This is a genomic window from Nitrospiraceae bacterium (assembly GCA_019637075.1).
Classification (GTDB): Bacteria; Nitrospirota; Nitrospiria; order Nitrospirales; family Nitrospiraceae; genus JAHBWI01.
The window spans coordinates 288063-345733 of record JAHBWI010000005.1; the positions used below are offsets into that span (position 1 = coordinate 288063).

Genomic DNA, 57671 nt, shown 5'->3' on the forward strand with positions numbered 1-57671 from the left:
GCTCTTGAGCCTCCCGCCGAGATGCCGAGGACATCGTCGCGCACACTCACCTGAGCCACTCGGCTCCGCATGGAAGGAAGAAACAATGACCGTACGACCCATCGATATTTTGATTGTGGAAGACAACGAGGATGATGTGGTGTTGATCCGGGAGGCTTTCGCGGAAGGCAAACTTGTCAACAACGTCAGCATCGCCAGGGACGGCGAGGAAGCCCTGGCGTATCTGCGTGGAGAAGGGCCCTTTAAGCAGGTGCCCCTTCCAGGCATCGTCCTCCTCGACATCAACATGCCCAAGAAAAACGGATTCGAAGTCTTGACGGAACTCAAGGCCGACCCACACCTCAAGGCCCTGCCGGTCGTCATGTTGACGGTCAGTGAGCGCGAGGAGGACATCGTGCGCTCATTTTCAGAAGGCGCCTGCTCCTATGTCCGGAAGCCGGTTACCCTGAAACGCTTTATCACCGTGATCAAGGAGTTCGAACTCTACTGGACCCTGGTCTCCCGGATTCCCCCTATCACAAGGTAGGTCCCGGCATGACCAAGAAAGCCCCACACGGCCGATCAGTACACGAGAACGCCTCCATGGCAAAACCCCTCGCCCATTACCGTGTCTTGCTGATCGAGGACAATGAGGATGATGCCGCGTTGGTTCGACATGCCCTGACGGCTCGCCCGGGATTCGTCTGGGATCTGGACTGGGTCGATCGGCTCGAGGTCGGGGCGGCGGCGCTTGCGGAACACCCCTACCAGGTCGTGCTCCTGGACTTATCGTTGCCGGATAGTCGTGGGCTCGATGGGCTCACATCACTGGCGCACAAATTTCAAGACACGCCGATCGTCGTGGTGACGGGCATGGAAGATGAAGCCATCGCGCTTGACGCGCTCCGCAAAGGGGCCCAGGACTACGTGACCAAGGAGAGGATCGACCCGTACACGCTCGCGCACACCATGCGTTATGCCATGGAGCGCAAGCGCGAGGAATGCGTTTTGCGGCGCACGACCGCGGAGTTGCGCGCGCTCAGCGCTCACGTACAGCAGGTCCGGGAGGATGAGCGTGCCCGCATTGCCAGAGACCTGCACGACGAACTCGGACAGCGGCTCGTCGGGTTGAAGATCGCCATCGCCCGGTTGGAACAAGCGTCGAATCCCGTCGGGCTGGCATATGAAGAAATGGCTCCGCGCACACAGGCGATGACCGGTATGGTCAACGACACGATTTCCACCATCCGCAGCTTGGTAAGGCAGTTACGGCCGCCAGTGCTTGATCACCTCACCCTCGTGGAATCATTGGCTTGGCTTGCGCATGATTTTGAGCAGCGAACCGGGATTACCTGCCGATTCCATTCCGGTGCCATCACCGCCACACTCGCCCCGCAGGAAGCCAGCTCCGTCTTTCGCGTCGTGCAGGAGGCCCTGACCAATGTCGTGCGGCATGCGGGCGCTTCCCATGTAGACATTCGGCTCAACGAGCGGCAGAACACCTTACACCTGACCGTACAGGACGACGGACGGGGCATTACCACCGCACAGGCACGCGGGCGCGATTCGTTCGGACTCATGGGCATCCGGGAGCGGGTGTTGTCGCTGTCCGGCACGTTGGAGGTGGAAGGGCACGAGGGAGGAGGAACCTGCCTGCATCTTACGATCCCGGGCCGCAGGGAAACCGCGAACGGGTAGCGTCAGGGCGAAATGCGGATGAATACGCGCGTCAGCGATTGTCCCCGCCGACGGCGGAGGAGGCATCCGGAGTTCTTGACGGCTGGCCCGGAACGGCCAGCATCGGATGGGGAAACGCGGGGTGGGTCGGGAACGGCAGATCCAGCATCGCGTAGGGATTGACGCGGGCACCGCCCACCTTCATGCCCCAGTGCAGATGCGGTCCTGTCGCACGGCCCGTGGCGCCGACCTTCCCGATCACCTGGCCGGTCTTGATCAAGTCGCCTTCTTTTACGAGCACATCCGCGAGGTGAAAATACATCGAATAGAGGCCCAGCCCGTGGTCCAGGTAGATTCCCCGTCCGGAAAAAATATGGTCGACGACGAGCCGCACCACCCCATCATTGCTGGCAATGACGTCGGTACCCATCGGCGCGCCGATGTCCTCGCCGTTGTGAGGATTCCTGGCCTGGCCGTTCATGATCCTGACGCTGCCGAAAATACCGGTGCGCTTGCCGTGCACCGGTTCCACGAAACCTGTCTGCCACAGGCGCATGCCTGATTCCTCTGCCAGCACCCTGCGTACCTGTTCTTGCTCGGCCTTCCACCGCGCCGTCGCCTTCTCGTCCAGATCGACTTTCTCCTTCGGCAGTTTGAGATGCTCGACCGCAAACTTTTCCTTCCCCACGAGCACATGGTAGCTGAAGTGCCGAATCTGTTCGCCCAATTGCGCGTCCACGATCAGTTCATGGGTGCCGGGCACGTCTTGTAGGTCGATGCCGAGCAGGCCCAAATACCCGCCGCTCTCACCGCCGGCCGGGTCCTGGAAAAAGCTGACGGTCCGCCCCAGAAACCTCCCCTGCACTTTCGCCGCGTCCTTGAGCCCCGGCACCTTGACCAAGAGCACCTGCCCTTGCTTGCCGCTGTATTGCCCATCCACTCCCTGCGGCGGCGGCGGGGTATTCGGAAACAGTTCGACCGGAAACACGCTGACGAGCAACACCACGGCCATGATGATGAAGCGATCCAGCCGAGACATGCTGAGAGGGGGGAGCGTGTCGTTCATGATCGTCATCGATAAAATCGTAGCCCGGAGACTTGCGAGACCAATTCTTCGACGCGGCGGTTCACGGCACTGAAGGGATCCATGCACAGAATCGTCTCTTCCCAGTAGCCGTTCAGCTTCAAGTATGTCCAATCCACGGTGTAGGATCGGTTTTTCGCCCGCGCAAACCTGATAAAGTCACCGCGCACTTTCGCCCGTGTGGTCTGCGGGGGAACCGACATGGCCCGCTGGACCGCTTCTTCGTCCACGATCCGCTCAGCCATGCCCTTGTTCTCCAAGAGATAATACAACCCCCTGGTTCGTTTCACGTCATGAAATTGTAAATCCAGCAGAAAGACCCGAGGGTCGTCCCACCCGCAGCCCTTCTTGTCCACGTACGACTGAACAAGATGCTTCTTCATGACCCAGTCGACTTCCCGCACCAGCAACATCGGATCTTCTTCCAGTCGGTCGATCACCGAAACCCATTTCTGCAACACATCGTCCAACACTGCTTCATGCTCTTGGGTGTCCAAGAAGTCCTTGGCCCGTTCGATGTACGCACGCTGAATCTCAATGGCCGTCATCTGCCGGCCGTCGTCCAATTTGACCTTCTTGTTCAGCGTAGGGTCGCGTGAGATCTCACGGATGGCCTTGACGGGATCTTCGAGTTCCATCCCCGTCACCGTGTAACCGGCCTCGACCATCGACAACACCAGGGCCGCGGTCCCGACCTTCAAATAGGTCGCATACTCCGACATGTTCGAGTCGCCCACGATGATGTGGAGCCGGCGGTACTTCTCGGCATCGGCATGCGGCTCGTCTCTGGTATTGATGATGCTTCGGGATGACGTCGTCGACGACGAGGTTTTCTCGTGAATGTGCTGGGCCCGTTGCGAGATGAAATACTGCGGCTTACCGGAGACCTTGAGCACCTTCCCCGCGCCGGAGAAGATCTGCCGCGTCACGAAGAACGGGATCAGTTGCTCTGTGACCTTCCAAAAATCCACGTCCCGACGCATTAAGTAGTTCTCGTGGCACCCATAGGTGTTACCCAGCGAGTCGGTGTTGTTCTTGAAAATGTAAATTTCTCCCGACAGGCCTTCCTCCCGGAGTCGTTCCTCCGCAGCCGGCAAGCAAGCTTCCAACAGCCGTTCTCCGGCTTTGTCGTGCACGACGAGATCCAGGATGTTGTCGCACTCGGGGGTCGAATACTCGGGATGGCAGCCGGTGTCCTGATAAAATCGTGCGCCGTTCACGAGGAAGGCGTTGGACGGCCAACTGTTGGGAATGAGCCCTTCGAAAATGTAGCCCAGCACCTTTTCCATCGGCAGATAAATCCGCCCGTTCGGGGAAAAGATCAGGCCGTATTCATTCTCAAGGCCGAAGATGCGTTGTTTCATCTGGTGCGGGCACCTCACTGCCCAGGACTTTCAGAATACACTGCGGGGGCTTCAGCTTCAATATATCGGATACTTTAGGCACCGGCACACAACCCCACGCCCAGACGGAAATCCCGGGTGCGCGGGCGGACCGGCCGACCACGCTGCCGCGGCTCCCTGTCCCATGCGAGAAGGTTGACGGTCAGTGCGGGAACGGTGCGAAGGGCGAGAAACCTAGGAGAGGAGCTGACGGATATCCGAGATCGCGAGCCGCCGAAACTTGCGGCCGGACCTAGTCCGATCCAGGACCGCCACCTCGAGGTTTTCGGCTGGAATCTTTTGGGTCGCGACCTGCTCGAGAGCGGCAAGGCACAGAACCAGCCCGGTCTTAAGCGTCGGCGGCTGGGCATTGCTGTGCTCCCGGAGATAGGTCTGCACGTTTTCGGCGCGGCCGCCGATCACCGCGAACTTCTTCTCGTCGACAATGCTCCCGTCGAACGAGATTCGGTAGATTTCGTTGGCCTGGCCGTTGTGACCGACCTGGACCACCAGAATTTCCACCTCAAGCGGCTTCACATCCTGACCGAAGGCCGTGCCGAGGCTCTGGGAGTAGGCATTGGAGAGGGAGCGGGCACTGACGTCTTCACGGCTGTACATGTAGCCGGTCAAATCGGCATGCCGGATCCCCGCCTTGCGCAAATGTTCGAACTCGCTGTACTTGCCGGCGCCTGCAAAGGCGATGCTGTCGTACACTTCCGAGACCTTGTGGAGCGACGCGCTGGGGTTGTCGGCCGCCAGCAGCACACCGTCCACATACTCCAGCGCGATGATGGAGCGACCCTTGGCGATGCCCTTTTTGGCATACTCCGCCTTGTCCTGCATCATCTGTTCGGGAGAGACGTAATACGGTAACGCCATCGGCTAACTTCTCCTTCGGTCGACCATCATGGCTTCATAGATTCCACGGATGCGGTCTTCAGTGACATCGGTAATGCCCGATTCGCTCACAATCTTTGCGGTCGGATAGATTCCACGAAGCAGGTCGGGTCCCCCGGTTCCCACATCCTCGTCCGCGGCATTGTAGAGAGCTCGGAGCGCCAACTGCAGGGCATCCTGCTCCGGCAACGCCGGGCGATAGTGCTCGCGCATCGTATTGCGCGCATCCTTCCCGCCCGAGCCGATCGCATGGTGATCGGATTCCTCGTAGCGACCGCCGGTGATGTCGTATTTGAAAATGCGGCCTTCTTTGCGTTTGAGATCGTAACCGACATAGAGGGGCATCACAACCAAGCCCTGAAAGACCATCGGCAGGTTGGCCTTGACCATCTGGCCGAGTTTGTTGGCCTTCCCCTCGCAGGACAGTTGCACCCCCTCGAGCTTCTCGTAGTGCTCCAGTTCGGTCTGGAACAGTTTGGCCATTTCGATACAAGGGCCTGCCGCGCCGGCGATGGCCATCGCGGAGTAATCATCGATGCGGAAGACTTTCTCGATGCGCCGGTCCGCGATCTGAAACCCTTCCGTGGCGCGCCGGTCTCCGGCGATGATGACGCCATCGCGGTATTTGACGGCCAGGACCGTCGTCCCGTGCGGCACGGGCATCGAGCCCGAGCGGCCGGATTCCTGGGCCATCGGCACCCGTTGATTCAAATCTTTATGCCCGGGAGTCAATTCTGGATGATGCTGGGTGAGGAAATCGAAAAAACTGGATCCCTCGGATGGTGGCAAAAAAGGCCCTGTTTTCATTCCGTCATCGCCGTCAGGTGGAAAGTTTCGCCAAGAGGACCGCTGCGGTCTCTGACTGGGCCAACAACTCCCCGGTCAAGGCTTCGTTGCCGCGCAGCGGATCCATTAATGGCACACGTTTGATCTTGTTCTGCCCCACATCGAACATCACGGAGGTCCAACTCACTCCGTACACCGAAGTGGGATAGCGCTTCACACATTGTCCGCGGAAATAGGCCCTGGTTCCGGTCGGCGGATTGAACTCCGCCCGGGCAATTTCGTCTTCCAACACGACGCGCTCGATCATGTGGCTCCGTTCGAGCGTGTAGTAGAGCCCCTTTTCTGGGCGGACATCGTGATATTGCAGGTCCATGAGCCGGATTCTCGGATCGTCCCACCCGCAGCCCTTGCGATCCATATACGACTCGATGAGATGCCGTTTGGCCACCCAGTCGAGTTCGCGCACCAGCAGGTGCGGATCGCGTTCGAGCCGATCAAGGACATCTTCCCAGCGCACAAGGATATCCTTTGTGACCTGATCGATGTCGCGACAGGCGTAATACCGCTGCGCAGCTTTTAAAAACGCCCGCTGCACTTCGATGGCCGTGATGGGCGTCCCATCGGTCCGCTTGAGCGTTTCACGGACCTGCAGATCTCGCGACACCTCTTTGATGGCGCGTACGGGATCCGCGAGGTCAATGCGCGGCACCTCAGCACCGGCCTCGAGCAATTCGAGAACGATGGACAAGGTGCCGACTTTGAGATACGTCGACAGCTCGGCCATGTTCGCGTCGCCCACGATCACGTGGAAACGGCGATACTTCCCCGGATCCGAATGCGGTTCATCTCGCGTGTTGATGATAGGCCGCTTCACCATTGTATTGAGATCCACCAGCGTCTCAAAAAAATCCGCGCGCTGCGAGATCTGGTATTCCGTCTGGCTCGTCTGATTCTCGGCGCCGACCTTGCCCGCACCCGCATAGATCAAGCGCGTCACCAGAAACGGCGTCATGGTTTGGATGATGCGATCGAAAGGCACCGCCCGCGACACCATATAGTCTTCGTGATAGCCGTAACTGTTGCCTTTGCCGTCCGAATTGTTCTTGTACAGCACGAACTGCTCACGGCCGCGGGCCTTCACGACCCCCTCGAGCGCCTGCGCCATGATCCGCTCACCGATCCGCTCGAAGGCCACGATTTCCCGCGCCGTCGTACATTCGGGCGTCGAATACTCCGGATGTGCGCCGTCCACGTAGAGACGGCCGCCGTTGGCCAACACCTTGTTCAGCTGACGGTTGTAGTCGGGACCGGGCCGCTCGCGTTCCCCTTCCACCTCGAAGCCACGAGCATCCAGCAACGGATTCTCGTTCTCGTAGTCCCACACCGCGTGAGGCGAGGGCAAGTGAGGGTAATAGCCGATGACGTGGATGGAGTTCGCCACCGGATCCGTGGCGTTCGGATCCCGACTGGCGATACCAAATTCAGTCTCCGTGCCGATGACACGGGGATGGGTGCGAGCGTCAGATTCTTTCATGAAATGTCCGGCGCCTTAGAGGTAGTGCCCAGTAGTGACGGTCTCGATTTGTCGAGACTCCGCCGGCCCGCCGCTGATCGTCCGGAGGTGGACGATCTTTTCGCCCTTCTTACCCGCCACCTTGGCCCAATCGTCCGGATTGGTGGTGTTGGGCAGATCTTCATGCTCCTTGAATTCTTCTCGGATTGCACGCACAAGATCCTCGGACCGCAAGCCGGCCCCTTCCTGTGCGATGGCTCGCTTGACCGCATACTTCTTGGCACGGGAAACGATGCCTTCGATCAAAGCGCCGCTCGCAAAATCCTTGAAGTAGAGCACTTCTTTCTCGCCATTCGCGTATGTCACTTCAATGAACTTGTTCTCCTCGGACGTGGCGTACATCGCCTCGACCGTCATCTTGATGAGCGCATCGACCAATGCCCGGGCGTCCCCACCGTGCTGTTTCAAATCGCCTTCTGCGAAGGGCAGATCGGTGGTCACGTACTTGGAGAAAATATCTCGAGCCGCGGTCACGTCGGGGCGACCCACTTTGACCTTCACATCCAATCGTCCCGCGCGCAACACTGCCGGGTCGATGAGATCTTGCCGGTTGCTGGCCCCGATCACAATGACATTGTTCAGCCGCTCCACCCCGTCGATTTCCGAGAGGAACTGCGGCACGATCGTGGATTCGATGTCCGAGGAAATCCCCGTGCCTCGCGTGCGGAACAGCGCGTCCATTTCGTCGAAGAAGACGATCACCGGATGGCCGTGATCAGCCCGCTCCTTGGCCTTCTGGAAGACCTCCCGGACCTGGCGCTCCGACTCGCCGACATACTTACTGAGAAGCTCCGGTCCCTTCACGTGAAGGAAGTAGCTCCGGAGCTGTTTCCCCTTGAGATGACCGAGCTTCTTCGCGATGGAATTGGCCACCGCCTTCGCAATCAGCGTCTTGCCGCACCCCGGCGGGCCATAGAGAAGCACGCCTTTCGGCGCACTGAGTTTATAGTCCTGGAAAATATGCGGATAGAGGAACGGCAGCTCGACCGCATCGCGGACCTGCTCGATCTCACGCTGGAGGCCGCCGATGTGTTCATAGTCGACATCGGGTACCTCTTCGAGCACCAACTCCTCCGCTTCCGACTTCGGCAGCTTCTCGATCACGCAACCTGATCGTGGGTCATAGAGCAAGTGGTCGCCCACGCTCAGACGCTCGGCCACGAGCGGCTCCCCGAGCTCAGCCACCTTCTCTTCGTCGAAGTGTAACGTCACCAGGGCCCGATTGCCTTCGAGACCGGCCTTCAAGCGGACAACTTCGCCCTGTACGTCAAAGCCGCGGGCTTCGATGACGTTCAATGCTTCGTTGAGAATGACCTCCTGGCCTTTACGCAAGTCCTTCCCCTTCACGGAAGGATGCAGGCTCACCTTCATCTTGCGGCCGGACACGTAGACGTTTCCGGTGCCATCGTCATTCAAACTGGTGAAGATGCCGTATGTTGAGGGCGGCGCCGTCAGCTTTTCGACTTCGGCGCGGAGTGCTTCGATTTGGGATTTGGCTTCTTGGAGAGTGGCGACCAGTTTTTCGTTCTGCTTGGTCGCCTGTTCGAGCTGGTAGCGCGACTGATAGAGTCGACGAATCTCCTCCTCCATCGACTGGATTTGGACGCGGAGTTTTTCGGCCTCGCGCGCGTGATCGTCGTTTTTGTGAATCACGTCCCCATCTCCGTCAGAGAGTTTCTTGGTGATGCGCTTGACGGAATCACGTAAGGACCGGAGTCGGCCTGGACTCCCTTTGGATTCGGCCATCGTCCTACTCGTCGGATCGTTCGAAAGCCTTGCCAACCATTGCAGTCCAAGTCTTTTTCGGATTCTATCACCCGCCTATGGGGTGGTCAACAGGACCGGCGCAATGCGTGAACCGATAATCCACCTGCACGACATAGCAACGTACAACTCACTCTGCATCCCTCACTTCACCGCATCGAGCAGTTCACGCGCAGCAGCACCGACGTTGCCCGCAGCGAGCAACGCGGAGATCACGGCCACTCCGTGAGCGCCGGCCCTCCGCATGTCCCGCGCACGAGCCGCCGTGACACCGCCGATTCCGAAAATCGGAATGCGCACCCGCGATGCGGCTTCCTCCAGAACACGCAATCCCAGCGGAGCGCCGAACTCCCGCTTCGAAGGCGTCTCATAGATGGGACCGAGCACGACAAAATCCGCTCCCTGATCTTCCGCGGCACGCACGCCATCGACGCTGTGCACCGATACCGCAACCAACTGTTCAGGCGCCAACAATTTTCTGACGACTGCAGCAGGAAGACTCGTTTCGCGAAGGTGCACACCCGCCGTCGGCAGGACCATAGCCAGATCGGCACGGTCGTTGATCAGCAACTTCGCGCCTTGCGCCATGACCGCCCGTCGCAAGGGCTCGGCCAGCGCCAGCAGATCTCTGGTTCCGAGGTCACGTTCCCGCAATTGAATGGCACGCACACCGGCGCGCATCGCGAGATCAAGAACGGATAGGAGAGGACGCCCCGCAGTTTGGTGACGATCCGTCACCAAATAGAGACGAAAGTCAATTCGAGCCATCCGGGGAAAAATCTGAGCCTAAGCGGTGAGTCCTAACCTTCTCCTGCGTATGAACAGCGACCCAGGTTCAGTACTCACCTCACGACTTGGAACTGATCACTGACCACTACACTGCCTAGAGCATGCCCTCGATAGGGCTGCTCGCCGTCGCATAGAGCTTTCTCGGAATACGTCCGGCCTTGTAGGCAAGCCGACCGGCCCACACGGCATATTTCATGGCTTCGGCCATGGCGATCGGATCCTTTGCTCCGGCAATCGCGGTGTTCATCAACACCGCATCGGCACCATACTCCATCGCCAGCGCGGCATCCGAAGCCGTCCCGACTCCGGCATCCACGATGACCGGCACCTTCACGGTCTCCATGATAATTTTCAGATTGTAAGGGTTGCGAATCCCGAGGCCGGATCCGATGGGCGCAGCCAAAGGCATCACAGCCGGGCAGCCGATGTCGACCAACCGCTGGGCCACAATCGGGTCATCGTTCGTATAGGGCAAAACAACGAAGCCTTCCTTCACCAGAATTTTTGCGGCTTCGATCAGGCCGGCCGTATCCGGGAAAAGCGTCTTCTCATCGCCGATGACTTCCAATTTCACCAAGTCTGAGACGCCGGCCGCCCGAGCCAATCGCGCGTAGCGTACCGCGTCCTCCACCGTATAACAGCCCGCCGTGTTCGGCAGGATGATGTACTTCTTCGGATCGAGGTAGTCGAGCAGATTCTCCTTTGACCGATCCGTGATATTCACACGACGCACGGCAACCGTCACAACCTCGGCGCCGGACACTTCGATTGCCTTCTGCGTCTCGACGAAGTTCTTATACTTTCCGGTGCCCACCCACAGACGGGACTTGAATTCCCGTCCGGCAATCACCAAACGATCGTTGGTCGTATCCATAGTCGATTACCCCGCTCCGCCACCGATGAAGCTTAAAATTTCCACGCGGTCTCCATCGCGGAGGCCACGGGTGTCAAAATCCTTCCGATCGAGAATTTCCAGATTCAACTCGACCGCGACCCGGTCCGTCCGGATATCCAACTCGCGAAGGAGCGCCGCGACGGTCTGTCCGTCGCTGATACCTCGCGATTCCCCGTTGACCTGGATTTTCATGCCTGAAATTTCCGTGGTTCATCCTATGCAACGAGAAATCCGATTGTCAACCAAGCGTGAACCGACTTGCCAGTGCGGGGGAATTGCGATCAGAATGGCGTCCGAGGAACGACGATGGCCCAGAGCGAACAGATCCATCAACTCGCCCAACTCTTTCGCGCCATGGCGGACCTGCTGGCGGCCAGGCGGGCCAATCCCTATCGGGTTCGCGCCTACCGCCGGGCGGCGGACTCATTGATGGCCTTGGAAGGTGACGTCGCGGAGATGGCCAGGCAAGATCAGCTGGAAGACATTCCGGGAATCGGCCGCGACCTTGCCGATAAGATCCGAGAGTTCCTTGCGACCGGCACGCTGCGGGCGTACGAAGAACTCAAAACGCCCTTGCCCAAGGAAGTGGAAGACTGGGCAACGCTGCCGGGCCTCTCCAATGCCCTGGTGAGCTACCTCTACATGCGGCTGGGCATCCGCACCCTGGACGACCTGCAAGCCCTGGTCAAATCTCACCTGCTTCGGACGCTGCCGGGATTTACCGGAACGGAAGAGTCGTTACTCGACGCAATCGGAGAACGACAAGCTTCCGCCTCGACTACGAAACCGGCCGAAGCTCCTTGAAGATCTTCCAGGTCTTCAACAGTTCAACCGCCTTCTGCAATTGGACGTCGTCTTCGAGGGGCACATCGCCAGCCGCATCGGCGCTCTGAGCCGGTGCACCGGTTCCGTTCTTGTGCGTGTCATCAGCCGGTTTGGACGGCGTGGCCGGTTCTTTGGCGGGCGACGGCGCCTTTGCCGACTTCGGATCGGCCTCTTTGCCGTCCTTCTCTTTTGCGGCAACCTGCTGCTGCGCCTTGACGACGATATCCGGCGTGATGCCGGTGGACTGAATGGAACGTCCTTTGGGTGTGTAGTATTTGGCCGTCGTCAATCGAAGGCCGGATCCGTCACCGAGCGGAAGGATCGTCTGGACGGAACCCTTGCCAAACGACGTCGACCCGACAATCACCGCGCGTCCCCAATCTTGCAAGGCACCGGCTACGATCTCCGATGCGCTGGCTGATCCCTCATTCACCAGCACGATCATGGGAGAGTCTTCAAGGGTCTCCTTCGTCTTAGAGAACCACTCGTCCTTCTTGCCTTCTCGCCCCTTCGTATAGACGATCAGTTTCCCGTTCCCGACGAACTGCTCGGATACATCCACTGCGGCGGTCAGGAGACCTCCGGGGTTGTTCCGCAGGTCCAGAATGGTGCCCTGTACCTTCTGCTCCTTGAAGTGTTTCAGCGCCCGTGTGAGATCCTTACCCGTCGCCTCTTGGAACTGAGTCAACCGGACATAGCCGATCGTGTTATCGATCACCTTGAATTTCACGCTCTCAATCTTGATGGTATCGCGCACCAACGAGAACATGAGCGGATCCGGGGTGCCGTCGCGCTGAATCGTGAGGTTGACCTTGGTCCCGCGAGGTCCGCGCATCTTCTGCACGGCATCCATGAGGGTCAGGTCCTTCGTCGGCTCGTCGTTGACCTTGGTGATGTAGTCGCCGGCCTTGATGCCGGCGCGGAAGGCCGGCGTGCCTTCGATCGGGGCGATCACCGCCAGGCGGTTCTCTTTCACGCCGATCTGAATACCGACGCCGCCGAACTCACCCTTCGTCTCGACCTGCATTTCCTTATACATCTCGGGGGTCATATAAGCGGAGTGGGGATCCAAGGTCGACAGCATCCCGCGAATAGCCCCCTGCACCAGATCCTTGCTCTTGGTCTCGTCCACATAGTGCTTTTGCACTTGTTGCAGGACCTCGGTAAACGTCCGGAGTTCCTCATAGGTTTCGGACGCATGGCCGGTCCGCTCCAACCCCTTCTCGACGAAGAGGCCGATGCCCAAGGACAACATGACCATCAGCAAGAGGTACAACCACCGCCGGCTGCGCTGCTGTTCCATATCGTCAGTTCCTTCCTTCCCTCGGTCCCACATCTACCGCTTATTAGTAAGCCACATGAGCGGATCAACCGGCTCAGCACCCTCACGAAGTTCAAAATAGAGGGTACTTTCCCCCGTCATACCGGTATCCCCGGTTTCCCCGATCGTGTCTCCCGCATCGATGCGAGCCCCGACTGTGGTCAAGATCTTCGAGGCATGGGCATACAACGAGAAGACCCCGTTGGCGTGATCTACGATTATAACCAGTCCGTAGCCTTTCAACCAGTCCGCATACGCGACCTGCCCGCCGGACACAGCCCGTATATTACTCCCTTCTGCGGCCCGAATCTCAATACCTTTTCGCTGGATATACGTGTTGAAGGTCGGGTGCTTCTGCCGCCCGAAATACGACACCACCTGGCCGTCGGTCGGCCAGAGCAGCGTCCCCTTGAGGGCCCGTAGCCCACCCGTGGCCGACGGCGGCCGCGCGGCAGCCGCGCGGCGGCGAGTTTCGAGCTCTTTCAACAAGCTATCCACCCGAGCGGCAGACTTTTCGAGTTCCTCGACCGCACGGTCGTAGGATTCTTTCTGCTGCGTGATTTTTGCCAGGTAGACCTTCTTTTCCTTTTTTAAGCCGTGGATTTGTGCCAACTTTTGCTCAGTGTTGGTCTTATAGGCCAAGATGCCCCTGCGGGCCTCCTCCCGTTCATGCTCAACCTCGGCCATCCGATCGGCATCCTTCCGATAGGTCTCCACGACCTGGTACTCACGCTGGGATACGGCCGAGAGATATTGGAATCGCCGTTGAAAATCTGCATAGGATCCGGCGGCCAGGAGGGTCTTGAGGTGCCCGAAGCGGCCTTCGACGTACTGCACGCGCAACCGAGCGGCAATCGCGTCTTGCCGCTCATCGATGCGTTCGGCCAACCGGGACAGCTGCACGCTCATTTGTTCGATCTCGTGATCCTTTTTTCGCAACTGTTTGAGAATATCCTGATGCTCTTGCCGATGGCGCACTAAACGCTCATCGAGCGACTGCAATCCCTGCAACACGGATTCCCGCTTTTTTTCCGCCTCATCGGACTTCTTGCGTTTCTCTTCGATCGTCCCACGCAGCTTCTCCAGCGTCTTCTTTTCCTGTTCGATCTTGTCAGTGTACGTGTCTTTCTTCTCGGCCTGCGCCAAGCCGGATAGCATACCCAACGCCGTGACAAACGGCACCATCGCACACCATGCCGTCCGATGGTTCATGCCCGCCCTTCTCCAAACCGGACGAGGGATAAAAAGCTGCCGGCAAAGCCAAGAAACAACCCGACCATTACCAGCACGGCGCACATCTCCAATGGAAAGAACGTCAAGAGCGAATCCACTCCGAGGAAGCGGCTGGTGGACCTGATCTCATGGCGGAACAATTCAAAACCGGTTTTCAGGATGACCAGGGAGAGGGCGCTACCCAAGAAGCCCAACGCAGCCCCTTCGAGCAAATACGGCACCCTGATGAACGCTTTGGTGGCGCCGATCAAGCTCAGGATTTCGATCTCCTCCCGTCTGGAGTACAGGGCCAAACGAATCGTATTGGCAATGATGGTGACCGAGGCGGCGGAGAGAATCACGCCGACGATAATGGCGGCAGCTTCAATGTAGCGGACGATGCTCGCCAAGGCGTCGACCCACTCCTGGTTGTATTGAACCTGTCCGACCCCTGGTATGAGTTTGGCTCGGTCTGCCCATCGTCGAACCGCATCGGACGACCGAGCCTCGGCGGTCAAGGTCACCACAAAGGACGCCGGCAAGGGATTCTGGCCGAGCCCCTGCAACAGATGGGAATCGGCCGGGAACTGTTTCTGAAAATCGGCCAGCGCCTGCTCCTTGGACACATAAGTCAACGAGGCGATGCTGCGGTCCGATCTGAGCTGTCGCTCCACATCGCCAATAGTCTGGCTCGTCAACTCATCCTGCAGATACACAATGACCTGAATGTCCTGTTCGAGGGAAAGGGCCATGCTGCGCAGGTTCACGTACAGCAGCAGAAACACGCCCACGCAAGCAAAGGTAAAGGCCGTCGTCGCCACGGCCACCATCGTGGTGGTGCGATTGATCAGGACGTTGGCCGCTGCTTCTCGGAGCAGGTAGAAGACCCGCCTCACACAACCACCTTCTCGCGCGACATCACCTTCCCCTGCTCCAAGACAATGACACGCCGATTGACCTGCTCGAGCACCTTCGGATCATGCGTCGCCACCATCACCGTCGTCCCGCGCGCATTGATAAGTTTGAAGAGTTCGATGATCTCGCTGGTCAGTTCGGGATCGAGATTGCCGGTCGGTTCGTCGGCGAGCAGGACGATCGGTCCGTTGACGATCGCACGGGCGATACAGACCCGCTGTTGCTCCCCGGTCGACAGTCCCTGCGGATACAGATCCTTCCTCCGATCCAGTCCGACGGCACGCAGCGCTTCGGTCACCTTCCGCCGGATATCGGTTGTCGACGCGCCCTGGACCAGCAAGGGCAATGACACATTGTCGAAGATCGTTTTCTTCGGCAACAGCCGGAAGTCCTGAAAGACGATACCCACACGCCGGCGAAGCGCGGGAATTTCCGACGGCCGCAGCTTCGACACGTTGCGCCCCTCGACGAAAATTTGACCTTCATCCGGTTGTTCGGCCGCGATCAGCAACTTCAGCAGCGTCGACTTCCCCGCTCCACTCGGTCCCATGAGCAGGATGAATTCACCCTTCTCAATTTCCAAATTGATGTCGGAGAGGGCCGGCCTCCGATCAAAAGTCTTTGAGACGTGAAAGAGTTGGATCATGAAGACAGACCCGTCAGATTAGGACCGTCGGTTCGTCAGGGTGGCATTCGATGGTCGACACACCCCGGGATGGGGAACGCCCCGCCTCCCTACCATCGCAGATCATCCCCCTGCACGTCGAACGCATTCGCAATATGTTGCAGATCGACAGACCCGTCAGGGTGATCCTGGAACAATACCACATCGAACCGGCAGGGCTGCCCGTGGATCCGATGCCGCGCCAAATAGAGCGCAGCGAGTTGAACCACCTTCGCCTGCTTGCGGAGCGTCACCGCCTCGGACGCCCCTCCGAACACCTCGGAACGGCGGCGCTTGACCTCGACGAACACCAACACGCCTCGATCTTCCGCAACAAGGTCCAACTCTCCCAGCGGGAAGCGAATGTTTCGCCCGAGGATCTTGAATCCCTTGCGCCGGAGATAGTCTTCCGCCTGCCGCTCGCCCTCGTCTCCTAGCTTGCGGCGTGAGTCGCGCATGGTCGGAAAGTCACACCGTCCGGACGTTCATGGCCTCGGTGCGAGAGACAGCAGTCGCCATTGCATCCCGCACCGGCGCGAAGCTTCGCCGGTGGATGGGACATGGTCCGTACGTACGCAGGAAACGGAGATGTTCCGGAGTCCCATACCCCTTGTGAACCGAAAAATTGTACGAGGGAAACGTCCGGTGATACTCATCCATCAGGCGGTCACGAGTCACCTTGGCCAAGATGGACGCGGCTGCAATCGAGCGCGACAGACCATCCCCCTTGATGACTGACTTTTGCGGCAATGCGATGGTAGGGAGTGTCAGGGCATCGAGGAGGAGGAAATCCGGCGGCGGTGTGAGCAAGGCCACCGCACGCTGCATGGCCAAGCGGGTGGCTTCGAGGATGTTCAGGCGGTCGATTTCCTCTTCGCTTGCACTTCCCACGGCGCTGGCCACCGCGCGCCGGAGAATCACATCATAGAGCCGATTTCGATCCGCTTCGTCGAGTTGTTTGGAATCGTCCAATCCCGGCAGGACACAGCCACGGGGAAGGATGACCGCGGCGGCCACGACCGGGCCGGCCAGGGGGCCACGCCCGGCCTCGTCCAGGCCTGCGATCCGCCGATATCCGCACCGGCGGGCCTCCACCTCGAAGCACTCGGTGGGGCCCCCTGTCATCAGGCCCTGCGTACGCGACACACGCATGCCCCTCAACTGATGTGTGGTGGCAACGCGTCAGGCCTTGGCGCCCGCCGTGGCGGTTTCCGCTGCAGCCCCGCTGTTCTGCTGCGACCGGCTCTCGGCCGAAAACTCGCGGTCTTCCACCTTGGCAAACTTGCCTTTCTTGGTGCGCAGATAATACAGCTTGGCGCGACGCACGCGACCTTGCCGAACGACATCGACCTTGGCGACGCTCGGGGAATGGACCGGGAATATACGCTCGACCCCAACCCCATAAGACAGTTTGCGAACGGTAAAGGTCTCGCTATTGAGCGTCCCCTTCCGTGCGATCACGGTCCCTTCATACACCTGAATGCGCTCTTTCTCACCTTCTACCACCTTCACGTGAACGCGAACGGTATCCCCGATCTCGAACGTGGGCACCGTCTTCTTAGTTAAGGATCGCTGGATCCGCTCTAACCGATTCATGATCTTCTCCTCCTCGTCTCTAGGAACTGGAACGTGTAAAAAACCGACAACGATGCTGTGACTCCACACAATTTCTTCCGGCCATGTCTGCCTCGGTGAGCGTGACCGGCTAGTCGCCCCGTCGTCCCGCGCAGGCAGAGGCCAGACTTTCCTGCATGACCTCGATCAACAACTGCTGATCCTCTTTACCCAATACTCGGTCCCGCAGCAGATCGGGCCGTTTCTGATAGGTATTACGGATCGCTTCCTTTCGCCGCCACACGCGGATACGTTCATGGTTTCCCGATACCAGCACATCGGGAACCCCCATCCCTCGCACCTCGGCAGGTCTCGTGTAGTGCGGATACTCGAGCAAGGCCTCGGAAAAAGACTCTTCCTCCGCGGAAGCCTGATCGCCCAATACACCGGGAACCAACCGGGCCGCCGCGTCGATCATTACCAACGCCGCCAATTCCCCTCCGGTCAGCACATAATCACCGACCGAAATCTCCTCGGGATGCAGGGCCAGACGGACTCGCTCATCGATGCCCTCATAGTGGCCGCACAGAAACACGATCGGCCGCGCATCCTCCGCCAGCGACTTCGCAAGCTCCTGGGAGAAGGGGCGCCCCTGCGGTGACGGCATCACGATGCGCACATTCGCATCAATCGGGTTCGCCGCCCCATATTGGTCGCAAAGGGCCTCCACTGCCAGGAAAATCGGCTCGGCTTTCATCACCATCCCGGCGCCGCCGCCGTACGGCACATCGTCGGCTGTCTTATGCCGATCAAACGTAAAGTCCCGAAGGTTCCTGACAGACACCTCCAAGAGCCCCTTTTCCTGGGCACGCTTCAACATGCTTTGACCGAGGACCGGCGCAACCATGTCCGGAAACAATGTCAGCACTGCGCAGCGCATCATGCAGTTTCCAATAGCCCGTCCGGGAGCCGTACCATCATGGTGCGGGCCTCGACGTCGACGGCCATCACAACCTGCTTGGCCGCCGGAACGAGCACCTCTCTCCCGTTTTGTCGCACTAGGAATACCTGATTGCCCGACAGATCTATGACATCCTCGATCGTCCCGATGGGCCCCCGGGATTCATCCTGAACGGCCATGCCGATCAGATCACACTCGTAGTACTGCCCGGACGGCAGTTTAGGCACCTCTCCGCGGGGGATGCGAATCCATCCGCCGCGAAACTCCGCGACCTGTTCGGGTGCCGTAAAGACATCGAAGCCGACAATGAACGTGTCGCCGCCAGGACGAACATGGGTGACCTTAGCATCGAGGACCCTCCCCCCCGCAGCCACCAGGGTCACCTGCCGAAGCCCTTCAAACCGACCAGGCACGTCACTGAGGGAACGTACGCGCGCTTCTCCCCGCACACCGAATGGCCGTTCGATCCTGCCGACCGTCACGAGTTCCGTCTGATCGACCATGGTGAAGTGAGAAGGACCAGGGTCGCAAAAAGTCGTGCGCCCGCCCCTTTCCCTCATGCCAGGTTACTTCTTCGTCTTCGCCGCCTTCTCCGGCTTCTCTGATTTCTCTGCCTTCTCGGACTTTTCCGTTTCAAACTGCTTCCAGACGCCGTGACGCTTGAGCAGGGTCCGCACGGTCGTCGTCGGTTGGGCACCATGCCGCAGCCAGGTCAACACGCGCTCCTGCTTCAAATCCGGAACCGCCGGGTTCTTCAGCGGATCGAAAATACCGAGGATCTCCAGGAACCGCCCGTCGCGCGGCTTGCGTGAATCTGCCGCCACCACTCGATACATCGGTCGCTTGTGCCGCCCCGTTCGTGCCAATCTCAAATGAACCGCCACGTTACTCCTCCTTCATCCTGTTATTAAATGACACTGATGATTGACTCTTCACATTCCCCGTAACATTTGCGCCAGTTGACGCCGTCCGCCGACTCCCGACATGACCTTGGCGATCTTCTTCGCCTGCAAAAACTGCTTGATGAGCCGATTCACTTCCTGCACGCTCGTACCACTCCCGCGCGCAATACGTTTCTTTCGGCTCCCATTGATCAACGTATGGTCCCGCCGCTCACGCCTCGTCATCGAATCGATGATGGCCGCCACGCGGTTCATTTCTTTTTCCGGCAACCCGCTGTTCGCCAGATCTTTGAGCTTCTGCCCGCCGGGCAACATTCCCAAAATCTGTTCGAACGTGCCGAGCTTGTTCATCTGTCCCAACTGCGACCGAAAGTCTTCCAGCGTAAAGCTGTTGCTGGTCAACTTCTTTTGCGCCGCCTCGGCCTCCTCCCGCGAAAACGTCTCCTGAGCCTTTTCGATCAGCGACAGCACATCGCCCATGCCCAGAATCCGCGAGGCCATGCGGTCCGGATGGAACGGTTCCAAGGCATCGAGTTTTTCACCCATGCCGAGAAACTTGATCGGTTTCTGCGTGACCGCGCGGATGGAGAGCACCGCGCCGCCGCGCGCATCACCTTCGACCTTGGTCAGAATCACCCCGGTGAGACCTACGCGCTGGTCAAACTGGGCGGCCATATTGACCGCATCCTGGCCGGTCATGGCATCGGCGACCAGGAGGACTTCCTGCGGCTTAACCGCTTCCTTGACAGCGACCAACTCGCCCATCAATTCGTCGTCGATGTGTAAGCGACCGCCGGTGTCGAGCACGACGACGTCGTACCCCTGCTCACGCCCGCGCAGAACACCCCGCTCGCAAATGCGCACGACATCCGCGCGGGATGCGTCGACTTGATCGAAACGGTGCACGTCCACACCCAGATCCCGTCCCAGGCTCGACAATTGATCGCCTGCAGCCGGTCGCCGCGGATCGGCCGCAACGAGCAGCACACGTTTTCCCTGGGTCTTGAACAAACGGGCCAACTTGCCCGACGTGGTGGTCTTTCCGGCGCCCTGCAACCCCACCATCATGATGATGGTGGGAGGCATCGACGCCAGGCTGATGCCGGCACGCTCCCCGCCCATCATGCCGCGGAGTTCGTCCCAGACAACCTTCACGACCTGATGTCCCGGCGTGAGGCTCTTCAGGACTTCCTGACCGACCGCCTTCTCACGGACTCGCTCCAGGAACTCTTTGACGACCTTGAAGTTGACGTCAGCCTCGAGCAAAGCCAGACGAACTTCCTTCAGTGCCTCACCGATGTTGTCCTCGGTGAGCACACCTTGGCCACGAAGCTTTTTAAGTATCCGTTCGAATTTTTCGCTTAGCGCGTCAAGCACGAGCCACCACTACACAGGACGATCGAAATCCTCACTTCGCCCGGATTACCGATCACCTGGAAAAATCTGGGAAAAGAGCATCGGGCAGTCTATAGAAGGGGGGAGCATGAAGTCAAGGTAGTTCCTACGCGCGTTCGTCTTTCAAAACACCAGCCCAATCAATGGGATTGGCTCTTATGAGACCCGCCGTTCCCCGGGCCATTCCGCAGCAAGCTGCGGCTGGCATGCATTTTGTTGACATCAAATTAGGCTTCCGATAAGGTGCCGAACTAACAGGTATTATCACGATTTTGCCAACGAGGAGAGTCACCGGATGAGAAAATCGATCGGCATGCTGCTGATCTTTATCCTGATCGGAGGAATGCTGGGCGGGATCTTCGGAGAGATCCTGCGGGTGATGGCTCCCAATGGCGCAATTCAGAACATCTTTGCCAGCAACTTTTCACCCGGCATCAATCCGCCGCTCAGCATCGATCTCGTGCTGCTCAAATTCACCCTCGGATTCAGCCTCAAGGTGAATTTGCTGAGCGTCTTGGGCATGTTCCTCGGAGCCTACCTGTACAAGCAGATGTAACCCTCGTACGGCTATGGGAAGCACAGCGCGTCCTCCGTGGTCGGTCATGAGTGGGCTGTGGCGGCCGACGAACGTGGGCCTAAGACTTCAACTCAAGGTTTTGCATCCGTAACGCACGGATGCGGTTCCGCAGTTCCGCCGCCCGCTCGAATTCCAACCGCTTGGCCGCCGCCTTCATTTCCGCTTCCAGACGCGCCACGACCTGCACTTGGTCCTCATTGGCTTTGTAGGAGGTCGAAGCCTCGGCCGCCAGGTCCAATTGCACATAGTCTACCTCGGCAGCGGCATATTCCAGCGCAGGAATGCTCTTCCGCACGCTCTCCGGCGTAATCCCATGGGCCTCGTTGTAGGCAGCCTGGATCGCCCGCCGCCTGGCGGTTTCTTCCATCGCCACCCGCATAGAGTCCGTCACCGTATCACCGTAGAACAGCACACGCCCATCCACATTCCTCGCCGCACGACCCGCCGTTTGGATCAATGACCGATAGGAGCGGAGGTACCCCTCCTTGTCCGCATCCAGAATCGCCACCAAACTGACTTCGGGCAAATCCAAACCTTCGCGCAACAGGTTGATCCCGACCAGTACATCAAACGTCCCGACCCGCAGACTGCGAATGATCTCAGCCCGCTCCAACGTCTTGATGTCCGAATGCAGGTACCGCACTTTGACGCCCAGCTCGTGATAATACTCCGTGAGATCTTCCGCCATCCGCTTCGTCAACGTTGTCACAAGCACCCGGTTTTTCTTGGCCACCTCTGCCTTCACTTCGCCAAGCAGATCGTCGACCTGCCCCTTGGCAGGGCGCACCTCGATCACCGGATCCATCAAACCGGTCGGGCGGATGATCTGCTCGACGACCTCGCCCCTGGCATGCTCAAGCTCGTAAGGACCAGGTGTCGCCGACACATACACGACTTGATTCAAACAGTGTTCGAACTCCGCAAACTTCAACGGACGATTGTCGACCGCCGACGGCAACCGAAATCCATAGTCGACCAGCGTTCGCTTCCGAGAAAAATCTCCCTCGTACATCCCGCCAACCTGAGGCACCGTCGCATGGGATTCGTCCACGATCAGGAGAAAATCCTTGGGAAAGTAATCCAACAACGTCGGCGGCGGCTCACCCGGGGCACGACCGCTCAAGTGACGCGAATAGTTTTCGATGCCATGGCAGTAGCCCATCGCCCGGATCATCTCGAGGTCGAACTTGGTCCGTTGCTCGATCCGTTGAGCCTCCAGCAACTGGCCATTCTTGGTGAAGGCCGCGATTCGCGCGTCCAACTCTTCTTCGATACCGGTAATGGCCCGCTCATACCGGTCCGGCGCAATGAGATAGTGCGTATTGGGATAGATCGCGATCTTCGGCAATTTTCCAAGCGACTTGCCGGTCAGGGGATCGATCTCGTGAATGGCATCCACCGTATCGCCGAACAACTCGATTCGCACCGATTTTGCCTCGGAGGACGCGGGAAAAATTTCAACGACGTCGCCCCGCGCGCGAAACGTGCCGCGATGGAAGTCCACATCGTTGCGCGCATATTGAATCTCCACCAGTTTGGAGAGTATCTGCTCGCGCCGAACCTCCATGCCCTCTTCGAGATAGACCAACATGTCGTGGTACACCTCTGGCGATCCCAGGCCGTAAATGCAGGAAACCGACGAAACGATCAACACATCGTTGCGCTGCAGCAGCGAGGCCGTGGCGGCATGGCGCATCTGATCGATGGCATCGTTGATCGAAGAATCTTTTGCGATGTATGTGTCGCTTTGCGGAATGTAGGCTTCCGGCTGGTAATAATCGTAATAGCTGATGAAGTATTCGACTGCGTTGTGCGGAAAGAACTGTTTGAACTCCTGATAGAGTTGGCCCGCCAGCGTCTTGTTGTGCACCAGCACCAGCGTCGGTTTCTGCACCCGCTCGACCAAGTTGGCCATCGTGAAGGTCTTGCCGGAACCGGTCACGCCGAGTAAGACTTGGTGCTTCTTTCCGGCCAAGACACCGGCGGTCAATTTTTCAATCGCCTGGCCTTGGTCACCGCAAGGTTTGAAGGGCGCGTCGAGCTTGAAAGGCGGCATCGTGTAGGCATCTTAACACGTTCGATTCTCCAGCGAACGCATCACAGTCGCGTGGCGTAGGGTTATCGTTCTTCGGCAATGCACGCCTTTCGGCCCCCTTGACGGAGCCGACTCGTTATGTAACGATTCGTTACATGCGGCCGAGCGACCTCAAAAAAGCCCGCCAGACCCTTGGGCTCACACAGGAACAGCTCGCCGAGCGGCTGAAAACCACCCGCCAGACCATCGCGCGGTACGAACTTGGCACCCACAAGATCCCGTTTGCCGTGCGGCTGGCCGTCGATCACCTGACGGCTGGAGCGCGCATTCCCCTGGCCGGAATGGTGGCCGCCGGCGATCCGATCGAGCCGATTCCGCAGACCGAAATCGCGGAGGTGCCGCCCGGCATGGTGGGACGCGGCGAGACCTTTGCGCTACGGGTCAAGGGCGAGTCGATGCGGGACGAGGGTATTCTCCCCGGCGATCTCGTCATCGTCCAGAAGCAGGCGACCGCCCGTAACGGTCAGACGATCATCGCGTTGGTCAACAACGAGGCCACGATCAAGACCTACTACCGCAAAGGCAGCGTGATCGAACTGCGCCCAGCGAATGAAACGATGGCACCGATCGTGATCAAACCGACCGACTCCCTGCGGATCGAAGGCCTGGTGATCGGAGTCATTCGATACTGCCGCAAGTAGGACGGGATACTGAGACATATGCGACAAAAACCTGCTTGCAGAGAGTTTATCGCTTATGGGGATTCTATTCGACCTTTGCGTATCTCTCCGAGGCCAGACGAATGGGAATCACGGTCCTTCCGCCGGATGTCAACGACAGTCGATGGGCCTTCCGTGGCTGGGCGCGCAGCATGCGAGTCGGACTCATGCAGATCAAGGGACTGCGCGCGGAGACGGCCGACGCGTTGATTGCCGACCGCGAATCCCGTGGCCACTATCGATCCTTGCAGGAGTTTCTGGAGCGAGTACGCCCCGATCCGGCGCAGGCGAGGCTATTGATTACCGCAGGCTGTTTCGATTCGATTGCCGGTGAACTCACCAGGCCGGCGCTCTGCTGGCGATTACTAGCCTGGCAGGAGAAAGCCTCATTGAGATATCTCCCGGTTCCACCTGAATATGCGCTGCCGCAACTCATCGCGCAGGAAGTTGAGCGGTTCGGGTTTCCGCTCCGCTGCCATCCGCTCGAGTTGATCCCTGCGGCAACTCTTCCGCCCCGTCGAATCGCCGCCGCATCCATGAGCCGATATGTGGGCCGATCGGTCACGATGGTCGGCGTCCTGATCACAGAAAAGATCGTCACACCAAACGGGGCGACCCAATGGAGTTCGTGAGCTTCGAGGATGAGACAGGCCTGTATGACGCCACGCTGTTTCCCAACGTCTACCGGCGTACGTGTCACCTGCTCGAAACGAATCAGGCCTATGTCGTTCAGGGAATCGTCGAGGAACACTTCGCCGCCGTGACGTTGACCGTCACGGCGTTACGAAGCGCAGAAGTTACGGGGTCTTGCTCTCGGCAGAAGAACCGGCATCGCCTGGTTCGATCTTGAGAATATTCACGTCGAACGTCAGAGCCTTGCCGGCAAGCGGATGGTTGAGGTCCAGCACGATCTTCTTTTCGGTCACTTCAAGGACCTTGACCAGCCGGCCGTCGGATGCCTGGAGAATATCACCGACCTTTACCTCCTTGGGTAACTTGTCCGGTTCGATGGTCTGCCGCAGCTTGTTGTTGTAGGGACCGTACGCATCGGCAGCCGACACTTCGATCCGACGCTTCTGCCCGGCTTTCATCCCGTCCAACGCCTTCTCGAGACCCGGAACAATCTCATGCGCGCCCTGAATGAAGGTAATCGGCGCCTGCCCGACGTTGGAGTCGACCACAGACTTGTCCGGAAGACTCAACGTGTACTCGAGCGACACCTTCACGCCGTCCGCGATGGTCAAGCCGTTTTCCGCGGCGACTGCCTGCCCCATGCCTAGCAGCCCGAGTGCGGCGATCGCCACGCTACGCAGTACCCATCTCTGGTTCATAACCTGCTCCTTGTCGTTGTGCCGCTCTTAGCGGCCGAACCGTGAGGTCATCGGCTGCCCGGAGCGGCGACCATTTCTCCCTCGCCACGATGTCGGCTGCTGTCCTCTCGAATCATGTGCCGGTTCGGCACGAAACGGTCGCGCCTTGTGTCGCCGCCGCGCCTGTTCCTGATCTTGCGGTTCGGCGGCGGGAGCGGGCAAGGCCGTCAATGCCGGCATCGTGAGTCGTTGCGTCCGAATCCGCAACCGACGCACCATCGTCAAATATTCATGCTCCTCATGAGGGGCCAGAATCAAGACTGTCGTGCCCGTTCGGTCGGCTCGCCCGGTCCTGCCCGCACGGTGAACATAGGAAGTCTGATTTGCCGGCAGCTCAAAGTGAATCACCTGTCCCACGGTCGGGACATCTAACCCGCGCGCCGCCACGTCCGTCGCCACCAGTGACCGCAAACGCCCGGCTCGAAACGCCGTCAGAGTCCGCTCGCGCTGGGCCTGGGAGTGGTTTCCTGTGATGGCTCCGACTGAAGCCGCATCGCCGCCCAACCGGGCAGCCAGCCGCTTGACCTTATATTTCTGGTCGCAAAACACCATGGTCTGCTCGCCAGCTTGAGCCTGCTGCAACAACGTATGGACTAATTGCACCCGCACGCCTTCGCTCGGCACGACATAGTAGGCATGCGTAATCGTAGTCGGTGTGTTGACGCCCTGATCCACCGCGGCCCGGGCCGGATTTTTCAGCATGGATTCCGCCAACGTCTGAATCTCCGGCGAAAACGTTGCAGAGAACAACAGGGTCTGCCGTTGCGCAGGCAACAGTTGGAGAATGCGCTGGATATCGCGGAGAAAGCCGCGATCCAACATTTGATCGGCCTCATCCATCACGAGGTACTCGACACCGCGTAGATCCAGATGACGTGAGCCCGCTAAATCAAGCAGCCGCCCCGGCGTACCGATCACGACCAGCGGCGGTTGCCGCAGCGCGCGGTAGTGACGCTCGATCGGAGTCCCTCCATACACGGACAACGACGTGAGTGCCGGCGGGGCATACTTGCGCAGTTCCATTTCAATCTGCAGCGCCAACTCTCTGGTCGGCGCAAGCACGAGTGCACGCGGCAACCTGAGTTGCTGGGTCGGCGCGCCGCCGACCTGGCCCCCCCCGGTGGGCCTCCAGCCCTCCTTCGCAGCCCGCTCAATCAACGGGATCAAGAATCCCAGTGTCTTACCGCTGCCGGTACGGGCTTGAGCCAGTAAATCGCGGCCCTGCAACGCCAGAGGGATGGCAACCTTTTGAATGGGGGTTGGCGCGGTGAAGCCGGCCTGCTGTAAGCGGGCGGCAAGAAAAGACGTCAGAGACAATTCGGCAAACGAATCCATGCAACTCCTAAATTTTCATCTCTTTCGTGGAAAAACAGGGACGGGTCAGCGGGAGGCCCTGAAGCCCAGAGAGAGGACAAGACTTGGTGAGAAAGGCGCAGGGGCCCCCGGAATGGCGGCCCCTGCATGTGTGTATTCAAAAGGAACGGCTTAGCGACGTCCTCCGCCCATTCCGCGGCCCCCGCCACCGGAACGCGGCTCCTGCGGACGCGCTTCATTCACCGTCAGCGTCCGGCCACCGAACTGGGTGCCGTTCAACGCGTTGATCGCAGCCTGCGCCTCGGAATCCGAGGACATTTCGACGAAGCCGAAACCCCGTGACTGTCCCGTGAACTTGTCCGTGATGATGCGTGCTGATGCCACCGCCCCGTGCGCAGCGAACAAATCGCTCAGCTGTTGCTCGGTCGTTGAATACGGCAAGCCCCCAACATAAATCTTCGAACCCATTGGGTTCCTCCTTTGAGAATAAAATGGTGTTGTCTGGGACTCGAGAAAGAAACAAGGAAGGAATGGGCCGAAGACGCAAACACAGCGGCGATCTTAGCTCTGGCTTCCGCAATTCCCGGGAAGAACCCAAAACAACATCTGGTCAGGCCTTGCGACTCTCGATCCTGCTTCACCGCCAAGGCCTTTCGCAATGAAGCACCTTCACTGTATCCTAGTGGTCGAGCAAACGCAAGACAGAAATCAATGCCAAAACAAGAGTACCGGTAGCCTCAATAAGCCGCCGGCGGCGACACCGGACGGCTCGAATAGAGGGGGGCGGCGTTGAAATTGTCGAACTGAACGCCCGTTTCCCCTCGCATGACGAGTCCGACCTGCCCCACGCCGAGGGTCTGATCCTCGACCGAGAGAGCCAACTGTCCGTCAAAAAAACATTCGATAAAGTCCTTACTGATGATGGTGTTCCGCTGCACCCGGAGCGCATGCCATTCGACCGGCTTCATCTTGATCGGGGCCTGCCCCAGCACGGTTTCCTTTCCCTCCACCACCCGAATGACTTCCATCGTCTTTTGCGTCAGATCGACCAGCGTTGAATAGAAATTCTTGGTATCTTTCATTCCAAACACGACGCCCACGCGCCCCTGCCCTGAACCGACATGGATCCGAACGGCCAGGTCCGGATACTCGTACTGCAAACCCTGGGCAGTGAGGATTTCCACACAGGACCCGCAGCCGGACGTTCCCGCCAAGGCATTCGGGGATGAGGGTGCCGTCGCCTGGGCCTCGACCTTCCAACTCCCAGCGGATTCGGGGCCGACCAGGGCCACGGCAAACCCTTTCGGAATCCCGCCAGCCTGGTCTTTGTCGAAAGTCCAAGCATTGAACAGTCCAGGATTCGCCTGCTGTTTGAGATGTTCGGCTTTCTCCGCCGAGGTTTCTTTGGGTATCGCCCAACAGTCGCCGCTGAACACCGTCGTCCATCCAAGCCCGACCATCAAACAGCCGAACACCAACGGTTTCGCATCAACATGTAGACCGGTATATCGCACGGGCAAGCTCCTCTTCATGGTTAATGGGGCCATTCCCTTCCCATCTGCCGAGGAGATGATAATGCGGTTGCTCAATCGGAGGCAAGAAGGGTCAGCGATTTCCTCTGCAGGTCGCCATCACAAACAGGACTTCGTGCGGTGCAGCGACTCTCAAGAGTCCATGCTGAAACGAGAATGACGAAAGAAAAGGACAGCGCGCCAAGGTCAGCCCTCACGAGGGAGACTCACCCCAACACGCCATGCCATGCCACGCGGGAGTCAGCGCTGCGAACGGGGTGCCTTAACCTGCAGAATGTCTTGTTGAAAGCGATCGCGCTCGGCCAAGATTTGCTTTCTGCGCCAGCCGCGAAGCGTCCACCATTTGAGTTTTTCGCGAAACGTCAACACCGGAGGCGGGGTACTACCCGTCGGAGCATGCTGAAAATCATACCCTTCATGCGTACCCTGATTCTCCCGAAAACGCCCGTATTGATGATCATACAGTCCCTGTCCTTGATCCCCCGCCATCGTCGACACTCCCTCTTATGCAATGCACAGCGCGGCCATAGCCTGCACCGAATATGACACGAACGCTACAGAGTCACACAACGCGATAGTACATGGCCCCTTCCCTTCTCTGCAACGGGAAGTGAGCCCATGCTATAGTGCCCTACTGCGAAGCCTGTAACCTTCCTGTGTGTGAGATAGGCATGGACCTCAACAAACAATCTCCAAGGCGTTGGAGCGATACGTTGGGCGGGATGATTTGGCTCCCCCGCCTCCTCGACAAACTCAGAGCCTATCAAGCCGGCACGTTGGGATCATATGCGTACCCATCAGCCCTCGATCAATCGTTCATGCGCCGATTCAAGCTGTCCCCGGCGATGTTCGAGCGGCTGGCCCGAGAGGCGGGAACGGACGACGCAATCGCCGCCGCAATCCGGCGACACATCAATCTGTCCGACCAAGAAATCGCCGCCCGTTGCAACGAGTTTCAGAAAAAATACAGTTTTGCGTTCGCCGTGCTCGACCGAGACGACGGATATGTCAGCGGGATCGGATATCCGATCCCGCAATTCCTCCAATCTCCACTCTGGCGATGGTATCAACGGTGGTCCGCCCAAAAAGCCTCGGCCGATTCCGTCTAGCGTTCCTTATGGCAACCATCGTGCTGCTCCGCTTGCCGACGGCAACTGCAGCCACAGAAGTCGGCGTGCCAGCACCGGACGAGGCCGTTCTTCCGCTGCTCCTGAACGCCATTTCCACCGAACGAATGCTGGCGGACATTCGTGCCTTGAGTGCTCCGGATTTCAACGGTCGCCAGACGGGGACACCGAACGACCTGGCATCGGCGTTACTGGTGCAAGACCGCCTGTCCAAGCTCGGCCGATCCGGCAGTCATCAGCCTCTCGCTGTAGGCAGCACCGGATCCAGTTCTCCCATCAACTCCATGCAGGCCCGCCCCGTTCCCTTCACCACGATCGACGAAGAGACAACGCTGCGGCTCTCATGGCGAACCGACGAACGTCTGGCTTCCATCGGAGCCGATTATCTCCCCGTGCTCGACAGTCCCTCGGTGCACATATCGGCGCCGGTCGTCTTTGTCGGCTACGGCATCGTGGATCCCGAGCATGGCTTGAACGAATATGACGGGATCGATGTTCGAGACAAAATAGTCTTGTTCCTGCGGGGCAAGCCGGAACGTTACGGGCGGCAGGTGTCCCACGCCGAAAAGGTGCGCACGGCGAAAATGCACGGCGCCATTGCCTACCTGACGGCGACGGGTCCGTTGCTAACGCCCTATGAGACTCGGCGCGGCGTGACCGGACGACCGAGTGCGTTCTACGGCCAAGTGCCGTCCGATCAGGTCATCCCGGGTGCATGGATCAGCACGACGCTTGCTTCGGCCGTTCTGGCCGAGGGGGGCGACGATAATCGATTACGCTCGCTCCAGCAGAAGATAAGCGAGACCGGAACGCCTCAATCCAGCGTGACGGCAACCGCCGCCACGCTGGCATGGACGAGTGTCGCCGGCACCGGGCAGCTTCACAATGTGCTGTCGTTGCTGCCTGGAACAACCGACTCCCCCCACACTTCCGCCCTCGTCATCGGCGCCCATCGCGACCATTTCGGCCGACAGGGAGGTCTGCTGTTTGCCGGAGCGGACGACAATGCATCAGGGACGGCGGTACTGCTCGAGGTCGCGCGGGTGTTGGCTTCGGCTCCGACTCTGCCGTTACACCCGATTCTCTTCGTGTCGTTCAGTGGAGAGGAGCAGGGACTCATCGGCTCGCGCGAGTATGTGGCCCACCCGCCGATCCCGCTCAATTCCACAATGGCGATGATCAATGTGGACCATGCTGGGACGGGAAACGGGCGGCTTACCGTGGGCGTCACCGATCTGGACAAGCAGCGGGCTCAGGCGGCTGGACAAGCGGCTCAGTTGGAGGACCGAATCGATCTATTCGGATTTTTTCCTGGGGGAGACCATGTCCCATTCAAAGAAGCAGGTGTGCCGACTGTGACCGTGGTGAGCGGTGGAGTTCACCCTCAGTTTCACCAGGCATCGGACACGACCGAGACCATCGACCCAGCAATCCTGACTGCCGTAGCCCGTTATGTCACCGCGCTGGCCTGGCAGCTGGCAACCTCTCCCTGAGGCCCCGGCTCAAGACTCCCCCACCCGCTACTTCACCACGACCACTTCGACGTGGCCTTCCCGCCGAGTGACGGTGATACCGACGTCCAGGTCATGCCGCTTGGCCACGATGTCGAGCGAAGCCTTGCCCACTCTGAGATTCTTGATCTGTACCTCATGCAGTGATTCCGGCAGGATCGGATACACGAACGTGACCTTCTCCTCCGGCGCATCGATCAGCAAACCCAGACAAGCCTGCAGAGCCATAAACGGCGCTCCGGCAGCCCAGGCTTGGGGGTTACAGGCTACGGGGTAACGGGTCAAACCTTGACCGGGCCGCCGGACGAATCCGCAGAAGAGTTCCGGCAACCGATGGAAATCGACCACCAAACTGACCTCGAAAAGGCCGGTCATGACCCGCTCCACCCCCGCCTTGAGTCCGTATCGGGCCAACCCCGCCGCGATCATCGCGTTATCGTGCGGCCAGACGGACCCGTTGTGATAGGACATGGGATTGTACCGGCGCTCCGAATCGGCCAGCGTCCTGATACCCCATCCACTGAACAGTTCGTCGGACATGAGGGTCTCGGCCAGCTGCTTTGCATGCTCCGGGCTTGCGATACCCGTAAACAAGCAATGGCCCGCGTTCGAACTTTTGACTCGGCAGGGCTCTTTCTTTCCGTCGAGGGCCAACGCATAGGTGGAAAGGTCCTCGCACCAAAATTCTTCCTCGAAATGGTCCCGTAACGCATGGGCTTGGCGGCGCAGTTGGCTGCCCCGGTCGACGTACCCCAGCGCATCGGCCAGCTTCGAGGCCTGCAGTTTTGCATTGAACGCATACCCTTGTACTTCGCACAGGGCGATGGGCCCCTCGGCCAACGATCCATCCGCATGCGAAATCGAATCATGGGAGTCTTTCCAGCCCTGGTTGTCCAGGCCGGTCGGCGACTTGCGAATGTATTCGAGAAACCCGTCGCGATCCGGGTCCCCATAGGTGTCCATCCAGGTTAGGGCAAGTTCGATGTTGTTCCAGAGTGCTTGGATGAACGAGAGATCCCCCGTCCGTTCGTAATAGGCCCCGGCCAACATGACGAACAATGGCGTCGAATCCACACTCCCGTAATAGAGACCAAACGGAATTTCATGGAGCGCAGCCATCTCGCCCTTCCGAGTCTCGTGAAGAATTTTCCCCGGCTCCGCATCCTGCACCGGATTGACCTCTTTGGCCTGTGTGGAGGCAAGATAGCCCAAGACACCGCGGGCCAATTCGGGCCTGATCCAAAGACACTCCATCGCCGTGATGATGCCGTCACGGCCGAACGGCGTACTGAACCAGGGCACACCGGCATAGGGGTACGGCCCCTCCTGTGTCTCCGTCACCATCATCCGCAAATCCAGCAGCGAGCGGTTCCACCATTCGTTGAATTGGGCATTGGACGTGTGGATCAGGCAATCCTGGCTTTGCTCCGCTCGTATGGCCAGCCCTGCGTCGGTCATCGCCTCATCATACGCGAAGAAAGGACGCCGTTCGTTGCTCACATCGCAGCCTATGTTCACGGTCACCGTCGTCTCGGCTTTTGGATCCAATACGATCTGAAAAGTCGCCTGCCCCGCGGAGATTTCCTGCGGCGCAGGGACAAATTGAATCCGCGTCCGGCGCGCTACGCCATCCAGCCCTTCGTACCCGAGCACCAGATGATCCCGCTCAACGACATCCGGCAATCTCGTCCCCTTGCGATCGCGCTTCTTCCCTCGCACTTCAAAGATGTCCGCAAAGTCTGCCTCGAATCGGAGCGAGAAGGACATCTTCACCGGGGCCAGACTGTAGTTGGAGAGTCGGAATCGCTCATAGCCCACGCCGTTCCAGAGGAATCGCGAGCGAAACACATGGACGCTGCCGCGCGGAACCGCAATACGGCCGTCGCGGTACAGATCGGGGTTCGTCAAGTCGACCGCCAGCAGCGCATTGTCTTCCTTCACCGTCGAACTCAACAACATCGGCCGGTCGTTGTCGAGAAAGAGTTCCTGGCGGGAAAGAAACCGGGTCCCTTCGTGAAAGAGCCCCTGCGTGCCGCTCCCGACCGGTTGCACGTCTCCATAGCGATCGAACACGCCGAACGTTTCACCGTGTTTGAGGACCCGCGTCCGGTTATCGGCCATGGAAGAACTGGCCAGGATATAAAACTGATCATTGACGCTGATGATTTCTTCCACGTACGCCTCCTGCGCTCACGTTGATCAGCAATCTGTTGCGTCGTCCTATCGGCTCGTCGTCTGAGTGGCCAACACGACCGGCTGGGCATCCTCTTGCACCGGTTCAGGAACGACTCCCGTCCAATTGCTGTGGATCCAGCGAACGACCCGCGCCGCCACCAGGGCCGACAAAAACAAACCGACTCCGATACCGAACACACTGGGCCGCTCACCGAATTCCTGCGTCGTCCAGCCGAAGATGGTCATACCGGCAATGGCCGACGTCATCGCACCCAAATTGTAAATGGCCAGTACTCGCCCCAAGAGCGTGGCCGGCGCGATCTCCTGCAGCACTCCCCAGGCAATCGGCGTCAAAGTCCCGGCTCCCATCCCAATGATGACCATGAGAAACGCAGCGACCAGCCGATTCGTGGTCACGATCAGGCCGAGCAGCGCCAACCCGCTGATAAAGCTTGATGCCGACATAATTTGGATGCGGCGCGGAAGGGACCAGCCGGACAAGGATACCAGGCCGAGGGAGACCAGGAGCAAGCCGATTCCGAAAGCGGACCAGAGGTAACCGACTTCCACCGGCCCAAGATCCAGCAGCTTCTTGCCGAAGACAGGAAAGAGGGTGCTGAAGGCGCTGGTTGCAAAGGTATACATGGAAGCCGCCCCGATCAGGAGCAGAATAATCCGCTGTTGCCCGAGCACGTAGCGGAATCCGTCAACCACTTCCTTCAGCGGGCCCCCGGCAGGCGTTGCCCCTCTGGGTGCCGCATCCGAACTTGGAAACCGAATGAACAGGAAGCAGGCCGCTGACACGACGTAGCTGACGGCATTGACACACAGCACTTCTTGCGAGCTCATCGTGGCGATGCCCACACCGCTCAAGACCGGGCCCACGATGATGCCGATGCTCGTGGTCGTTTGCAACAGCGCGTTCGCCGCCGTGAACTCATTCCGCGACACCAAGGCGGGGATCGCGGCCGTCAAGGCCGGTCCAAACACGGCCGATGCCACGGCATGCACGAATACCATCAGATACAGCCGCTCGATACTGAAGGAATCCACCGGCAGCAGGCAGGGAATGACCCCCAGCACCACGGCCCGGATGAGATCGCTGCTGATGAGCAGGAGTTTCTTGGGAACCCGGTCGACGATGACTCCAATGAACGGCCCGAAGAGAATCGGAGGCAAGGTCTGCAGGAGGCCGATCATCGTGGTCTTCAACGGAGACCCGGTAATCGCATAGACGAACCACAGCAAGGCGAGCTTGGACACACCGTCCCCGATCTGGGAGACCATCTGGCCCCACCAAACGAGCGTGAAGTCCCGCGTGAGTAGATGTGGCGACCACGTCACGTTCGGACGCGATGCTATCGCCGCTCCGTTCCCGTGCTGTGGCTCCATCATGTCGGCAAGTACACTTTCACTCGGCTGATCCCACCTTCAGCCGCCTGCAACCGTCTATTCTCCGGCCACTAGGCGAACATTTTCCGTGTTGACGGCCCGCACCCCAGGGACCTGCCTCGCCGCCTGGGCTGCTTCCAACACGATGACCTGAAAACGAGTCGTACCGGTCAACGTGACAATGCCGTCCTCCGTTTTTACATCGAACTTCACCGATTGCAAGGTTTTGCTCTTCTCAAACCGTTCCTTGACCAGTTGAGTCAGCACCTTGTCGCGATCGGATTGCAGCCCGTGCATGGCGTCGGACTCAATTTTCAACCGATTCTCGACCCCGCGGACGCCCTCCAAACAACGAACAATCTCCGTCGCCGCGCGCTTCTCGGACTCGTTGGTGACCTTCCCCAGCAACACCAGATCTTTCTCCTTGGCATCGACCTCGATGTCGAACGGGAACAACCGCGGATCTCCCATCAGCGCAAGTTTCGCCGTCACCATCGAGGAGCGCATCGGCTTCTTCACCTCAGGCTCAGCGGCCTTCGGGCGGTCTCCGTTACCCGTCTCGCCGCCTGGTGCCAGCTGCTCCGCTGCGACCTTGGTCTCTGCCGCCGGTGGCGGGGTTGGGCAGGGTTTGTCCGCCAACACTTCCGATTCCTTCTCCTTGTCTTTTTCTTTGTCCTTGGCCTTATTGTCCGCGTCTTTCGCCTTCTGTTCCGGATCCTTGGCCTTATGCTCCGATTCTTTGGCCCTGGCCGCCGGCTCCTTGGGCTTCGCCTCAGACTCTTTCGGCTTGGACTCAGTTTCTTTCGGTTTAGCCTCAGACTCCTTTGGTTTCGATTCGGGTTCCTTGACCTTGGGAGGTTCCTCCCGTTGTTTTGGCTCGGGCTCCTTGGCTTTCGATTCTGCCGGTTTCAATTCGGGCTCTTTCGGCTTCACCTCGGCGTCCTTCGGCCGTTGAGGAGGCGCAGCCTCACCTTTGCTTTCCGACGACGTCTCTCCCCATCCCGTCGTCGCGAGCCCCAGACACAAGAACGCACTCAGCGCCACCGGCCCGACCGACTGACTGACGACTCGCATCCCCATCGCTTCTGCCCCTTGTTAGGTCGGCACCTAGAATAGGCCGACGATCCTCGACCATGCCCTGAACCCAATGTCGAACAATGGCACGTCTCACCTCAAAAGACATACGCGACCGACTGGAAGAAAGCAACACGTCCAGCCGCCCGGAGGCACCTGTTCTGATGCGATGGGAACGTTGGCGCACGGCTCGTTCGAGCGTGCGCCAACTGAATCGATGACTGGGGAAAAGTTAGGCCGTCGCCGGTCGCATGACCAGGTCACGCCGGCTGACGTGCATGGTAACCACGGCAGTGAGCAGGAGAAGCAGTCCGATGCCGATGAGACTGGCGGCTGGACCAACCGCGTCAGCGGCCCATCCGAAGCCGGCCATGCCGATCATGGCCGAGGCCATGCCTCCGGTGCTGAACGTCGTAAACACTCTCCCGAGGAGATGCTCGGGCGTGACTTCCTGGAGCATCGCCCAGACGACCGGATAGAACAGCGATGTGCTTCCCCCGATGATCACGATCAACAGGAACGTACTGAAGAGCACCGGCGTCTGAACCAAACCCAACGTGCAGACCGCAATGCCACCGATCGCAAGCGAACGGCCGATCTTGCCGACCCGGTCTTGAAAATTCCCTTGGGGCACCCGTGCCAACCAGAGCGAGGCAGCCAGCATTCCGATGCCGAGCGCGGACCAGAGCCACCCCAGTTCCATCGGTCCGACCTGCAGGAGGTCCTTAGCCACTACCGGCAGCAGGAACACGAAAGCACTGATAGCCAGATTATAGAGCACTGCTGTAATCATCAGCGCGAACACCACGCGATGCTGCAAGAACACGAAGCGGAAACCCACCATCATATCTTGCACCACCGGCGTCGAGAGGGCTTCGAGCCCCTTCACCGTCCGGTTGTCTCTCACGTGAATCGGCATGAGGCAAATGGCCGACACCAGAAACGTCGCGGCATCCACGTAGAGTACGTTTTGCGCGCCGATCAATGCGATGCCCAACCCGCTGACGGCCGGACCGAGCAAGACACCGATGTTCGTGGTGCTCTGCAGAAAGGCGTTGGCCGTGGTGAGCTGAGACCGTTGGACGATCAGCGGCACGGCCGATGCAAGCGCCGGTCCGAAGATGGTCGAGACAATGGAAATCAGAAAGACCAGGATATACAGTCGCTCCAGCGTCAACATATCGAAGGCATAAAAGGCCGGAATCAGTAAGACCATGAGCGTACGCAAGAGGTCGACAATGATCATGACCGACTTCTTGGGTAGCGCATCGAGGTACACGCCGATCAGAGGACCAAACACCAACGGGGGAATCGTCTGAAGCAGCCCGATGGCCGTCATCTTCAAGGCCGAGCCCGTCATTTCATACACAAACCAAAGCAGTGCAACCTTATTCAGGCCGTCGCCGATCTGCGAGACGACCTGACCGGCCCAGAGGCACCCAAAATCCCTGGTCGCCAGCAATCTCCAGCCGGAGACCTCGCTCGCGCCACTCGTAGATTGTGACTCGTCTGCCATTCTCATCCCTTCTGCCGATGCATCGGTTGCGTCGTTTACCGTTGGGACGCGTGCTGGCGTCCCTGCTGTCCGGTCACCGCAGCCGCATCTTGAATGAGTTGCTGATAAATCTTCAGATAATCGTTGGTCATGCGCTCGGAGGTAAAGCGCTCATCAAACACCTGGCGGCAGCGATGGCGATCCAAGGTCGTCAGGGCTTCCACCTGACTGGCCATTTCGCCGATATGCTCGCTGATGAAGCCTGTGACGCCATGCTCGATGATTTCGGGGATGGAACCCCGCCGGTAGGCCAGGACAGGGGTACCACAGGCCAGACTTTCGATCAAGACCAGCCCAAAGGGTTCCGGCCAATCATAGGGACACACCAGTCCGATCGCATTACCGATGAATTCACTCTTTTGCGCATCCGTGATCTCACCGACGAACTCGATCAGGGGATGGTCCAACAATGGCTCCACCACCCGCTCGAAATACGCGCGGTCGGCCGGGTCCACCTTCGCAGCCATCTTCATGGGCAACCCCACCCGCTTCGCGATTTCGATCGCTTGGTCGGGACACTTTTCCGGGGAAATCCGACCGAGGAAGGCCAGGTACTTTCCTGGTTCAGGGTTGAATTTGTACAGATTTTTCGGAAGCCCGTGGTAGACCGTATTCTGCCAGTTGCACCAGGGAAGCGGCCGGCGCTGGGAATTGGAAATCGAGACGAGGGGCATCTCGGCAAAATCGCGGAACACCGGGACGAGTTCCGGGAGATCCAACCGTCCGTGCAGCGTGGTCACGGTCGGGGTGCGGCAACGACGGGACAAAGAAAATGCGAGAAAGTCGAGATGCGAGTGGATGATGTCGAATTGGTCCGCCGTGCTGAACACCTGCTCGATCATCTGGATGAGCGGGGCTTCACGGTTGAAAATACCGGTGTTGAGTCTCAACGCTTGCTGACAGGGCGATTCTAGTTTCGCCGCCGTCACGGAATCGCCGCTGGCAAACAACGTTACTTCATGGCCTTGCCGGACCAATTCCTCCGTGATGTAGGACACGATGCGCTCGGTTCCCCCATAGAGTTTCGGAGGCACACTTTCCCACAACGGTGACACTTGCGCGATCCTCATCAGGCACTCTCCTTTGGTCTTATAGAGCCGACGACGGGCAGGGCATCCCAAGAAAACCGACCATTTCCCCGCATCGCAGCTGCATTCTTTCCGTTCTGACTATTCGATTCAATTGACATCTTCGGTTCGAGGCTGATCGTTTTGTCGTCTTCGGCCCATTCGTAAGTCCCGTGCTTCTACCCGTGGGCCCTAGCAAGCGGCGTACCGATTGGCATCCACATTCTAGGTTCGACAAAAAGCAGCGGAGAATAACCTTTCAGATCAATCGCTTGCAGTACCACATTCGAAGGAGTCGCTCGCTTCTGTCGCCCACTCCACCATGTGAATTCTGTGGATAACAAGCAAGGAGCTTAGCCCGATTTGTGGCAGCACTGCCGGCCATCACCAAACCGCCACAGGACAGCTGAAGACCCACGGGCCCATGGTGAAGGAGGTCGAACAGATTCAGCGACAGCCGGCGGCTACTCAGTCCGCCTGTCTTGCGCTATGAGCCCTGCTTCCGGTTTTAGGGAATGTCGTCGAGGATGGTTGATTGAATCGAAGGGACCGGTCCGACGTCGCGAGGAACCGGAGGGAACACCAGTGGCGACCCGGACTGGTTAGCCCCTTGAATGAGCCCGATGGAAAGCTGCGGTCCCAGCGTCATCATGGCACCGCTCCAGGCTTGTCCCGTGGTGGGATTGCGGAAATTGTACGACTCGAAATTGTTTCCGAAGTTGTAAATGAAACCTTGGGTACCTTGGTTATCGACATAGAGATTGCCGGGACCGACCAAATTGAAAAGCGGCGCCACGCCGCCTCCGAGTCCACGCACACCGGAGACAGACTGGGATTCCGCTCGTTCGGCGACACAGCAGAGCAGGAGCAACCCCAACAAGTATGTGCCTCTCCCCATCACCATCCTACACTCCCAGCATGGACACCGACGGTGGATTGTGGTACCACGCCTCCAGCATTCGAACTCAGTATGAGCCAACCAGACACTCGCATCAAGGAGTTTGTCATGAGTCGTCGACTTTGCGGAAACGCACGTCCACTCGTCCTCGTCCTGGCCCTGATGATCGGCGGAACGTCGCCGTCCTTCGGCCTGGAAGTCACCAAGCCGGTGCCGGCGGAACGCCGTGAGGCGCAGTCGCTGTCCGACGCGGTCGTAAAGGCGCTTCAAAACAATCTCGACATCACCATCGGCCGCCAAACAAAAGACAGTCGACTCGCGGACATCGTCATCGAGCAGGCCAAGTTCGACCCGACCGTCAGCTTGAACGGACAATACAATCGTCAGGTGTCGCCGCTCAATCGGCCGGTTCTAGGCTTCACCGGCGCCAATCTGCAGGACATTACGAAGTTCGACCAGAACAACTCCTCGATCACCGCCGACGTTACGCAAAATCTTTATTCCGGCGCCAATGTCGACCTGAACTACAGCCCCCAACGCACCTTCGTCGGCGGTCAGAATACGTTCTTGTTCAACCCGGCATGGACCGGTGGTCTTGCCTTGACCGTCACCCAACCCCTGTTGCGCAACTTCGGAACCGACATCAATAAGACGTTTATTTACATCGCCCAGAACAACGCCACGGTCGAACAGCATGTCTTTCTCGATCGCGTCCTGAATGTCATCGCCACCGTGGAGCAAACTTTCTGGGAGTTGGTATTCTCGAATGAAAACCTCAAAGTGGCGCAGGCCGCTTTGAAGGCAGCCGAGGAACTGCTGGCCAGCAACCGCGCCAAGGCCAAGGCCGGCGTCATGTCGATTGTCGACGTGTTGCAGGCCGAAGCCGCGGTCGCCTCACGCGTCGAACAGATACTTGTCGCGGAGAAATCGATTCGCGACCAGGAGGACCAGCTGCGCCGCCTCCTGAATCCGGCGGAGGAAGAATTGCGGCAGGATCTGCGCCTGATTCCGACCGATCCCCCCGTCACAGCGCTGGAGCCCTTGAGCCTCCAGGAAGCCATCGACATCGCGATGGAACGCCGGCCGGAGATTCTTCAAGCCGGCAAGAACGTCGAAACCAGCGACCTCAACGTCAAATTCGCGAAGAATCAGCTGCTGCCCACCCTGTCCTTCCAGGGCACGATGGGCCTTTCCGGGTTGGGCTCAGACTATGGGGACGCGACCAAGCGAAATTTCGGCGGCGACTTTTACAACTATGGTGCCGGCCTGGTCCTGAGCTACCCGTTGGGCAACCGGTCGGCCTACAGCACCTATAACAAACGCCAGTTGGAATCACGCAACGCGCAGGCCTCACTGATCAGCGTCCGCCAGCAGGTGATTGTCGGAGTGCGCGAAGCCGTTCGGCGTGTGCAAACCGACTTCAAACGAATCGAAACGACGAGGTCGGCACGCATCATGGCCGAGAAGCAGTTGCAGGCCGAGCAGGAGAGGTTGAAGGTCGGCCTCAGTACGACCCGTTTTGTGCTCGATTTCCAGCGAGACCTGGCCACGGCCCAGGGCAACGAGTTGCGCGCGATCGTGGACTATAACAAGTCACTCTCAAATCTCGCCCGTAACAAGGCCACAACGCTGGAACGTTACAACCTCAGGCTGGAGTAATAGGGACCGGATCGATCGCCGTGACCGCGGCCCCCCTGACAAGCGAGCGTGGAGCCGCCTTGGCGCTGGTTCCGATCGCCGCTACCATTTTCTATTACCTGCTGCCGGATGAGTGGCAAGCATTCTGGCCGATACAGTTCTTCCCTCAGGTCTGCGCCTACGTCGCCCTAAGCTTTTGGAGTCGCTGGAATCCTACTCCGCTCCAGCGTCTGGGGCTCTCACGAGACAATCTGACGCAGGCGGTCCCTGTCGGCGTCGCCGTCGGCGTCGTCCTCGGGTTGTGCAACCTCGGCGTGATCCTCCTCCTCATGCCGCGCCTTGGTTTCGACTACCACTTCCTCGCGGACACACCCCATGCCAGGATTCCGCTCTGGCTGATGCTGCCTTGGTTCATCGCCTTCATCGCCTTCATGGTGGAACTAAATTTCAGAGGATTTCTCCTTGGGCGGTTGGAAACGCTGGGGACGCCGGTGGCGATGGCGATTCCCCTCAGCGCAGTCCTGTTTGCCTTCGACCCCTTCATGGTGGCAACCTTTCGACATCTCCACTGGATCGCCGTCTGGGACGGCCTGATCTGGGCGAGCCTGCAACATCGGCGGAGAAACCTCTACATTCCAATCATGGCCCATAGTATCGAGGTCGTCGTGCTGTATAGCGTCATGCGTAGAGTCCTGGCAGCGAATTCGCCAGGTACCATCTGGTAATCCAGTGAATGTACGATCCGATCTTGCAATCACCGGATCAGTCGATACACCGCATCACCCGTTGGGCTATTCCCATGACGCCATCCTTTTCAAGCCACCTGGTCAATGACGTGTTCGGCGATCCCGGCCTCTTCGTCGAGGTCCGCTGGTCCAAGCGCGCCTTCCTGTTCGACCTCGGCGACAACCATGCATTGGGCCCAACCCGTCTCCTTGGAGCCAACGACATCTTCATCTCCCACACCCATATGGACCACTTCATTGGCTTCGACGCCCTGTTGCGTGTCGCGCTAGGCCGAGGAAAAACACTGCGACTCTATGGCCCTCCCGGCCTCATCGACAATGTTCAAGGAAAGCTTCATGGCTATACCTGGAACCTCGTGGATGGCTATCCCCTAACGATCGTCGTATGCGAATTCCACTCAGCCTCCATTCGACACACAATCTTTCGCGCCACAGACGGTTTTTGCCGCCATGACGAACCGGAACAACCAGCGACACCCAGGGGGGAAAGGAGACCCTTTACGGTCCTTGAGGACCCGATGTTCACTGTGCAGGCCGTCGCACTCAACCACCGTATCCCCTCCTTTGCTTACGCCCTCCAGGAGCAATTTCACATCAACATCAACAAACAGCGACTCCACGAAGCCGGGCTGCCCGTCGGCTATTGGCTCAAGGAAGTGAAGCAGTATTTGTGGGAGGGACGGCCGGACGATTTCCGATTCACGGCCACCTTGTACTTTGAACACCATCGGGAGGACCGTGAATTCCTACTGGGAGATGTTCGGGATCGCTTTGCGACGATCAGCCGCGGGCAGAAGATCGCCTATGTCGTCGACGCCCGCTACGACCCGGAAAATGAAGCCAGGATCGTGGAGCTTGCGCGGGATTCGGACATCTTTTACTGTGAGGCTCCCTATCTCGACAGCGATGCGGACAAAGCCCGTGAGCGCTATCACCTCACCGCGAAGCAGGCCGGCACGATGGCGAGAAAGGCCGGTGCGCGCGAGCTGATCGTGTTCCACTTTTCACCGCGCTACACAGGGCAAGGGGAACGGCTGGAACGGGAAGCGGTGGAAGCATTCGGGCCGGCCGAATCAACCCAGGCGGACCGCTGACCTTCGGAACGGAGTAGATCAAGGAGGACCGTGCATGGGTGAGTGGGTGAAGTATGCGTCATACTTCCTGCTGGGTGGAACGATCGTCAGCGTGTCGACCTATCTGGGCTCGCAAGGCCGATCCTTCCTCGCGGCCTTTGCCAGCACCTTTCCCGCCATGACCGGCGCTACGTTCGTCCTGATCTACTTGAACGGCGGGAGCGAACACCTCGTGACCTACGCAAAGAACCTGCTATGGTTCGTTCCCCCCTGGTTGGTCTACGTCGGCTGCATGATCTACGGTGTCGAACGTGTCGGGTTCTGGCTCTCGATGGCCGGCTCACTCGTCCTCTACATGGGCTGCGTTGCGATCGTGAAGTTCCTGGCTCGGTAGCGATCGGAAATCACCCTCTACCTCTAACTTAAAGTGATACTTGAGAAGCTCGCGATACTCACTCATGTCGCGAGGATGGATCTCCTGCGTCTTCCCGCCCGTTCGAATCTTCAACACCATATCCGTGAAGGTCTTTCGCCCATCGGGCGTCGGCATCGTACAGATTCGCCGTTGCGTGAAGAGGGAATCCGGCGAGTGGGAATGGTAGTAATTGGCAAAGGTATAGTCGACCGGGAGACAGGGATCGAACGTGAAGGAATAGAGCTTCTCCCAGGCTCGACGGATCTCGCATTGCAGCAGATATTCTCCCCGATCATCGAGGGAGAGCGCGAATTGATCACTGCCATGAAATTTCCTCTCACCAACCTTTACGGGAAAAGGTTCAAGTAATCCATTACCTCCAAAACCGACATCGACGAGCCACACCTGCCCCTCCATCTTCACCACTAACACCTGATGACTGCGCGGCCTGTCCCCCACCGCTCCATACAACACACGCGCGGCAAGGCGAGTGACCGAAAATCCGAGGTCTTCGAGCAGGAGAGCAAAGAGTCCGTTCAATTCGAAGCAATACCCACCCCGTCGCCGATGCACGATCTTGCGAAACAGATCATCCGGATCAAGCGAGACCGGTTGCCCCAGATGGATATTCAAGTTCTCGAAGGGCACCGTCAACACATGCGCTCGGTGCAACCCGAGCAACGTGTCCAGCGAAGGCTCCAGGGTCCCCTGGTACTCGATTCTCGCGAGATAGGCCTGACGATCCACTTTCCCCTCCCTCTATTCGAGCCCTCAATATAGAGCATCCTCCGATGCGGGAGAAAGCCCAGAGCACCCCGGACTCATTGCAGACGACACCCGCGGTTGCTACCATGGCAGATCGTTTTTCAAAAGGAGCCTCGCCCATGCCGAGCCGTGCCCCGTCCGATTCCGACCACGCCTACCTGATTGTCGAGGGCGCGAGGCAGAATAACCTCAAGAACGTCTCGTTGCGCATCCCCCACAATAAAGTTACGGCAATCACGGGCGTCTCCGGGTCCGGCAAATCTTCCTTGGCCTTCGACACCCTCTTTGCCGAGGGACAATGGCGCTATGTGGAATCCCTGTCGACCTACGCCAGGATGTTCCTCGACAAGGTCAATCGGCCAGACGTCGATCGTCTCATCAACGTGCGCCCGGCCATCGCCATCGAACAAAAGAACCCGATCAGGACGGCGCGATCGACGGTCGGAACAGCGACGGAATTGGCCGACCTGCTTCGCCTCCTATTCGCCAAGGTCGGGAAGCCGGTCTGCCCGGATTGCCGACAGGAGGCTCGCGGCTATCATCCCGGATCGGTCGCCGAAGAGATCCTCGCACAATGTCCGGAATCGAGGGCAATGGTCCTTTTTCCGATTCAGGATCTGGGCCCCGGACACGATCGGTCGCTGATCGAGTCACTCCTGAAACGCGGCTTTACCCGTATGCGCTGCGGCGACGAGATCTTGAATCTGCAGGATCAGCCGATACTCCCCGGCGATCGTCCTGACGGGCTGCAAGTGATCCTGGACCGGCTCGTGCTGCGGCCGGACAATCGCCATCGTCTGATTGAGGCCATCGAAATCGCCTTCCAGGAAGCAGATGGAGTCTGCCTGATCGACGTCGTGGACCGCGGCCGTTTTACCTACAGTACCAGCTTCCGATGCCAGCGCTGCGGTCGGACGTTCGAGCCCCTGCGCCCCCTGCTCTTCTCGTTCAACCACCCGCTCGGCGCCTGCCCCGAATGCAAAGGCTTCGGCAACATTCTGCAGTACGACCCGGACCTCGTGATCCCGGACCGTACGAAATCTCTGGCACAGGGTGCCGTGGAGCCTTGGAGCAAGCCAGGTTCCGATTGGTGGCAAAAACAATTCCTGCTCGCGATGAAAAAGCGAGGGATCGATCTGACAACCCCTTATGAATCGTTACCCGCGGAAGTCCGAAAGATGATCTGGGATGGTGCCGACGACTTCGACGGCATCAAGGAATTTTTCGAATATCTCGAGACGAAACGCTACAAGCTGCACGTTCGGGTGTTGCTCAGTCGCTACCGAAGTCCCGTCTCGTGCCCCACTTGCAACGGCACGCGACTGAAACCGGCCGCGCGATTCGTGAAACTGGCCGGGCTCGATATCACGGAGCTCTCCGACCTGACGATTGAAGCCGCCGCCGGCTGGTTCGAACGCCTGGCCCTTCCGACCTTCGATGCCGAAATTGCGAAGGATATCCTCCGCCAGCTGCGCGGCAAGCTCAGCTTCCTGCTCCGCGTCGGATTGGGCTACCTGGCAATCGGGCGGCAGACCAAGACCCTCTCGGGCGGCGAAGCCCAACGCATTGCCCTCGCTAACCAACTCGGGTCGCGGCTCGTCGGTACGCTCTATGTGTTGGACGAACCCACGATCGGCCTTCATGCGCGCGACACGGATACCTTGGCCGGCATCCTGCGCGACCTGGCGAACGACGGGAACACCGTCGTCGTCGTGGAGCACGATCCGCTCATGATCCGGGCCGCCGACTATATCGTGGAACTCGGTCCTGCCTCGGGTGACCAAGGCGGCCAGATCGTCTGCGCCGCCCCGCGCCCCACGTTCATGACCGATACCCGCTCGGTCACCGCCCGATATCTTCGCGGCGAGGATTTCATTCCGGTCCCGAAAAGCCGACGATCGGGTAACGGCCGCATCCTCAGCATCGCCGGCGCATCGGGGCATAACTTGAAGAACCTGCTCGTCCGGATCCCCCTGCGCATGTTGGTCTGCGTGACAGGGATTTCAGGATCAGGCAAGAGCACGTTGGTGGAGGACACCCTGTACCGGGCTGCGGCCAGGGCCTTCCGCGTCGATTCACTCCCGATGGAACCGTTCCGCGCGATCAAAGGCCTCGAACACGTAAAAGGGGTCCGGCTGATCGACCAGCAACCCATCGGCCGCACACCACGCTCGAATCCGATCACCTACCTGAAAGCCTTCGACGAGATCCGCAATCTGTTCGCCATGGAGCGGGAAGCCCTACGCCAGGGCCTTACACCGGGGCATTTCTCTTTCAACGCCCCCGGGGGGCGCTGCGAGCGGTGCGAAGGCAACGGCTACGAAAAGCTCGAGATGTACTTCTTCGAGGACATCTACGCGATTTGCGAGGAATGCAACGGCCGGCGGTTCAAGCCTAACGTGCTCGGCATCCATTACAGGGGCAAAACCATTCATGACGTGCTCAATATGACCGTGTCCGAGGCGCTGGGATTCTTTTCCGGATCGCCGAAGCTGACCGAAAAACTCCATCTCTTGTCATCGATCGGACTCGGCTATCTCCGGTTAGGCCAGTCGGCCACCACCCTCTCGGGAGGCGAAGCGCAGCGGCTCAAGATCGCAGCCGAATTGAAAGATCCGTCGGCACAGAATCTTCTGTACATCATGGACGAACCGACCACCGGCCTGCATCTGGACGATATCAAAAAGCTGCTGCTCGTCCTCCACAAACTCGTGGATGCGGGGAACACGCTCATCGTCGTCGAACACAACCTCGACGTGATCAAAACAGCGGACTGGGTGATCGACTTGGGGCCGGAAGGAGGAGACGCGGGCGGTGAGATTGTCGCCGAAGGGCGCCCCGAACAAGTCGCGAAAGTCGAGCGCTCACATACCGGGAGATTTTTGGCAAAGATGCTGGGAATGGGCGCATCCCGTGAAGCATGAAGCGTATTTCGCGGCTATACAGACCGAGATACGAAGGACGAGATACGAGAGGCGCCTGCTCAGATGATCGCAGGACGTTCAGAAAGCCCGTCCGGCGGGGCCGCGACTGAGGCACGCGCCGGAGGCGTAGCCTCTGGACTACGTTGAAGACATGTGCGAGGCGAGAACAACGCGGCGGGCTTTTTCAACGTCCGGCTAATTGAAGGTTGGGTCGAACGGCATATCCGCATAGTGTCGCGACGTCTCCTCGAGAGAGAGAACCACGTCGGACCAAATACGGGTGGGGTCCTTCTCGAAGACGATCGACGGGTCGGCGGGCAGCGTGATCCACGAACCGGTCTGCATTTCTGATTCCAACTGGCCCGGTCCCCAACCGGAATAGCCCAGATAGGCGCGGAAGGATTCCCTCCCCGGCTGCTCCGTCAGAATCCGCTCCATAATATCCAAATCCCCGCCGAGACACACACCGTCGAACACATGGTGGGAGTTTTCCGGCAGCTGGCTGATTCGATACAGCAACATCACCTGATTGGTCTGAACCGGCCCACCCGCATAGAGCACGTGCGTTTGGCCTTCGAGTATCGGCACCTGCGGCAGCGCCTCGGAAATCGACATGGCGGTCGGCCGATTCACAATGACTCCGAGCGCCCCTTCTGGTCCATGTTCGCAAAGCAAGACGACCGTCTGCCGAAAGTTGGGGTCCTTCAGCGCGGGCGCTGCGACCAGAAAGATGCCTTTTCCCAAGGGTGTCATGATGATTGATCCTACCTTGCGCCTGCCGATGACGCAAGCAGCGAGCCGATTCGGATTCTTCTCCCCCTACAGCATATTCAAAAGGCCACTCTCCTGACCGGCCCGGCCCCGGTTCGCGTCTGGGCGGGCCGCGGAGGTATGGAGCAGCAGGGTCCCTTTGGAGATATTTTCAAGCCGCGTGCAAAGCCGGCGGGATTTTTCAACATGCAGCTATTCGTGATACAGGGAAGGACGACGATCACGGAGCAGATCGTTGTAGCTGTTGAGGGACTTTACCCTGGCTTCGGCGGGATCGATTTCCAAGATCGCGAGTTCCTCTGCCTCCCGCGGCGCCCGCCGTAAAATCTTCCCACGCGGGCTCACCACTTCGCTGGTGCCGATGAAGGTCAATCGATCCTTGCCGCCCCTAGCCTCGCTGCCGATTCGGTTGGCGGTGATACTGAATACCCGGTTTTCAAGACAGCGCGTCACCATTGAATCCGGGCAATGCGGCAACACCAGATTCGAGGGATGGGCGATGATGTCCGCCCCCATCAGGGCCAACGTCCTGGCCGACTCGGGGTAGAACCAGTCGAAACAGATCATCACCCCGACCTTGGCTCCGCCCACATCCCACACCTGAAACCCGCTGTCGCCGGGATCGAAAAACAACGTCTCCTCGAAAAATAGATGCGTCTTTCGATAGCACCCAAGCAAGCCGGAAGGCCCGACAATCACGGCGGAGTTGTAACAGCGAGCCCCGGAGCGTTCCGGCAACCCGGCCACGATCGCCATCCCGCGGCGCGCAGCGATCTCGCAAAGCCGCGCGGTGGTCGGGCCATCGGGCACCGGTTCGGCCAGTTGCAGCACCTCGGACTTCGAGACGAATTGATACCCGGCCGCGAACAGCTCGGGCAGAACGATCAGGTCCGCGTCAGCCTGCGCCAAGAGGCGCGTCACCGTCTCGAGATTCCGTTCGATATCCCCGAATACCGGATCGAACTGCAGATATCCCACTCGCATCGCTGCCGTCCTCTCCCCACAAAGAAAAAACGGGCAGGGTTACCCCTGCCCGTTTCAATTGAGACCTGTGCCGTTCCCTGGCGCTCACATCCCTTCGGACAAATGAGGAAGGGCGTTCTCGACCGCCTTGGTCGCGACATCCGCGTGCCCGGCCTTGCCGTGCTCCACGCCGTCCTTCAAGCCCTTGATGGCCTCACCCACATGAGGGTTCTTGGTTTCCGCCATCGCCGCCTCGGCATGCTTCAATGCCGCTTCGGCATGCTTCACCAACGCATCGGCGTGCCCCTGCTTCCCGTGGGCCACCGCTTCCTTCGCGTGCTCGACCGCCTCAGCCTGGTGCTTGTTTGCTGCGAAGGCCACGCTCCCCACCATCGGCGCGCCCACCAAGGCCAGCATGACGCCGGCCATCATGATTCCTCGCCACGTAGCAGTCTGCATGGATTGCCTCCTATCAAATTGTGCGTTGCCTACGATGACTTTACGAACATTTTCAGCATAAATGCGGCACCGCAACCTGTCAAGACGGCCTTGCGCTCTTCGGCATCGATCCCATCTCCATTCCCAACAGTTTCTGCAACGCAATCAGATCTTTTTCCGCGGGACAACCGAAATCTCGGCTCCATTCCCACCAGGAACCGGGGTAGTTGCGCACATGCTCATAGCCTGCCAGACGCAAAATGAAGTAGAGCCAGGCCGACCGCACCCCACCCGTGCAATAGCAGATGACCTCGTTCTTCGGGCTGACGCCCTTTTGATCGAGTTGCGCGGCAATTTGGGGGAGGTCCTTGACGGTCGCGTCCGGGTTCAGGAATCCGTTCCAAGCCACACTCACCGCGCCGGGAATATGGCCGGGACGTGGGATGCCGGAGATTTCCTTTCCGAAATATTCCTCAAGGCTTCGGGCATCGACGATCGTGGTGTTCGGGTGCGGCTGACGAACGATCTTTTTGAGTTCATCCTTGGCGACGATGGTTGAGGCCGCCGGTGCGATGGTGAAGGTGCCGGGGGCTGGGCGGACGGCCCCATGCTCGAACGGCCTCCGCTCATTCACCCACTTGACCCACCCGCCATCGAGGATGCGCAACTTCTTGTGACCGAAATATTCGAGCATCCAGAACATCCGTCCCTCGTCGCCCCAATTGTCGAAGGGGTTGGAGTAAATGACGACGTCGCTGTCCGCATTGATGCCCAGCGCTTGCAGTTTCTTCTCGATCCGTCCCATGTCCGGGTCGAGCAGCCCCTTGGCGACCGCGTTGGGATCGCTATACTCGTGCCACGTCGTGTGGACGGCACCGGGGATGTGCCCGCCAAATTCATACGCCGCCCGTCCCCGCACGTCGATGATGACCAGCCCCGGGCGGCCCAAACTTTGTTGCAACGATTCGGCATCAATGAGCAACGGATGTCTCATGGTACTCCTTCAAAAATCGGGAACAGCCCTCGGTCATCAGCCTTGCGCTGGGACCTTGCAACTTTTCTCGTCCTGCTGGCGATGGCTGACCGCCATCGGCTGGCGGCCCTCTTCAGCCAGCGCGGAAGCCACACCCTCGTTCAACGGGACCTCCCGCTCGTAGAGCGTGAAATGATAGGGATCGTTTGCCGTCAGTCCATATTTCGTGATGAGCATGTCATGCTGCTTATCGGTCAGGATGTGGTACCGGACGCGCGCCTTCAAGGTCAACCCCTTCGAAGCCTCGGGCAGCTTGTACCGGAACTGATAGTCGCGGCTGGCCAACGGCATCAGCCGGTTATCGTACAACTCTACGATAGCCGGTTGCCACATGATCCACCGCCCCATCGTGTCCTCCTGCGTGGCCACCACCCGCCGTTGCTGATCCAGCACCTCGAACTCCACCGTAAAGTGCCGATCGGGATCGCCCGTGGGAATCTTATGGCCGGCCCCGGCATTGATGAGGGTCAGCGTGACGGTCACGTCCTGCCCCGGCTTGGGATTCGTCGGATTGGCCTTCACCTCGATGGCCACAGCCCGGTTGACCATGTCCGGGTCATGGCCACCGCGCCAGAGATGCTTCCGTCCCCGCCTGATCGGGCCGTTTTCCGCCACCGGGCGGTCGACTTCCGGCATATGGCAACTTTGGCAAATGAAGCCCCGCTCCTTCATGAAAAACTTGCCCTCATACTCCGCATAGGTCCCGCAGGGCCCTACATTGTAGAACTGGGCCGGTCCCGACACGACGTTGTGACAACGCGAGCACAATTGTGATGTACGAAACGAGGGATCAAACTTGGTCGGATGCGGCGCGGCAGAATCATCGAAGGGGCCAAGAATGACGCCGTCCCGTACATGACAGGCCGCGCATGTCACCGATTCCTTCTGATACTCCGGGTCAAAGTGAGGATTCGGTTCCTGCACTGCCTTTTCGACACGCCCCCGCGGAATCTCCTTGACGAGCGTCGGCTGTTGGTTTTCCAACGGCGTATGGCAGTTCAGGCAAACCCAGATGTGTTTATCTTTGGTCCAGTAGGCCTGAAAAAAGGGGTCTTCGTACGCATGAGCGTGGATACTGCTCTTCCACTCCTCATAGATCTCGCGATGGCAACTGCCACAGGATTCCGCCTTCAGGCTGGTCAGCCCCTCCGGAACCTTTTGAAAGGGAATGGCATGGGCATAGTCCGACCGCAGGCCGAAGATCACCACGGGCTTGATCTCCGTGTAATAGACGTAAACCGCCCCCGCCAATACCACCGGGCCGATGAGCCACTTCGTCCAACGCATCATGCGTCCAGGAGCGCCCTGATGTGCCGGTCGACGGACGCGCCGAGCGCCGTGAGGTTATAGCCGCCTTCGAGGCACGATATCAGTCGCCCCTGGCAATGGCGCCGGGCAATGCCTGCCACGATGCCCGTCAACTCCGCATAGCCCTCTTCAGTCAATCCCATGCTCGCCAAGGGATCGTCTCGGTGGGCATCGAAACCTGCCGAGATGATCACGAATTCCGGCTTGAACGAATCCGCGGCGGGGATCAAGACCTTCTGGAACACCGCGCGATACTCCTCGTCGCCTTCACCCGCTTCCATGGGAACGTTGATCGTAAAACCCTGCCCTTCGCCCTTACCTTCCTCCGTGGCTCGGCCTGTGCCGGGATAATGGGGATATTGATGCGTGCTGAAAAAGAACACCGTGGGGTCGGATTCGAAACTGTGCTGAGTCCCGTTGCCGTGGTGGACGTCCCAATCGACGATCAGCACGCGCGAGAGCCCATGCCACTTTTGCACGTACCGCGCGGCAATCGCCGCATTGTTGAAGAGGCAGAAGCCCATGGCATGGTCGGACTCGGCATGGTGCCCCGGCGGGCGCACGGCGCAAAACGCATGCTCGACCTGGCCATTCATCACCGCATCGACCGCCGCTAGCGCACCTCCGGCGGCAAGGTAGGCGGCAGGCAACGATCCGGGTGACATCGAAGTATCGGCATCGAGGGGCACCCGCCCGCTGGAGGGAGCACGGGCACGAAGCGAGGCCACGTATGACGGATGGTGGACCTGGGTGACCCATTCGTCAGCCGCCGACCGGGGTTCGATCGCCGTCACGAGCTCGCTGGTCCCGCTGCGCTCCATCTGTTGAAGAATCGCACGCAACCGATTCGGGGACTCCGGGTGACCGGAGCCCATGTCATGTTCCAGGTATCGCGGATCGTAGATGAACCCGGTCTTTCCCATCACTCACTCGTGATACGTGAAGCGTATCTCATTCCGAATACCGCGCTGAGAGCTGCTGCCCTATGCGCTCGGCTCTCGAGAAACGAACGACGAGATTCGAGATACGTGCCAGATTATCACGCGTCAAACTGCGTAGACAACGCGCGGAGGGGACTGATATCGTCTGCTCGAGGGAGGAACCGATGGCCAATCCGAGAATAGAACCGCTGAAGAAAGTGCTTGCACTGGACCCGAAGGACGAGGTCGCGTGGTTTGGTTTGGGCAAAGCCTATATGGACGACAAGAATTTCGACGAGGCCACCGCGGCCCTGCGGCAATGCGTGGCCGTCAAGCCGAATTACTCCGCCGCCTTCTACGCGCTCGCCCAATCGCTGCACGCGCTGACACGCCTCGATGAATGCCGTGAGGTCATTGCACAAGGCATTGCCGTGTCGACCAAGAACGGAGATGCCATGGTGACCAAGAACCTGGAAATGATGCGCGACACGCTCGCCTCCCGGTCCTGATTGCGCAATCGCTCCGCTAGAGCAACCCGCGGAAGATATCCGTCTGGGCCTCGGTCAGGGGGCATCGAGCGCCCGGATTGCGGACGAGCATCCGCAGGCGCGGATAAGCCAGATGCTGGCGCGACCGCTCCACGATGGAGACATTGGCCAGTCTGACGGCCGAGGTGGCAGGCAAGGGTTCGACATCCCACAATGCGAGCAGCACACCGCTGAGATGCCGCAAAGGCGGCAGGACCAGGCTGATCGAGCCGGCTAGGTGCCGGACGTCAAGACCGATCTTCGGACTCCAAGGCGAACGGGCCCGCTCCTCATCGAGCCGGGGCACCGAGATCGCGAGGACGACCGGAGCACAATAGTCCGCAAGCTGTTTGGCCTTCTGCCTGACGCGGGCGAGAATGGCATCCCGGAAGATCGATTCCGGAGTGGCCGGCCCTTCCTCTGAATCGGAATCCTCCGCCAGGATCGAGTCACCGAGTCGTAAGGCGCGATCCGAGGTGCCGACCATGGCCGTCACCTCGACGAAGCATCGCTCGCCCGCGACGTGACAGGCCAAGTCTGCCGACCGGGCCTGCGATTCGGGAAGAAACTCGACCCGTGCGCCCGCGCGGAGCAGCAACGTGGCCAATTCCAACTCGGCGATTGCCGACTCCTGCACACCGCGATCGCGACTCTCCAAACGTGCGATCAGCCGATCAAGCCGCAAACGGCTGCCGTGGTCCTGGCAATCCCCCTGCAGTAGCGCCCACCGACCGACCAGTTCCTGGGCTAAGAGGCGATTGCCGACCGTTGAAGATCGCGGCCGCAGGCCGAAGAGTCGTTCTGCCCGGTGCGGGGCAATACGCCGATACCGCTTGAATCGAGGCATCTCGCTCCTCTCATCGGAGACAGCAGTCAGGCTGAGGCAGCACCCGGCTCGTCATCCCGTCCGGACTCGGACGCCTCGTCCTGCGACTGGGCCAGGGACGCCGCCACTTCGTCGAGCCAGCGCCCCGCTCCGTCCAAGACTTCGCGCACCATCGGTTCGGGGTGCCCCGTGCGACGCATCGTCCACTGGCACAGGTACCCCAACAAATCTTCCCGTTCGAACTGCCGCGTCGACTGCGCCGCGAGGATCGACAACTCCTGCAGGCCGGTGCGGAGAATATCGCCGACCGTGTCCTTGGCATAGGAGGTCGACGCCGTCACATATTGAATCGCCCGATTGATTTCTTGTTCCGTCACTGAAGTCCTCGACGGCGAATTGTACCACCCGTCGCGCCGCGCGCAAAATCTTCCGGCCGGACGGCCCGATCCGAAAAAGTTCATGCTCCGTCCCAGTGAGGATGGTATGATCCCCGCATCGTCGATCATATTGGGGAGCATAAGCCATGGCGGGATCCCGCAAAGCCTCTTCCGTAGCCACCAAACGCCGCACCACGACCTCGCACGAATTCGCCGATCACTGGGAACTGGCCGATCTGGTCAAGAACCCGGTCATGAACTTCGACGGGTACTTAAAAGAGTTGGGCGCGAAGGTTTCCCGGTTTGAGGCCGCTCGGGAACGATTGTCGCCCTCGATGCCTGAACAGGAATTTCAGGACTTGCTCAAGCTATCCGAGCAGCTGACGGCCGAATCCTCTCGCCTGAGCGCCTACAGCTACCTGTGGTTTTCGGAAGACACGAAACACCTGCAAGCGCGCTCGTTCAAACAAAAGGTCGAAGAACAATTGACCGCCCTTCACAACCGCCTGCTGTTCTTCGATCTCTGGTGGCAAAGCGTCGACGACAAGAACGCGGAACGGTTGAAGGCCCGCAGCGGAGACTTTCGTTATCACCTCGACACGATCCGGCGCTTCAAGCCCCACACGTTGTCGGAGCCAGAGGAAAAGATCATCAACGTCAAGAATACGACCGGCCGGAGCGCCGTCCACCAGCTCTATGACGTTGTAACCAACGGCTTCACCTTTACGCTCACGATCGGCGGTAAGAAAAAAACCGTCAATCGTGAAGCCTTGATGGCCTATCTGCGCAGCCCGAAACCGGTGCAACGCGAAGCCGCGTACCGGGAACTGTATCGAGTGTATTCCGAGCAGCATGACCTACTGGGCGAGCTGTACAAGACACTCGTGACCGACTGGAAAGCGGAGAATCTTCAATTGCGCCGCTTCGCCTCACCCATCGCATCGCGGAACCTGGGAAACGACATCCCCGATCAAGCCGTCGACGTGCTCCTTTCCGTCTGCAAGAAGAACGCGGCGGTGTTCCAGCAGTACTTTAAGCTGAAGGCCCGTCTGTGCGGAATCAAAAGCATGACCCGCTACCATATCTACGCCCCTCACCGTGCGGAGAAAAAGAAGTACCGCTACACCGACGCGGTCCGCATGGTGCTGGACGCCTACCATGGATTTTCGCCGCGACTAGCGGAACTGGCGGAGCGGGTATTTGCAGATCGGCACATCGATGCGAGAACCAAACCGGGGAAAATGGGAGGAGCCTATTGCTACAGCGTGGTGCCGGGCCTGACGCCCTATGTCATGCTGAATTTCACGGGAGAGGCGCGGGACGTGGCCACGATGGCCCATGAGCTCGGACATGCCGTGCACGGCATGATGGCGGAGGAGCACAACATCTTCACCTTCCACAGCACCCTGCCCCTGGCCGAAACGGCGTCCGTGTTCGGTGAACGAATTCTCTCCGACGCCTTGATGGCCTCGGAACGGAACCGTTCCGTGAAGCAGAGTCTGCTGCTGAACCAACTCGATGACGTCTATGCGACGGTCATGCGGCAGGCCTATTTCGTCCTGTTCGAGAATTCCGCCCATGACATGATCGCCCAAGGCGCAACCGTGACGGATCTCGCCGGACACTATCTGGAAACGCTCCAACAACAGTTCGGCAAGGCCGTGCGGGTTCCGCAAGAGTTCCGGTGGGAATGGCTGACAATCCCCCACATCTATGCCAGCCCGTTCTATTGCTACGCCTACAGTTTCGGAAACTTGCTCGTCTTAGCCCTCTACCGGATGTACCAGGAACAGGGGCAAGACTTCGTACCGAAATATTTGAAGCTGCTGGCCGCGGGAGGCTCCCAGTCTCCACAATCAATTCTCGCCGAGGTTGGAGTCGATATGAACGCTGAGGCCTTCTGGCAATCAGGCTTCGACGCGATCGCAGCCATGGTGAATCAGCTGGAAGAGACGATGCGGTAAACCCATAGATCTCCCCGCTCGACAGGACGCCTCAGAGGAGGTGGAATCATAGACGAGGCACGCGGCGGCTGATCAGAGCCTTCCAGAGCTAGCGTGGCAAGAGTTGAACTGGTTAGCCGGCAACGACCGGCGGCAGGCGGAACCGCTCAATAGATAAAGCTTTACTTCACATTAAATCGGGAGGCGTATCGCTTATGGCCACAGGTCGAGACTAACGAGACTGCCGAGAGAGGCTCTGTTCGGCCGCAAGCCAATCTTCGACATCATGGCCGTCCTGGAACCCGCGTGCCTCATAGAGTTCATAGGCCTTGGCGGCAACCTGGCGTTGCCACTGCTGATGATCCGGTTCAGCGGGGGCAGCAGAGGAAGATGGCCGACGTGTTCTGGGAGATTTTCTCATGAATTAAAAATCACTCTAGTCCATTAACATCAATCACTTCAGATATCTACTTTGCTTTTCAGATCACATATGAATGGGCTGTAGCCTGCTCGACGGAACGAAGAAATTCGTCGGACGGAAATGGCTTTGCAAAACAAGCAAAGGCACCAAGCTCTGTGGCCCAGCGCTGAGAGCGCCCCAGTTCCCCGGACAGGAGAATCACGGGCATGTGAGGCCACATGATGCGAACCAACAGCATGAGCCTCATCCCATCAAGGTGAGGACTCTGGCAATCCGCAACTACGACATCAAATTGCCGACTCCGCAACTCGTCGACTGCTTCTAGCCCGCTTACAACCGTCGTAACTTCATATCCCTGGCGTTCGAGCATCACCGCAAGGAGGAGTCGGACCTGCTCTTCATCCTCCACGATCAGCACGGATCGTCGTTCGAGCTCCATGACCACGTCTCCGGAGAATCGCTATGGATAACTACGCTCCAACCCCCCAGGTGCTCCACAGCGCCAGCGCCGCAACGGCCAAGATCGCCCAGGCCAACTCTCTATCCCCAATTTGCTTGATCATTTGCATCGCGTTTCCTCCTCGACCGTAGGACGTGAGCGGACTACCGATCAATGTAGCAATGCATGTGCCACCTGCGAACCGTTGCATTGACTGGCTTTTTCTATCTCAGCCACCGAAATCGAGCGATTCCGCACATCATCGCCCGTGCGCTGATTCACAGCCCCGTAGGCCAACATCATCAAGCCTGAACCTCTAGGAAAGGAGGCCTCCCGCAGACCGATGCCGCAGCCCGCACGGTTGCCTGCAGGCGTAACCGATCAAGCTCACCGAACGGAAGAGCGTCGTCGCTATGCAGTTCGACCTGCTCATCCAACGGTGAGAGCTCAGCCGAGACAAAGATGATGGGAGTGTTGGGACAAAGCGCCCGCCCCAGTCGGACGAGACGGGCACCGTCCATCAGCGGGACATGGACGCCGACCACGATCACATCAAACCGCCGCTTTTGCACTTCAGAGAACACCTCCCCGGCTTCGACCGCCAGGTGCACGACATAGCGTGCCGACTCCAACACCGCGCCGACGGCACACCGCAGATCTTCGTCCCCGTCCACCACCAACACTCGCTTGCCGTATCCATCCATGGACCATCTCCCTTCCGCGACACCATCCAACGGACGCCATCGCCGTTGTCGACCGCTGCCTCCATGAGGTGCTACCGCCGAGACCCTTGCAGGTCGCGATCAAGCGGCAACAGGGGTTCCTGCACCCGCCCTCCTCGATCCTGGTCCGCACCGATCAGGATCGGCACCCGAAGATCGTCCGGAAGTAGGACCATCTTCGCATTGGGACTGTCATACAGTTTGAATCGTAGATAATCCGGCGTCAGGGTCTTCGTGATCGTTTCTTGGGCTTTGGCCTGTCCTACGGCTCGAATCTTCAAACCTTCGGCCTCACCCTCCGACCGAATCCGCACGGCATCACCTTCTCCCCTCGCCCGTCGCCTTGCAATCTCCGCATCCTTTTCCGCGATGATCAGCTCGAACTCTTTCTGTTCCTTTTCTTGCTCCTTTGCCTGCTTGCGTTCGACGGCTTCCAGGACGATTTTGGCCAGCTCGATATCGGCCAAGGCCACGCTCTGCACCTCCAGATGGCGCCCTTTC

The 57671-nt window shown here is 59.2% G+C and carries 61 protein-coding genes (2 of these 61 cut by a window edge); 16 read left to right on the top strand and 45 right to left on the bottom strand.

Translation table 11 applies throughout. The features are described 5' to 3' along the window. The 3 genes in view from KF814_15025 to KF814_15035 are tightly spaced (at most 56 nt apart) and all read left to right on the top strand, a layout consistent with a single transcriptional unit that may run on beyond the window. Positions 1–54, top strand: the 3' portion of a protein-coding gene (locus KF814_15025; protein ID MBX3237460.1) for a response regulator. The gene continues 2397 nt to the left of window position 1, outside the view; only the last 54 of its 2451 coding nucleotides appear in the window; its start codon lies beyond the left edge, outside the window; it ends in the stop codon at positions 52–54. Between the two features lie 31 nt (positions 55–85). After that, positions 86–526: a response regulator gene (locus tag KF814_15030; protein MBX3237461.1), complete on the top strand. Its 441-nt coding sequence runs from the start codon at positions 86–88 to the stop codon at positions 524–526. A 56-nt stretch (positions 527–582) separates the two neighbouring features. After that, the gene (locus KF814_15035; protein MBX3237462.1) at positions 583–1677 is read left to right on the top strand and encodes a response regulator; all 1095 of its coding nucleotides are present in this window, start codon (positions 583–585) and stop codon (positions 1675–1677) included. 31 nt (positions 1678–1708) lie between these two features. Here KF814_15035 and KF814_15040 read toward each other — a convergent pair whose 3' ends face one another. From KF814_15040 to thiS, 9 genes are all read right to left on the bottom strand, one after another. After that, positions 1709–2695 carry a M23 family metallopeptidase gene (locus tag KF814_15040; GenBank protein MBX3237463.1) on the bottom strand — a complete coding sequence of 329 codons (987 nt, stop codon included), beginning with the start codon at positions 2693–2695 and terminating at the stop codon, positions 1709–1711. Between the two features lie 32 nt (positions 2696–2727). Continuing rightward, positions 2728–4104 (bottom strand): Pup--protein ligase, encoded by a 1377-nt coding sequence (gene pafA, locus KF814_15045; GenBank protein ID MBX3237464.1) that lies wholly within the window; start codon positions 4102–4104, stop codon positions 2728–2730. 213 nt (positions 4105–4317) lie between these two features. Next, on the bottom strand, positions 4318–5001 hold the full coding sequence (prcA, locus tag KF814_15050; GenBank protein ID MBX3237465.1) for a proteasome subunit alpha: 684 nt from the start codon (positions 4999–5001) through the stop codon (positions 4318–4320). 3 nt (positions 5002–5004) lie between these two features. Beyond that, positions 5005–5826 (bottom strand): proteasome subunit beta, encoded by an 822-nt coding sequence (gene prcB / locus KF814_15055; GenBank protein ID MBX3237466.1) that lies wholly within the window; start codon positions 5824–5826, stop codon positions 5005–5007. Between the two features lie 13 nt (positions 5827–5839). Beyond that, a complete protein-coding gene (locus tag KF814_15060) occupies positions 5840–7339 on the bottom strand; it encodes a proteasome accessory factor PafA2 (GenBank protein ID MBX3237467.1) in 1500 nt (499 codons plus the stop codon). A 15-nt stretch (positions 7340–7354) separates the two neighbouring features. Further along, entirely contained in the window at positions 7355–9124 is a 1770-nt protein-coding gene (arc, locus tag KF814_15065; protein ID MBX3237468.1) for a proteasome ATPase, read from the bottom strand. A gap of 162 nt (positions 9125–9286) precedes the next feature. Continuing rightward, on the bottom strand, positions 9287–9910 hold the full coding sequence (thiE, locus tag KF814_15070) for a thiamine phosphate synthase (protein MBX3237469.1): 624 nt from the start codon (positions 9908–9910) through the stop codon (positions 9287–9289). Between the two features lie 115 nt (positions 9911–10025). After that, positions 10026–10805, bottom strand: a complete 780-nt coding sequence (locus KF814_15075; protein ID MBX3237470.1) for a thiazole synthase — start codon at positions 10803–10805, stop codon at positions 10026–10028. 6 nt (positions 10806–10811) lie between these two features. Then, positions 10812–11018 carry a sulfur carrier protein ThiS gene (gene thiS / locus KF814_15080; protein MBX3237471.1) on the bottom strand — a complete coding sequence of 69 codons (207 nt, stop codon included), beginning with the start codon at positions 11016–11018 and terminating at the stop codon, positions 10812–10814. Positions 11019–11132: 114 nt separating this feature from the next. On the opposite strand from thiS, the gene KF814_15085 reads away from it, so the two are divergent. After that, positions 11133–11630 (top strand): histidinol-phosphatase, encoded by a 498-nt coding sequence (locus tag KF814_15085; GenBank protein MBX3237472.1) that lies wholly within the window; start codon positions 11133–11135, stop codon positions 11628–11630. On the opposite strand, the gene KF814_15090 is transcribed toward KF814_15085, so the two are convergent. The 11 genes from KF814_15090 to ffh all read right to left on the bottom strand — a co-directional run bounded on the left by KF814_15090 (position 11605) and on the right by ffh (position 20557). Next, complete coding sequence (locus tag KF814_15090) at positions 11605–12954, bottom strand: S41 family peptidase (protein ID MBX3237473.1); 1350 nt, start codon at positions 12952–12954, stop codon at positions 11605–11607. The genes KF814_15085 and KF814_15090 overlap by 26 nt on opposite strands. 33 nt (positions 12955–12987) lie before the next feature. Continuing rightward, positions 12988–14184 (bottom strand): peptidoglycan DD-metalloendopeptidase family protein, encoded by a 1197-nt coding sequence (locus KF814_15095; GenBank protein MBX3237474.1) that lies wholly within the window; start codon positions 14182–14184, stop codon positions 12988–12990. Further along, positions 14181–15080 carry an ABC transporter permease gene (locus tag KF814_15100; GenBank protein MBX3237475.1) on the bottom strand — a complete coding sequence of 300 codons (900 nt, stop codon included), beginning with the start codon at positions 15078–15080 and terminating at the stop codon, positions 14181–14183. Before KF814_15100 ends, KF814_15095 begins: the two co-directional genes overlap by 4 nt. Then, positions 15077–15745 carry a cell division ATP-binding protein FtsE gene (gene ftsE / locus KF814_15105; GenBank protein MBX3237476.1) on the bottom strand — a complete coding sequence of 223 codons (669 nt, stop codon included), beginning with the start codon at positions 15743–15745 and terminating at the stop codon, positions 15077–15079. The genes KF814_15100 and ftsE overlap by 4 nt, the downstream gene beginning before the upstream one ends. A gap of 89 nt (positions 15746–15834) precedes the next feature. Then, positions 15835–16221 carry a YraN family protein gene (locus tag KF814_15110; GenBank protein ID MBX3237477.1) on the bottom strand — a complete coding sequence of 129 codons (387 nt, stop codon included), beginning with the start codon at positions 16219–16221 and terminating at the stop codon, positions 15835–15837. A 10-nt stretch (positions 16222–16231) separates the two neighbouring features. Then, positions 16232–16888 carry a ribonuclease HII gene (locus KF814_15115; GenBank protein MBX3237478.1) on the bottom strand — a complete coding sequence of 219 codons (657 nt, stop codon included), beginning with the start codon at positions 16886–16888 and terminating at the stop codon, positions 16232–16234. A gap of 57 nt (positions 16889–16945) precedes the next feature. Beyond that, positions 16946–17359: a 50S ribosomal protein L19 gene (rplS, locus tag KF814_15120; protein MBX3237479.1), complete on the bottom strand. Its 414-nt coding sequence runs from the start codon at positions 17357–17359 to the stop codon at positions 16946–16948. A gap of 109 nt (positions 17360–17468) precedes the next feature. Then, on the bottom strand, positions 17469–18257 hold the full coding sequence (trmD, locus tag KF814_15125) for a tRNA (guanosine(37)-N1)-methyltransferase TrmD (protein ID MBX3237480.1): 789 nt from the start codon (positions 18255–18257) through the stop codon (positions 17469–17471). Continuing rightward, complete coding sequence (gene rimM / locus KF814_15130) at positions 18257–18838, bottom strand: 16S rRNA processing protein RimM (protein ID MBX3237481.1); 582 nt, start codon at positions 18836–18838, stop codon at positions 18257–18259. The genes trmD and rimM overlap by 1 nt, the downstream gene beginning before the upstream one ends. Before the next feature lie 6 nt (positions 18839–18844). Then, on the bottom strand, positions 18845–19162 hold the full coding sequence (gene rpsP, locus KF814_15135; GenBank protein MBX3237482.1) for a 30S ribosomal protein S16: 318 nt from the start codon (positions 19160–19162) through the stop codon (positions 18845–18847). Between the two features lie 48 nt (positions 19163–19210). Then, a complete protein-coding gene (ffh, locus tag KF814_15140; GenBank protein ID MBX3237483.1) occupies positions 19211–20557 on the bottom strand; it encodes a signal recognition particle protein in 1347 nt (448 codons plus the stop codon). A gap of 313 nt (positions 20558–20870) precedes the next feature. On the opposite strand from ffh, the gene KF814_15145 reads away from it, so the two are divergent. Next, positions 20871–21131, top strand: a complete 261-nt coding sequence (locus KF814_15145) for a DUF4321 domain-containing protein (GenBank protein MBX3237484.1) — start codon at positions 20871–20873, stop codon at positions 21129–21131. A 79-nt stretch (positions 21132–21210) separates the two neighbouring features. Here KF814_15145 and uvrB read toward each other — a convergent pair whose 3' ends face one another. Next, positions 21211–23208 carry an excinuclease ABC subunit UvrB gene (gene uvrB / locus KF814_15150; protein MBX3237485.1) on the bottom strand — a complete coding sequence of 666 codons (1998 nt, stop codon included), beginning with the start codon at positions 23206–23208 and terminating at the stop codon, positions 21211–21213. A gap of 134 nt (positions 23209–23342) precedes the next feature. Here uvrB and lexA point away from each other — a divergent pair, with 134 nt between their 5' ends. Both lexA and KF814_15160 read left to right on the top strand, forming a co-directional pair. Beyond that, complete coding sequence (gene lexA, locus KF814_15155) at positions 23343–23888, top strand: transcriptional repressor LexA (protein MBX3237486.1); 546 nt, start codon at positions 23343–23345, stop codon at positions 23886–23888. A gap of 101 nt (positions 23889–23989) precedes the next feature. Next, on the top strand, positions 23990–24538 hold the full coding sequence (locus tag KF814_15160; protein ID MBX3237487.1) for a hypothetical protein: 549 nt from the start codon (positions 23990–23992) through the stop codon (positions 24536–24538). A gap of 165 nt (positions 24539–24703) precedes the next feature. Here the strand turns inward: KF814_15160 and KF814_15165 are convergent, their stop codons facing one another. From KF814_15165 to KF814_15185, 5 genes are all read right to left on the bottom strand, one after another. Then, the gene (locus KF814_15165) at positions 24704–25237 is read right to left on the bottom strand and encodes a peptidylprolyl isomerase (protein MBX3237488.1); all 534 of its coding nucleotides are present in this window, start codon (positions 25235–25237) and stop codon (positions 24704–24706) included. 27 nt (positions 25238–25264) lie between these two features. Next, complete coding sequence (locus KF814_15170; protein ID MBX3237489.1) at positions 25265–26611, bottom strand: DEAD/DEAH box helicase; 1347 nt, start codon at positions 26609–26611, stop codon at positions 25265–25267. A gap of 150 nt (positions 26612–26761) precedes the next feature. Further along, complete coding sequence (locus KF814_15175) at positions 26762–27058, bottom strand: RNA-binding protein (protein MBX3237490.1); 297 nt, start codon at positions 27056–27058, stop codon at positions 26762–26764. A gap of 269 nt (positions 27059–27327) precedes the next feature. Next, positions 27328–28104 (bottom strand): hypothetical protein, encoded by a 777-nt coding sequence (locus tag KF814_15180; GenBank protein ID MBX3237491.1) that lies wholly within the window; start codon positions 28102–28104, stop codon positions 27328–27330. A 258-nt stretch (positions 28105–28362) separates the two neighbouring features. Then, a complete protein-coding gene (locus KF814_15185) occupies positions 28363–28611 on the bottom strand; it encodes a hypothetical protein (GenBank protein ID MBX3237492.1) in 249 nt (82 codons plus the stop codon). 182 nt (positions 28612–28793) lie between these two features. Between KF814_15185 and KF814_15190 the strand changes: the two genes are divergently transcribed. After that, positions 28794–29231 (top strand): DUF5069 domain-containing protein, encoded by a 438-nt coding sequence (locus KF814_15190; protein MBX3237493.1) that lies wholly within the window; start codon positions 28794–28796, stop codon positions 29229–29231. An 8-nt stretch (positions 29232–29239) separates the two neighbouring features. Next, entirely contained in the window at positions 29240–30742 is a 1503-nt protein-coding gene (locus KF814_15195) for a M28 family peptidase (protein MBX3237494.1), read from the top strand. A gap of 27 nt (positions 30743–30769) precedes the next feature. On the opposite strand, the gene KF814_15200 is transcribed toward KF814_15195, so the two are convergent. The 6 genes from KF814_15200 to KF814_15225 all read right to left on the bottom strand — a co-directional run bounded on the left by KF814_15200 (position 30770) and on the right by KF814_15225 (position 38921). Then, on the bottom strand, positions 30770–32935 hold the full coding sequence (locus tag KF814_15200; GenBank protein MBX3237495.1) for an amylo-alpha-1,6-glucosidase: 2166 nt from the start codon (positions 32933–32935) through the stop codon (positions 30770–30772). Positions 32936–32980: 45 nt separating this feature from the next. Beyond that, positions 32981–34327 (bottom strand): MFS transporter, encoded by a 1347-nt coding sequence (locus KF814_15205; GenBank protein MBX3237496.1) that lies wholly within the window; start codon positions 34325–34327, stop codon positions 32981–32983. A gap of 57 nt (positions 34328–34384) precedes the next feature. After that, positions 34385–35407 (bottom strand): BON domain-containing protein, encoded by a 1023-nt coding sequence (locus KF814_15210; protein MBX3237497.1) that lies wholly within the window; start codon positions 35405–35407, stop codon positions 34385–34387. Positions 35408–35633: 226 nt separating this feature from the next. Further along, positions 35634–36917, bottom strand: coding sequence for an MFS transporter (locus KF814_15215; GenBank protein MBX3237498.1), 1284 nt, complete (start codon positions 36915–36917; stop codon positions 35634–35636). Positions 36918–36952: 35 nt separating this feature from the next. After that, positions 36953–38026 (bottom strand): glycosyltransferase family 4 protein, encoded by a 1074-nt coding sequence (locus KF814_15220; protein ID MBX3237499.1) that lies wholly within the window; start codon positions 38024–38026, stop codon positions 36953–36955. 505 nt (positions 38027–38531) lie between these two features. Further along, complete coding sequence (locus KF814_15225) at positions 38532–38921, bottom strand: hypothetical protein (GenBank protein ID MBX3237500.1); 390 nt, start codon at positions 38919–38921, stop codon at positions 38532–38534. A gap of 108 nt (positions 38922–39029) precedes the next feature. Here KF814_15225 and KF814_15230 point away from each other — a divergent pair, with 108 nt between their 5' ends. From KF814_15230 to KF814_15245, 4 genes are all read left to right on the top strand, one after another. Beyond that, complete coding sequence (locus KF814_15230) at positions 39030–40580, top strand: TolC family protein (GenBank protein MBX3237501.1); 1551 nt, start codon at positions 39030–39032, stop codon at positions 40578–40580. 20 nt (positions 40581–40600) lie between these two features. Next, on the top strand, positions 40601–41284 hold the full coding sequence (locus KF814_15235) for a hypothetical protein (GenBank protein MBX3237502.1): 684 nt from the start codon (positions 40601–40603) through the stop codon (positions 41282–41284). 74 nt (positions 41285–41358) lie between these two features. Further along, the gene (locus KF814_15240; GenBank protein MBX3237503.1) at positions 41359–42399 is read left to right on the top strand and encodes a hypothetical protein; all 1041 of its coding nucleotides are present in this window, start codon (positions 41359–41361) and stop codon (positions 42397–42399) included. A gap of 34 nt (positions 42400–42433) precedes the next feature. Next, a complete protein-coding gene (locus KF814_15245; GenBank protein MBX3237504.1) occupies positions 42434–42772 on the top strand; it encodes a DUF3147 domain-containing protein in 339 nt (112 codons plus the stop codon). Here KF814_15245 and KF814_15250 read toward each other — a convergent pair. Continuing rightward, positions 42719–43540: an arylamine N-acetyltransferase gene (locus KF814_15250; protein ID MBX3237505.1), complete on the bottom strand. Its 822-nt coding sequence runs from the start codon at positions 43538–43540 to the stop codon at positions 42719–42721. The two genes, KF814_15245 and KF814_15250, sit on opposite strands and share 54 nt — an antisense overlap. Positions 43541–43677: 137 nt before the next feature. Here KF814_15250 and uvrA point away from each other — a divergent pair, with 137 nt between their 5' ends. After that, complete coding sequence (uvrA, locus tag KF814_15255; protein ID MBX3237506.1) at positions 43678–46482, top strand: excinuclease ABC subunit UvrA; 2805 nt, start codon at positions 43678–43680, stop codon at positions 46480–46482. A gap of 195 nt (positions 46483–46677) precedes the next feature. On the opposite strand, the gene KF814_15260 is transcribed toward uvrA, so the two are convergent. The 6 genes from KF814_15260 to KF814_15285 form a co-directional block, all read right to left on the bottom strand. Then, entirely contained in the window at positions 46678–47235 is a 558-nt protein-coding gene (locus KF814_15260) for a YqgE/AlgH family protein (protein MBX3237507.1), read from the bottom strand. A 210-nt stretch (positions 47236–47445) separates the two neighbouring features. Next, a complete protein-coding gene (locus KF814_15265; protein MBX3237508.1) occupies positions 47446–48237 on the bottom strand; it encodes an acyltransferase in 792 nt (263 codons plus the stop codon). Positions 48238–48321: 84 nt separating this feature from the next. Beyond that, positions 48322–48675 carry a metal-binding protein SmbP gene (locus KF814_15270; protein MBX3237509.1) on the bottom strand — a complete coding sequence of 118 codons (354 nt, stop codon included), beginning with the start codon at positions 48673–48675 and terminating at the stop codon, positions 48322–48324. Positions 48676–48754: 79 nt separating this feature from the next. Next, complete coding sequence (locus KF814_15275) at positions 48755–49648, bottom strand: sulfurtransferase (GenBank protein ID MBX3237510.1); 894 nt, start codon at positions 49646–49648, stop codon at positions 48755–48757. Between the two features lie 36 nt (positions 49649–49684). Next, positions 49685–50977, bottom strand: a complete 1293-nt coding sequence (locus tag KF814_15280; GenBank protein ID MBX3237511.1) for a hypothetical protein — start codon at positions 50975–50977, stop codon at positions 49685–49687. Beyond that, positions 50974–51918 carry a histone deacetylase gene (locus tag KF814_15285; protein MBX3237512.1) on the bottom strand — a complete coding sequence of 315 codons (945 nt, stop codon included), beginning with the start codon at positions 51916–51918 and terminating at the stop codon, positions 50974–50976. Before KF814_15285 ends, KF814_15280 begins: the two co-directional genes overlap by 4 nt. Positions 51919–52100: 182 nt before the next feature. Here KF814_15285 and KF814_15290 point away from each other — a divergent pair, with 182 nt between their 5' ends. Further along, positions 52101–52424 carry a tetratricopeptide repeat protein gene (locus KF814_15290; GenBank protein ID MBX3237513.1) on the top strand — a complete coding sequence of 108 codons (324 nt, stop codon included), beginning with the start codon at positions 52101–52103 and terminating at the stop codon, positions 52422–52424. 16 nt (positions 52425–52440) lie between these two features. Here KF814_15290 and KF814_15295 read toward each other — a convergent pair whose 3' ends face one another. Both KF814_15295 and KF814_15300 read right to left on the bottom strand, forming a co-directional pair. Beyond that, positions 52441–53289: a hypothetical protein gene (locus KF814_15295; protein ID MBX3237514.1), complete on the bottom strand. Its 849-nt coding sequence runs from the start codon at positions 53287–53289 to the stop codon at positions 52441–52443. Positions 53290–53315: 26 nt separating this feature from the next. Beyond that, complete coding sequence (locus KF814_15300; protein MBX3237515.1) at positions 53316–53645, bottom strand: hypothetical protein; 330 nt, start codon at positions 53643–53645, stop codon at positions 53316–53318. Positions 53646–53791: 146 nt separating this feature from the next. Between KF814_15300 and KF814_15305 the strand changes: the two genes are divergently transcribed. Next, positions 53792–55609, top strand: coding sequence for a M3 family oligoendopeptidase (locus tag KF814_15305; protein ID MBX3237516.1), 1818 nt, complete (start codon positions 53792–53794; stop codon positions 55607–55609). A gap of 211 nt (positions 55610–55820) precedes the next feature. Here KF814_15305 and KF814_15310 read toward each other — a convergent pair whose 3' ends face one another. From KF814_15310 to KF814_15325, 4 genes are all read right to left on the bottom strand, one after another. Next, entirely contained in the window at positions 55821–56009 is a 189-nt protein-coding gene (locus KF814_15310) for a DUF2934 domain-containing protein (protein ID MBX3237517.1), read from the bottom strand. Positions 56010–56067: 58 nt separating this feature from the next. Further along, positions 56068–56448 carry a response regulator gene (locus tag KF814_15315; protein MBX3237518.1) on the bottom strand — a complete coding sequence of 127 codons (381 nt, stop codon included), beginning with the start codon at positions 56446–56448 and terminating at the stop codon, positions 56068–56070. A 302-nt stretch (positions 56449–56750) separates the two neighbouring features. Beyond that, complete coding sequence (locus tag KF814_15320) at positions 56751–57152, bottom strand: response regulator (protein MBX3237519.1); 402 nt, start codon at positions 57150–57152, stop codon at positions 56751–56753. 71 nt (positions 57153–57223) lie between these two features. Then, a protein-coding gene (locus tag KF814_15325) for a prohibitin family protein (GenBank protein MBX3237520.1) crosses the window boundary here: on the bottom strand, positions 57224–57671 show its end. 458 nt of this gene lie beyond the right edge of the window; only the last 448 of its 906 coding nucleotides appear in the window; its start codon lies beyond the right edge, outside the window — the gene reads right to left on this strand; its stop codon occupies positions 57224–57226.

Coding starts and splice junctions, on each gene's coding strand:
- thiS (MBX3237471.1), bottom strand. CDS start 11,018: ATGAAAATCCAGGTCAACGGGGAATCGCGAGGTATCAGCGACGGACAG.
- KF814_15295 (MBX3237514.1), bottom strand. CDS start 53,289: ATGCCTCGATTCAAGCGGTATCGGCGTATTGCCCCGCACCGGGCAGAA.
- KF814_15230 (MBX3237501.1), top strand. CDS start 39,030: ATGAGTCGTCGACTTTGCGGAAACGCACGTCCACTCGTCCTCGTCCTG.
- KF814_15320 (MBX3237519.1), bottom strand. CDS start 57,152: ATGGATGGATACGGCAAGCGAGTGTTGGTGGTGGACGGGGACGAAGAT.
- KF814_15030 (MBX3237461.1), top strand. CDS start 86: ATGACCGTACGACCCATCGATATTTTGATTGTGGAAGACAACGAGGAT.
- KF814_15090 (MBX3237473.1), bottom strand. CDS start 12,954: ATGGAACAGCAGCGCAGCCGGCGGTGGTTGTACCTCTTGCTGATGGTC.
- KF814_15075 (MBX3237470.1), bottom strand. CDS start 10,805: ATGGATACGACCAACGATCGTTTGGTGATTGCCGGACGGGAATTCAAG.
- KF814_15195 (MBX3237494.1), top strand. CDS start 29,240: ATGGCAACCATCGTGCTGCTCCGCTTGCCGACGGCAACTGCAGCCACA.
- KF814_15220 (MBX3237499.1), bottom strand. CDS start 38,026: ATGAGGATCGCGCAAGTGTCACCGTTGTGGGAAAGTGTGCCTCCGAAA.
- lexA (MBX3237486.1), top strand. CDS start 23,343: ATGCGGCCGAGCGACCTCAAAAAAGCCCGCCAGACCCTTGGGCTCACA.
- KF814_15225 (MBX3237500.1), bottom strand. CDS start 38,921: ATGGGGAGAGGCACATACTTGTTGGGGTTGCTCCTGCTCTGCTGTGTC.
- arc (MBX3237468.1), bottom strand. CDS start 9,124: ATGGCCGAATCCAAAGGGAGTCCAGGCCGACTCCGGTCCTTACGTGAT.
- KF814_15305 (MBX3237516.1), top strand. CDS start 53,792: ATGGCGGGATCCCGCAAAGCCTCTTCCGTAGCCACCAAACGCCGCACC.
- KF814_15275 (MBX3237510.1), bottom strand. CDS start 49,648: ATGAGACATCCGTTGCTCATTGATGCCGAATCGTTGCAACAAAGTTTG.
- uvrB (MBX3237485.1), bottom strand. CDS start 23,208: ATGCCGCCTTTCAAGCTCGACGCGCCCTTCAAACCTTGCGGTGACCAA.
- KF814_15280 (MBX3237511.1), bottom strand. CDS start 50,977: ATGATGCGTTGGACGAAGTGGCTCATCGGCCCGGTGGTATTGGCGGGG.
- KF814_15190 (MBX3237493.1), top strand. CDS start 28,794: ATGGACCTCAACAAACAATCTCCAAGGCGTTGGAGCGATACGTTGGGC.
- KF814_15110 (MBX3237477.1), bottom strand. CDS start 16,221: ATGCGCGACTCACGCCGCAAGCTAGGAGACGAGGGCGAGCGGCAGGCG.
- KF814_15240 (MBX3237503.1), top strand. CDS start 41,359: ATGACGCCATCCTTTTCAAGCCACCTGGTCAATGACGTGTTCGGCGAT.
- KF814_15210 (MBX3237497.1), bottom strand. CDS start 35,407: ATGGGGATGCGAGTCGTCAGTCAGTCGGTCGGGCCGGTGGCGCTGAGT.
- KF814_15115 (MBX3237478.1), bottom strand. CDS start 16,888: ATGACAGGGGGCCCCACCGAGTGCTTCGAGGTGGAGGCCCGCCGGTGC.
- KF814_15315 (MBX3237518.1), bottom strand. CDS start 56,448: ATGGAGCTCGAACGACGATCCGTGCTGATCGTGGAGGATGAAGAGCAG.
- KF814_15215 (MBX3237498.1), bottom strand. CDS start 36,917: ATGGCAGACGAGTCACAATCTACGAGTGGCGCGAGCGAGGTCTCCGGC.
- KF814_15085 (MBX3237472.1), top strand. CDS start 11,133: ATGGCCCAGAGCGAACAGATCCATCAACTCGCCCAACTCTTTCGCGCC.
- KF814_15095 (MBX3237474.1), bottom strand. CDS start 14,184: ATGAACCATCGGACGGCATGGTGTGCGATGGTGCCGTTTGTCACGGCG.
- KF814_15270 (MBX3237509.1), bottom strand. CDS start 48,675: ATGCAGACTGCTACGTGGCGAGGAATCATGATGGCCGGCGTCATGCTG.
- KF814_15265 (MBX3237508.1), bottom strand. CDS start 48,237: ATGCGAGTGGGATATCTGCAGTTCGATCCGGTATTCGGGGATATCGAA.
- ftsE (MBX3237476.1), bottom strand. CDS start 15,745: ATGATCCAACTCTTTCACGTCTCAAAGACTTTTGATCGGAGGCCGGCC.
- KF814_15160 (MBX3237487.1), top strand. CDS start 23,990: ATGGGAATCACGGTCCTTCCGCCGGATGTCAACGACAGTCGATGGGCC.
- KF814_15205 (MBX3237496.1), bottom strand. CDS start 34,327: ATGGAGCCACAGCACGGGAACGGAGCGGCGATAGCATCGCGTCCGAAC.
- uvrA (MBX3237506.1), top strand. CDS start 43,678: ATGCCGAGCCGTGCCCCGTCCGATTCCGACCACGCCTACCTGATTGTC.
- KF814_15035 (MBX3237462.1), top strand. CDS start 583: ATGGCAAAACCCCTCGCCCATTACCGTGTCTTGCTGATCGAGGACAAT.
- KF814_15060 (MBX3237467.1), bottom strand. CDS start 7,339: ATGAAAGAATCTGACGCTCGCACCCATCCCCGTGTCATCGGCACGGAG.
- prcA (MBX3237465.1), bottom strand. CDS start 5,001: ATGGCGTTACCGTATTACGTCTCTCCCGAACAGATGATGCAGGACAAG.
- pafA (MBX3237464.1), bottom strand. CDS start 4,104: ATGAAACAACGCATCTTCGGCCTTGAGAATGAATACGGCCTGATCTTT.
- prcB (MBX3237466.1), bottom strand. CDS start 5,826: ATGAAAACAGGGCCTTTTTTGCCACCATCCGAGGGATCCAGTTTTTTC.
- KF814_15185 (MBX3237492.1), bottom strand. CDS start 28,611: ATGGCGGGGGATCAAGGACAGGGACTGTATGATCATCAATACGGGCGT.
- KF814_15040 (MBX3237463.1), bottom strand. CDS start 2,695: ATGTCTCGGCTGGATCGCTTCATCATCATGGCCGTGGTGTTGCTCGTC.
- rimM (MBX3237481.1), bottom strand. CDS start 18,838: ATGAGGGAAAGGGGCGGGCGCACGACTTTTTGCGACCCTGGTCCTTCT.
- KF814_15260 (MBX3237507.1), bottom strand. CDS start 47,235: ATGACACCCTTGGGAAAAGGCATCTTTCTGGTCGCAGCGCCCGCGCTG.
- thiE (MBX3237469.1), bottom strand. CDS start 9,910: ATGGCTCGAATTGACTTTCGTCTCTATTTGGTGACGGATCGTCACCAA.
- trmD (MBX3237480.1), bottom strand. CDS start 18,257: ATGCGCTGCGCAGTGCTGACATTGTTTCCGGACATGGTTGCGCCGGTC.
- KF814_15165 (MBX3237488.1), bottom strand. CDS start 25,237: ATGAACCAGAGATGGGTACTGCGTAGCGTGGCGATCGCCGCACTCGGG.
- KF814_15175 (MBX3237490.1), bottom strand. CDS start 27,058: ATGGGTTCGAAGATTTATGTTGGGGGCTTGCCGTATTCAACGACCGAG.
- KF814_15145 (MBX3237484.1), top strand. CDS start 20,871: ATGAGAAAATCGATCGGCATGCTGCTGATCTTTATCCTGATCGGAGGA.
- rplS (MBX3237479.1), bottom strand. CDS start 17,359: ATGAATCGGTTAGAGCGGATCCAGCGATCCTTAACTAAGAAGACGGTG.
- KF814_15245 (MBX3237504.1), top strand. CDS start 42,434: ATGGGTGAGTGGGTGAAGTATGCGTCATACTTCCTGCTGGGTGGAACG.
- KF814_15170 (MBX3237489.1), bottom strand. CDS start 26,611: ATGGATTCGTTTGCCGAATTGTCTCTGACGTCTTTTCTTGCCGCCCGC.
- KF814_15285 (MBX3237512.1), bottom strand. CDS start 51,918: ATGGGAAAGACCGGGTTCATCTACGATCCGCGATACCTGGAACATGAC.
- KF814_15310 (MBX3237517.1), bottom strand. CDS start 56,009: ATGAGAAAATCTCCCAGAACACGTCGGCCATCTTCCTCTGCTGCCCCC.
- KF814_15290 (MBX3237513.1), top strand. CDS start 52,101: ATGGCCAATCCGAGAATAGAACCGCTGAAGAAAGTGCTTGCACTGGAC.